The following is a 56,021-nucleotide window of genomic DNA, read 5'->3' on the forward strand; positions in this document are numbered from 1 at the left end:
ACGCGCGAGCTGGTCAAGGCCAGGCACCGGCCGGTGGTGTTCATCACCTCGAACAACGAGAAGGAGCTGCCCGACGCCTTCCTGCGCCGCTGCTTCTTCCACTACATCAAGTTCCCCGATGCCGAGACGATGCAGAAGATTGTCGACGTGCACTTCCCCGGCCTGCGCAAGGAACTGCTGGGCGTGGCAATGAAGACCTTCTACGACGTGCGCAACCTGCCCGGGCTGAAGAAGAAGCCCAGCACCAGCGAGCTGATCGACTGGCTCAAGCTGCTGGTCGCCGAGGACATTCCGCTCGAGGCACTGCAGAGCAAGGACGAGAAGGTCTCGGTGCCGCCGCTGGTCGGCGCGCTGCTGAAGAACGAACAGGACGTCACGCTGTTCGAGAAGCTGGTGTTCATGCAAAAGCACAACCGCTGACCGATGATCAACGTCCAACCGGTCACGCTCGAGCGCGGCCCCGTGCGGCTGGTACCGCTGGGCCTGGAACATGAGGAAGGCCTGGCCGCCGCGGCCGCCGATGGCGAGCTGTGGCGCCTGCGCGTGACCTCGGTGCCCGAGCCTGGCCAGACCCGCGCCTACATCGAGACCGCGCTGGCCATGCGCCAGGCCGGCAGCCGTCTGGCCTTCGCGGTGCTGGACGCGCTAACGGGCGATGTGATCGGCAGCAGCAGCTACCACGACATCGTGCCCGCGGTCGACCGTCTCGAGATCGGCTACACCTGGTACGCCAGGAGCCGCCAGCGCAGCGCGGTCAACACCACCGCGAAGTGGCTGCTGATGCAGCACGCCTTCGAGACCCTGGGCGCGCAGCTGGTGGGCTGGCGTACCGACAACTACAACTTCGCCAGCCAGGCCGCGATCGAGCGCCTGGGCGCCCGGAAGGATGGCGTGCTGCGCCACCATGCGCTGCGGCGCGACGGCACGGTGCGCGACACCGTGATGTACAGCCTGGCCGCCGGCGAGTGGCCCGAGGTGAAAGCCCACCTCGAATACCTGTTGAACAAGCCGCGTTGAGCCTCGCGCGGCCGACGGAGAACAACACGACATGGCCCGCAAGAAGAACATCACCGTCGACGACCTCTGGCGCCTGGAGCGCCTGGGCAGCCCCAGCCTCGCGCCGGACGGCGCGCATGCGGTGGTGGCCGTCACCCGGTACTCGATGGCCGACAACAAGTCCGCCAGCAGCCTGTGGCTGCTGTCGACCCTGGGCGGCGAGCCGCGCCAGCTCACCCAGTGCGGCGACAAGGACGGACAGCCCCGCTGGTCGCCGCACGGCGACCGCATCGGCTTCACCGCGCGGCGCGAGCAGCAGGGCCACAAGGACGAGGAAGCGCAGTTCTACGTGATCCCGCCCGACGGCGGCGAGGCACGGCGCGTGGGCGAAGTGTCCACCGGCGTCGAGGCCTTCAAGTGGTGCCCGGACGGCCAGCGCATCGTCTTCGTCTCCTGGGTCTGGCCCGGGCTCAAGGGCAGCAAGGCGCAGGCCAAGGCGCTGAAGGACTTCAAGGAACGCAAGGAAACCGGCTACGCCACCAGCGAGGCCTTCTACCGCTACTGGGACCACTTCGTGCCGATGGGCCGCGTGGCCCACCTGCACCTGATGGACATTGCCACCGGCAAGGTGCGCGACCTGTTCGAGGGCACGGCCTACGAGCTCTCGCGCGGCGAGCCCGATGCCAACACCTTCGACATCTCGCCCGACGGGCGGCGCCTGGTGTTCGCCTACGACCCCGCGCCCGAGAAGCGCACCGACGGCCGCCATGCGCTGGCCGAGGTCGACCTGCGCTCGGGCCGCATCACCCCGATCGCGCTCGATCCCGAGTGGGACTTCTCCGCCCCGCGCTACAGCCCGGATGGCGACCGCATCGCCTTCATCGCCAGCCACCAGGGCCGCAAGCACACGATGCCCGGCCACCTGGCGCTGTGGGAGCGCGGCGCCGGCCACGAGGTGCTCAGCGCCGCCTGGGACCACGACGTGCACGCCCCGCTGCTGTGGGAGGAAGACGGCCAGGCCGTGCTGCTGGCCACCGAGCAGAAGGGGCGCCGCCACCTGTGGCGCTTCGACCTGCCGGACCAGCGGGCCGAGATCGTCGTCGAAGGCGGCTGGGTCACCAGCTTCGACAAGGTGGCCGGCACGCTGGTGACGCTGGCCGATGCGGCCGACCATCCCAGCCGCATGCACGCGCACCTGCCGGGACAGCCGGCGCGCCGCATCGAGCGCTTCAACGACGCGCTGCTGGCCACGCTGGACCTCGGCCGCCACGAGGAGACCTGGGTCGACGGCGCGCTGGGCGACAAGGTACAGGTGTGGCTGTTCTACCCGCCCGGCTTCGACCCCAAGAAGAAGTACCCGCTGATGCAGGTCATCCACGGCGGGCCGCACACCTCGGTCGGCGACAACTGGCACTACCGCTGGAACAACAAGGCCTTCGCGGCCCAGGGCTACGTGGTGGCGGTGGTCAACTACCACGGCTCCTCGGGCTTCGGCCATGTCTTCCTCGACAGCATCACGCACCGCTGGGGCGAGCTCGAGCTGCAGGACATCGAGGCCGCGACCGATGCGCTGCTGAAGAAGCGCTTCATCGACAAGACCCGCGTCTATGCCACCGGCGGCAGCTACGGCGGCTACATGGTGGCGTGGATGAACGCGCATGTGAAGGCCGGGCGCTACGCGGCCTACGTCTGCCACGCCGGCTGCTTCGACTGGGTGGCGATGTTTGCCGACGATGCCTGGTCCTGGCATGCCAAGGAACTGGGCGCCTGGTACTGGGACGACATGGCCCGCGTCCATGCGCAGAGCCCGCATGCGCATGCCGGCCAGATGCGCACGCCCACGCTGGTGATCCACGGCGCGCTCGACTACCGCGTGCCCGATGCCCAGGGCCTGGCCTACTACAACACGCTGAAGGCGCTGAAGGTCGATGCGCGGCTGCTGTGGTTCCCGGACGAGAACCACTGGATCCTCAAGCCGCGCAACAGCCAGGTCTGGTACCGCGAGTTCTTCGATTGGCTCAAGCAGCACGGCGGCTGAGCTCGCCCGTCGCCGGGCGGGTTCAGCCGAACAGCGCGCCCAGGTCCATGTCGCCCGACTGCTGGGCCGCGATGCGGCGGTTCAGCTTGTCGAGCCGGCGGTTCATGAACAGCGTGAAGTAGGCGTGGCTGTCGGCGTTGAGCATCGCCTCCTGCGGGGTGATGCCGGGCTGCTCGTAGTTGCGGCCGTCCGAGCTGAAGTAGCCCTTGTCGCCGTGGTCGCGCAGGTTCGAGAACTTGTGGCCGGCCTCGTGCACCAGCGTGATGGTGGCCATCTCCGGATCGTCCAGGATCGAGGGGCTGAGGTGGATCTCGCCGCGCCGTGCAATGGCGTTGTCCTTGGCATCGTGGAACTGCGCCCCGTAGACCAGGTGCTTGCGGCCCGAGTAGTAGCGGCGCACGTAGCCCAGCGCCCCGTCGTCTTCCAGCAGCTTGATGCCCAGCACCTGGTCGCTCAGCCCGCGCAGGATGTTGCTGTTGACGGCCCGCAGCGTGTTCAGCGCGTTGGCGTCCGGTGCCGCGCGGAACACGTGCCGGAAGGCCGAGGCCATCTGCGCATCGCCGCCCACATGCAGGAACGGCGGCACGTTCATCAGCCACTGGCGCGCGCGCAGCAGGGCCTGCTGCACCAGCAGCGGATAGCGCGCGTTGCCGCGGCCCATCACCTGGCGCACCTCCAGGCGGGTGCCACCGACGAACAAGGTGGTGCTGAGGTACAGATGCTTGCTCATGCGGAAGTCTCCTGGGCGGGTGAAGGGAGGACGGCGGCCGCCGTGCGGCGCTCGGCCCTTCAGTGACCCCGGCAGCGGACCGGTTCCAAGAGCCTGGTGCCGGATCGGCCCGGGCGTGACGGAGGTCACGCCGGAGGCCTGCAGCGCGCCCGGCCCTGGATGCCCGGCAGGCGCTGGACGCCCTGAATGCGCGTTAGGTGGCCAGTGGCCGTCAGGTGGCCAGGCGCGCCACCACGGTGCGGTTGCGGCCGTTGTGCTTGGCCTGGTAGAGCGCCCGGTCGGCGCGCTCCAGCACGTGGCCGGGAGCCTCGTCGGCGTCCTGGCACATCGCCGCGCCGATCGAGACCGTCAGCCGGATCGGCTGGTCACGCCAGGTGGTCTCGGCATCGCCCAGCATCTGGCGCAGCCGCTCGGCGGCCCGGCGCAGCGTCATCGGCTCGGCGCGCGGCAGCAGCACGCCGAACTCCTCGCCGCCCAGGCGGCCGATCACGTCGACCTCGCGCGCCGACGCGGTGAGCACCTGCGCCACCGTCAGCAGCACCGCGTCGCCGGCGGCGTGGCCCATCGTGTCGTTGATCTTCTTGAAGTGGTCGATGTCGATCATCAGCACGCCGAAGGGTTCGCCGAAGCGGCCCAGCCAGCGGTGCTGCGCCTCGAGCTGGCGGTTCCACTCGGCGCGGTTGTACAGCCCGGTCAGTGCATCGCGCTGCGACAGGTGCCGCAGCTTGCGCACCATGCGCTGCACCGCCATCACCAGCAGGCTGCCGTGCTGCAGCAGCGTGAGCAGCAGGATCAGCAGCGCCGAGGCCACGTTCAGCGGCGAGTCCTCGGTCAGCGGCTTCAGCAGCGGCGGCCACTGCAGCATGCCGGTGCCCAGGCGCAGCAGGTACATCGCGATGCAGGCCACCTGCGGCGACACCAGCAGAAAGGCCGACAGCTCGCCGAACTCTCGCCGCAGCGCCGGATAGCTCATCAGGCTCGTCCGCAGCAGGCCCCACAGCATGCCCAGACTGGTGGCCAGCACCTGCAGCGTGGCCGCATGCGGCGGCGGCAGCAGCAGCGCCAGCAGGTTCGTGAGGCCCACCACCGCCAGCACGACGATCATCTCGCCGTCCGCCGCCTCCAGGCGCAGGAACAGCAGCACGCCGCGGCGCATGATCAGCAGCGCCGCCACGGCCAGCCCGTTGGCCACCGCCATCGCCAGCCAGTCCGGCGCCACGCCGCGCGTCAGCATCAGGGCCAGGCACAGCGCGCCCAGCAGGGCCGAGTAGCACCAATGCCGCGATGCGCGGCGCGACAGGTGCAGCGCCCTCGCCGCCATGGCCCAGCCCGCGCCGGCGGCCAGCAGCAGCAGCAGCAGCGTGAGCACGGTGAGGGCGACGTTTCCCAGCATCGTCGGGTCATCGGTCGGCGAATTGACAACTTGAGACAATTCGCCGGCCGGCGACGGTGGCACAGGACGTCACCCCGCGTCACCGTGAAGACTGCACGGCCCGCGCCATGCGGCTATGCTCGACCCTCAGTCCCCCCTGACCGGACCCCTGCCATGCTGATCAACTTCTTCTACACGCTGCGCGCGGCCAAGCTGCCGGTCTCGGTCAAGGAGTACCTGACCCTGCTGGAGGCCATCCGCGCCGAAGTGATCGGCCCCTCGGTCGACGAGTTCTACTACCTGGCCCGCACCGCGCTGGTGAAGGACGAGGCCCACTTCGACAAGTTCGACCGCGCCTTCGGCGCCTACTTCAAGGGCGTGGAGATGCTGGTCGACTTCACGAAGGAAGTGCCGCTGGACTGGCTGCGCAAGAACCTCGAGCTCGAGCTCACGCCCGAGCAGAAGGCGCTGATCGAGAAGATGGGCTGGGACGAGTTGATGGCCACCCTGAAGAAGCGCTTCGAGGAGCAGAAGGAGCGCCACGAAGGCGGCAACAAGTGGATCGGCACCGGCGGCACCAGCCCGTTCGGCGCCTATGGCCAGAACCCGCAGGGCATCCGCATCGGCCAGGACAAGGGCCGCAACAAGAGCGCAGTGAAGGTCTGGGACCAGCGCGCCTACAAGGACTACGACGACACGCTGGAACTCGGCACCCGCAACATCAAGGTGGCGTTGCGCCGGCTGCGGCGCTTCGCGCGCGAGGGTGCCGAGACCGAGCTCGACCTCGACGACACCATCCACAGCACCGCCGCCAATGCCGGCATGCTCGACATCAAGCTGGTGCCCGAGCGCCACAACAAGGTCAAGGTGCTGCTGCTGATGGACGTGGGCGGCACGATGGACGAGCACATCCACCGCGTCGAGGAACTGTTCTCGGCCACCAAGAGCGAGTTCAAGCACCTCGAGTTCTATTACTTCCACAACTGCGTCTACGACTTCATGTGGAAGAACAACCGCCGCCGCTTCAGCGAGAAGACGGCCACCTGGGACATCATCCGCAAGTACAACAAGGACTACAAGCTGATCTTCGTCGGCGACGCGACGATGAGCCCCTACGAGATCCTGCAGCCCGGCGGCAGCGTCGAATACAACAACGAGGAGCCCGGCGCCGAGTGGCTGCAGCGCCTGACCCATGCCTTCCCGAAGTTCGCCTGGATCAACCCCGAGCCGCAGGGCGTGTGGCAGTACCGCCAGAGCATCTCCATCATCCAGCAGCTGACGAACAACCGCATGTTCCCGCTGACGCTGGCCGGGCTCGAAGGGGCGATGCGGCTGCTGAGCAAGTGACGCGCCGGCTGGCCCGCGCGCTGTTGCTGGGGCTGGCGTCGCTGTGCGGCGCCTGCGGCCTGATCGCACCGAAGCCTGACACCACCGCGCCCGCTGCCGCGGCCGCTGCGGCCGGCCCGCCACCGCTGAAGCTGCAGGTCGACGCGCCCTCGACGCTGAAGGCCCTGCTCGAGCAGCACCTGGACCTGGCCCGTCTGGCCGCGATGCGCAGCGACGAGACGCTGGACGACAGCGAGTGGGCCCGCCTGATTGCCGCCACGCCGGCGCAGGCGCGCGAGCTGCTGCAGACCGAAGGCTTCTTCGAGGCCGAGGTGAAGGTGCAGCGCGACCCCGGCAACCCGCCCACCGTGCGGGTGATCGTCACGCCAGGTCCGCGGGTCGAGGTGCGATCGCTGCAATTGAAGATCGAGGGGCCGCTTGGCGATCGACTCGCTGCCGCCGACCCCGCCGCGCAGGCGCTGCAGGCCCAGATCCGCGCGGCGGGCCCGCTGCACGAAGGCAGCGCCTTCCGCAACCCCGACTGGTCGGACACCAAGCTGCAGATGCTCGCGAAGCTGCGCGCCGCCGGCCATGCCGCCGCCACGCTGCGCGACAGCCGGGCCGACATCGACGTGCCGAGCCATGGCGCCAGCCTGGCGGTGGCGGTCGACAGCGGGCCCTTGTTCGTCGCCGGCCCGGTGCAGGTGGAAGGGCTGAAGCTGCACGACGAACGCACCGTGCAGCGCCTGGCCGGCTTCAAGCCCGGCACGCCGCTGACCGAAGCGCTGCTGCTGGACTACCAGGACCGGCTGCTGAAGAGCAATCTGTTCGAGACCGCCACCGTCACCTTCGACGCCGACCCGGCACAGGCCGCCGCCGCGCCGGTGCGGGTGCGCGTCAGCGAGCTGCCGCTGCAGCAGGCCACGCTCGGCGCCGGCTACAGCGGCAACACCGGGCCGCGCGCCTCGGCCGAGCACACGCACCGCCGCCCCTTCGGCTGGCCGATCACCAGCTACAACAAGCTCGAATGGGGCCGCGATGCGCAGACCCTCACCACCGACCTGTACAGCCACCCGGGCGAGAACTTCGGCCGCAACCTGCTGGGCGTGCAGGTCGAGCGCGTGCGCGGCGACCAGGACGTGGTGCTCTCGCAGCGCCTGCGCCTGGGCCGCAGCACCGACACGCCGAAGGCCGAGCGCCTGTACTTCGGCGAGATGCTGCGCTCGCGCCAGAGCCTGAACGCCACCGGCGAGGTGGTCGATGCGCGCGCCCTCAGTGCCAACGCGCACATGGTGCTGCGCCGGCTGGACAGCGCGCTGCTGCCCACGCGCGGCTTCAGCCTGTCGCTGCAGCTGGGCGCTGGCCAGGCCAGCAGCAACACCGGCGAGCGCGGGCCCTTCGGCCGTGTCTACGGCCGCCTCACCACCTATTGGCCGTTAGGCGCGCAGTGGTACGGCACCGCGCGCGTCGAGGCCGGCCAGATCGTCAAGCGCGACGCGGTGATCGTGCCCGACGCGCTGGGCTTCCGCGCCGGCGGCGACGACTCGGTGCGCGGCTATGCCTACCGCACGCTGGCGCCTGAGCGCGACGGCCACATCGTCAGCGGCAACGTGCTGCTGACCGGCAGCGCCGAACTGGCCCGGCCCATCTCCGACCGCCTGCCCTCGGTGTGGGGCGCCGTGTTCGTCGATGCCGGCCGCGCCGCCGACAGCTGGAAGGACTACAAGCCGGCGCTGGGCTACGGCGTCGGCCTGCGCTGGCGCAGCCCGATCGGCCCGCTGCGCGCCGACCTGGCCTGGGGCGACGAGCTGCGCCGGCTGCGGCTGCACCTGTCCGTGGGCATCACCTTCTGAACGCGATGGCCGACGAGACCACGCCTGCATCGCCCGCCCCCGCGGCGGCCGCCCCGCCGCCGCGCCGGCGGCGCCGCTTCCTGCTGTGGACGCTGGCGCTGCTGGCCGTGCTGTGCCTCGTCACCGCGGCCGGCCTGTACGGCCTGTGGCAATCGACCGCCACGCTGGCCTGGGGCCTGGCCCGCGTGCCGGGCTTGCAGGTGCAGGGCGTGCGCGGCAGCCTGGCCGCAGGCCGGCTCGAGATCGACCAGCTCGACTGGGCCGGCGACAGCGGCCGGCTGCAGCTGCAGGGCCTGGTGGCCGACGGGATCGCCTGGCCCGGGTTCGGCGATCGCCTGCGCATCGGCCAGCTGCGCGCGCGCCTGCTGGTGTGGCACAGCGGCCCGCCGGCCAAGACGCCGCCGCAGCCGCCCACCGACCTGCGGCTGCCGCTGGCGCTGGACCTGCCGGCGTTGCGCATCGACCGGCTGCAGATCGACACGCTGCCGCCGCTGCTGGCGCTGCAGGCCGGGCTGAGCTTGGGCGCCGAGGGCGGTCGCGAGCACCGCGTCGACGCGCTGCAGTTGGACTGGGAACAGGCCCGGCTGCACGGCAGCGCGCGCCTCGGCAGCACCGGCACGCTGCCGTTGCAGGCGCAGCTGCAGGCCGAGTCGATCGGCGCCCGGCGCTGGCGGGCCGACGCCGAGGCGAGCGGCCCGCTCAGCGCGCTGGTGCTGCAGCTGAAGGCCGCGGGCGAGCCCGAGCCCGGCCATGCGGCGCCGACCCTGCAGGCCAGCGCCCGGCTCGCCCCCTTCGCCGCCTGGCCGCTGGCCGCGCTGCGCGTCAGCACGCAGCAGCTCGACCTGGCCGCGCTGTCGGCCCGCCTGCCGCAGACGGCGCTGGCCGGCCAGGCCGAGCTGCAGTCGAGCGGACTGGACCGGCCGGCGCGCCTCGACCTGCAGCTGGCCAATGCCCTGCCCGGCCGCTGGGACGCGCAGCGCCTGCCGCTGAAGCAGATCACGCTGGTGGCCGGCGGCGAGCTGCGCCGCACCGACCAGCTCGACCTGCAGCAGTTCGAGGTCGCCCTGGCCGATGAGCAGGCCAGCGCCGGCACGCTGCGCGGCAGCGGCCGCTGGCAAGGCGAGCGGCTGTCGCTGGCGCTGCAGCTCGATGGCCTGCAGCCGGCGCGGCTGGACGCGCGGGCGGCGCCGGTGCGGCTCAGCGGGCCGCTCACCTTGAGCGTCAGCAACCTGCCGTGGCCGGCCGCTGCAACACCGGCGGCCGCAGCATCAGCGCCGCCCTCCGCGGCATCGGCGCCGGCCGGCCCGGCGCCCGGCCCGCAGGTCGCGGTGCAGGCCCGGCTCGCCGGCCAGGGGCTCGACGGCAGCGGCGGTCCGGTGCAGCTCACCCTCGAGGCCGACGGGGACGCCCAGCGCTGGCGGCTGAAGCGCGCCGAGGCCAGCGCCGGCGCCGCGCGGGCCTCGGCCAGCGGCGAAGCACAGCGCGCCGGCAACGGCTGGCAGCTGGCGCTGAAGACCGCCTTCGCGCAATTCGACCCCCTGCCCTGGTGGCGCGGCGACGCTCAGTCGCCCTGGCGCCGCGGCCCGCACCGGCTGAACGGCACCGCCGAGGCCCGGCTGCTGTGGCCTGACGCCCCGGCCGGCGGACGGCCCCGGCCGCCGCTGTCACGCGGCACCGGCAGTGCGCAGCTGACGCTGGCCGACAGCCAGCTGGCCGGCGTGCCGGTGTCCGGCCAGCTGAGCCTGGACCTGCAGGATGCACGGCTGAGTGTCGACGCCCGCTGGCAGGCCGCCGGCAACCGGCTGGTCGCCACGGGCCAGTGGCAGGACAGCGCGATGCCGGAGGCCCGCCAGCGCGCCACGCTGCAGCTGCAGGCGCCGGCGCTGGCCGCCATGGCGCCGGTGATGCGCCTGGTGGCTGCCACCGCGCCTGAACTGGCCGGCTGGCTGCCCAGCGCCGGCACGCTGGAGGCCGAGGCCAGCCTCGACGCGCACTGGCCCGCCTGGCGCAGCAGCGGCCAGGCCCGCGCACGCGGCCTGCGCAGCCCGCGCGGCGCGCTCGACCAGGCCGACCTGAGCTGGACCGGCAGCGAGCAGCCCGAAGCCCCGCTGGCGCTGAAGTTCGAGGCCCGCGGCATGCGCCTGGACGACCTGCCGGTCGACCGCGTCGACGCGCAACTCAGCGGCAGCCTGCGCCAGCACCAGCTGAAGTTCATGGCCGACAGCCCCGCGCGCCCGCCGGCCTGGTCCGAGTCGCTGATCGGCCCGGTCGGCAGCGGCACCCGCATCGACGCCGAGCTCCGCGGCGCTTGGCAGCACCTGCCGGACAGTTCCAGCCGCTGGCAGCTGCAGGGCCTGCAACTGCGCGGCGGCTCGCGGGATACGCCGTCCGGCAGCGCCCCGTGGCTGACGCTGGCCGATGTGTCCGGCGAGCTGAGCCTGGATGCCGCGGGCCAGCCCCAGGCCCTGCAGCTGGCGCCCGGCCGCGTGCAACTGCTGGGGGCGGCGCTGCGCTGGCGCGAAGCGCGCTGGCAGGCCGCCGCAGCCCAGCAGCTCACGGTGGCCGCCGAGCTGGAGACCATCGACGTCGCGCGCTGGCTGCAGCGGCTGCAGCCCACCATGGGCTGGAGCGGCGACCTCAGCGTGGGCGGCCGCATCGACATCCGCGCCGCCGAGCAGGTCGACGCCGACATCGTGCTCCAGCGCCTGGGCGGCGACCTGGCGATCACCGACGAACTCGGCAATCGCCAGGCGCTGGGCCTGGAGGAATTGCGCCTGGGCCTGGGCGTGCACGACGGCTTGTGGCAGTTCGCCCAAGGCCTGGCCGGCCGCCAGGTGGGCCAGATCGCCGGTGCGCAGGTGATCCGCAGCAAGCCCGCCAGCCGCTGGCCGGAGCCGGACGCGCCGATGCAGGGCGTGCTGCAGGCGCATGTGGCCAACCTCGGCATCTGGGGCGCCTGGGTGCCGCCGGGCTGGCGCCTGGCCGGCGAGCTGCGCACCACGGCCACCCTGTCCGGCAAGTTCAAGGGACCCGAGCTGCGCGGCGAGCTGCGCGGCAGCGGGCTGGGCGTGCGCAACCTGCTGGCCGGCGTCAACGTCAGCGACGGCGAGCTGGCGATCACGCTGGCCGGCGACCAGGCCAAGGTCGAGCGCTTCGATTTCCGCGGCGGCGACGGCCGGCTGAGCCTCAGCGGCGGCGCCCAGCTGGGCGCCCAGCCCAGCGCGCAGCTGCAGCTGGTGGCCGAGCACTTCCGCGTGCTGGGCCGCATCGACCGCCGCGTGGTGGCCAGCGGCCAGGCCGCGCTGAAGCTCGATGCCACGCGCCTGCAGCTCGACGGCCAGGTCAGCATCGACGAAGGCCTGATCGACCTGAGCCAGGGCGACGCGCCACGCCTGGACAGCGACGTGCAGGTGCTGCGGGCGCCGCCGCCCGCCTCGGCACCGATGGCCGCCCTGCCGCCGGCCGCGGCCGCCTCGGCCAACGCCGCGGCGGCGGCCGCCCGCCCCGCCCCGGCGGGCCCGCTGCGCAATGCCCAGGTGGACCTGCGCGTCGACCTGGGGCAGAAGCTGCAGCTGCGCGGCCGTGGCATCGACACCGGCCTGCGCGGCGAGCTGCGCGTCAGCAGCCCGGGCGGCAAGCTGGCGCTCAACGGCAGCGTCACCACCCATGGTGGCACCTACGCCGCCTACGGCCAGAAGCTGGAAATCTCGCGCGGAGAAATCGTCTTCACCGGCTCGATGGACAACCCGCGGCTTGACGTGCTGGCCATACGCCCCAACCTCGACGTGATCGTCGGCGTCAGCGTGGCGGGCAACGCGCAGAACCCGCGCGTGCGGCTGACCAGCGAGCCGGAGATGGCCGAGTTCGACAAGCTCTCGTGGCTGGTGCTCGGCCGCGGCCCGGAAGGCCTGGGCCGCACCGACACCGCGCTGCTGCAGCGCGCCGCCGTCGCGCTGCTGGCCGGCAGCAACGAGAAGGGGCCGACCGACAAGCTGATCGAATCGCTGGGCCTGACCGATTTCTCGCTGCGCCAGACCGACGGCGAGGTGCGCGAAACCGTCGTCAGCCTGGGCCGGCAGCTGTCCCGCCGCTGGTACGTGGGCTACGAGCGCAGCGTCAATGCCACCACCGGCACCTGGCAGCTGATCTACCGCGTGGCCCGCCGCTTCACGCTGCGCGCGCAGTCCGGCAGCGAGAACTCGGTGGACATGATCTGGTCCTGGCGCTGGTGAACCGGGGCCGCCGCTGGTGCGAGAATGCCGCTCCGCCGCCGCCGTAGTTCAATGGATAGAACGAGCGCCTCCTAAGCGCTAGATACAGGTTCGATTCCTGTCGGAGGCGCCACTAGCCGCGGCGCTTTACACGACTTTGCAGAGTCCACCACTGCAGGTTGTGCAACTTTCAGTCAGTGCCCACACTCCGAATCGAGGCGCGGTCTTATACTCGATCGCGTCGTTCGTGGATGGCAGCACAGCGCTGCCAAAGGTGGGTGAAGATGGGTCGCAAACTCAAGGTCGCAGGCTTGATCACGCTGGGCGCGGTGGCTGGGGCGTTGACGACGATCCAGTTCCAGGCCTTCGCGCGCAGTGCCTCTCTGTCGCCGCTGCCGCTGGAAGAAATGCAGCAACTGGCCGCTGTCTTCGGCGCCATCAAGAGCGACTATGTCGAACCGGTCGACGAGAAGAAGCTGATCTCCGACGCGATCAGCGGCATGGTCTCCGGACTCGATCCGCATTCGCAGTATTTCGACAAGAAGTCGTTCAAGGAATTCCGCGAAGGCACCACCGGCAGGTTCGTCGGTGTCGGCATCGAGATCGGCATGGAAGAAGGCGTGGTCAAGGTCGTCTCGCCGATCGAAGGCTCGCCCGCCTTCCGCGCCGGCCTGAAGAGCGGCGACCTGATCACCAAGATCGACGACACCGCCGTCAAGGGCCTGACGATGGACCAGGCCGTCAAGAAGATGCGCGGCGAGCCCAACACCAAGGTGCAGCTGACCATCTTCCGCAAGGACGAGAACCGCAGCTTCCCGGTGACCATCGTGCGCGAGGAAATCCGCGTGCAGAGCGTGCGCGCCAAGGTCATCGAGCCGGGCTATGCCTGGATCCGCGTCAGCCAGTTCCAGGACCGCACGGTCGAGGACTTCGCCCGCAAGCTCGAAGAGATCTACAAGGCCGAGCCGCACCTGAAGGGCCTGGTGCTCGACCTGCGCAACGATCCCGGCGGCCTGCTCGAAGGCGCGGTGGCCGTCTCGGCGGCTTTCCTGCCGCAGGATGCGGTGGTCGTCAGCACCAAGGGGCAGATCGCCGAGGCCCGCAGCACGCTGAAGGCCGGTCCGGAAGACTACCTGCGCCGCGGCGGCAGCGACCCGCTGAAGCGCCTGCCGGCCGCACTGAAGACGGTGCCGCTGGTGGTGCTGGTGAACGAAGGTTCAGCCTCGGCCAGCGAGATCGTTGCCGGCGCGCTGCAGGACCACAAGCGCGGCATCGTGATGGGCGCGCAGACCTTCGGCAAGGGATCGGTGCAGACCGTGCGCCCGCTGTCGCCGGAAACCGCGCTGAAGATCACCACCGCGCGCTACTACACGCCCAGCGGCCGCTCGATCCAGGCCAAGGGCATCGTGCCCGACGTGTGGCTGGACGAGACCGCCGAAGGCAACGTGTTCGCGGCGCTGCGCCTGCGCGAAGCCGATCTGGAAAAGCACCTGATGAACGGTGACGAGCAGAAGGACGAAGCGCGCGAGAAGGCCCGCGAGGAAGCCCGCAAGAAGCTCGAGGAGCAGGCCGCAAAGAAGGAAGCCCCGAAGCCGCTGCCCGAGTTCGGCACGGCCGCCGACTTCCCGCTCGAGCAGGCGCTGAACCAGCTGAAGGGCAAGCCGGTGGCGGTCAGCAAGTCCGGCATGGAGCGCAAGGCCTCGCTGGAGGTCAGCGTCAACACCACCAAGTAGGCCGGAGCGCCTCAGGCGCCCCGGGGTTGGGCTAAAGCTTCACCGGGCCGTCGGTATTCGCCGACGGCAATGCGGCCGCTTCTCGCGCCTGCTGCTGGCGCGTGCGATCCACGTAGTTGTCGGCCCGCGCCAGCTGGTCGCGGATCATCGCGTTGTTCTGGCCCATCACGTCGATGGCCTTGGCGCGGAAGTTGTCCATCGCGTCCATCGCCTGGAAGGTCTGGTCGAACATCTCCTTCATCTTCTCGATGCCCAGCATCGGGTTCTGCGCGAACTGGGTGGTCTGGTCCACATGCTGGTTCAGCGCGCGGCCGGTCTCGCTGATCAGGTTGCCGATGGTGGCGTTGACGCCCTGCAGCATCTCCATCACGCGGATCTGGTTGCCGGTGGCCCGCGCCACGGTCTGCGCCACGGCCAGTGCGCTCATGCCGGTGGTGGCCACGCGGGTGCAGCCGTTCATCATCTCGCGGCCAGTCTTTTTCAGCACGTCCAGCGCCAGATAGCCGTTGACGCACACCGCCTGCTGGGTCTGGATGTCCTGCAGGTTCTGGCGTGCGTAGAACAACACCTCCTGGCGCAAGGCCTGGGCGCGCTGCGGGTCGGTGCCTTCCAGCGACTTCACCTTCTCCTCGAGCTTCGCGTCCAGCACGGTGGCGAAGCGCGCCGCGGCGGCCAGCTTCTGCATCGCCTCCCACAGCTTGCCGCGCGTGGCCTCGATGTCGACCACGTCCTTCTGCATGTCGTCGCGCGCCGCGTAGAGCTGGCCCATGCTGGTCTTCAGCTGCTCGGCCGCGCTCTGGTACTTGCGGAAGTAGGCCTCGAGCTTGTTGCCGAAGGGGATCAACCCGAGCAGCTTGCGCGGCTGCATCAGGTCGCCGTCGTTGCCGGGATTCAGCTCGTCAAGCTGGGCGCGGATGTCGGCGATCGCCTTGTACGCCGGCGTGTCCTCGATGCCGACGAAATTGCGCTGCATGAAGCGGCCCTGCATCAGGCTGGACGCATTGGACACCTCTTCCTTGCCGAGCGCGAAGGCGCTGTCCAGCCGCGCGCGAAAGGCGTCCGAATGCACGTCCTCGGTGGCCAGCGCGTCGATGAAGCGGATCACCTGGTCGTCGACCTGGCGCTGCAGCTCGGGCTTCAGCGGCACCGCCTCGCGCGCGGTCTCCACCGGCACCGGCTGCACCAGCTCGGGCGGCTCCAGCGTGAAGGCCGGCGCGGCCTTGGTGGCAACGGGATTGGCGGGCAGCGGTTCGTTCATCGCTTGGGCTCCTGGTCCGGCAGCGTGAGGGTGGGGGATTCGGTCGGGGTGTCGGCAGCACCGGGCAGCAGGCCGCGGCCGGCGCCGAACTTTTCCTTCAGGAAGCGCGAATGCACGAGGAAGGCATGCGCGTCCTGGGACGCCAGGTCGTCGCCCAGCTGGTGCACCTTGGCTTCCAGCTCGACGAGCGTGTCCTTGAAGGTGTCCTGTGCGGTCTTGCCGTTCTCCAGCAGCTTGCCGCTGGCATAGGCCGCGGGAATCGACAGGTAGGTGTTCAGCGCCTCGGGCAGGTAGCGGATCGCGATGTGGCGGGCATGGAAGCTATCCTGCAAGGAGAGCGTCCCGCGCGAGCGTTCCCACTGGTCCAGCAGACCCTCCAGCGCGCCGCAAAGCGCCAGCACCCGCGCCTGCAGCGAGGCCGGGATGCGGTTGCCCGGGTTGTGCTCGGTGAGCCGGCGCACGCCGTTCAGCGCGCGTTCCATCGCCTCGTGCGCGTCGCCTTCGTCGTCGAACTGCAGCGCCTCCCATGCAGGCTCCTTGCTCGACGGAAAGCCGAACCACAGGCCGCCGATCACGAAGCCGGCCGCATAGCCCAGCACCGCGAGGCCCAGGCCAAGCGTGCCCAGCAGCCCGGCCGCCTTGAGCCCGAGCACGACGATGGCCGCGGCCAGTCCGCACCAGTTGGCGGGCGAGGCGATCAGCCGGCCGAGCCGGGTACCCGGGCCTTCGCTACTGGTAGGCACGGATGTCCTTGAACACGCTGTACAGCGGCGTCCTGCGCGCGTCGAACACGCGGCCGCCGGTGATCTGCACCAGGCTCTGCAGGTCCTTCTCGCTGGCCTCGCCGAACAGCACCATGAACACCGGGATGCCGCGCACATCCTCCGGCAGCGCCGCGTAGTCGCGCTTGAACTGCTCGAGGTTGCGGCCCTTGTTGTTCTCGCCGTCGGTGAAGGCCACCACCGAATACTGGTACTTCGGGTTCTTCTTCTTCTCGTCGAGCATGTGCCTGAGCGCGTCGTACACCGCGTCGTACAGCGCGGTGCCGCCGGTAAAGTTCAGGTTGTCGGCGAACTCGCGCACCTTGGCCAGCGTCTGCTGCTTCGCGTCGCTGTCGGCCTGCAGTTGCACGCCCTTGGCCACGGCGCTGCCGGCCGGCACCTCGAAGGATGTCAGCCCATACGGCGATTCGGAGAAGGGCTGCAGCCACAGCTTCTCGCGATTGGTCAGCTTCGCGATGCGACCGGTCAGCGAGGCATCCGCCCCGGCGATGTAGTGGATGGCCTGAACCAGCTGCTGGCGCCGGCCGCCGCCCTGCATGCTGCCGCTGGTGTCCAGCACGAAGGTGCTGGCAATGGGCATGCGGAACTCGTTCAGGTAGGCCGCGATCAGGCCATCGGCCAGCGCGCGGTCGGGCGAGAACGGCAGTTCCACCTGCAGCCCGCCCTTGGGCAGCAGGTTCTCGACCTTGGCCGCGATCTCGGGCTTGATCGGCCGGCGCAGCGTTTCCTTCGCCAGCCACAGCTGCGCCGGCTCGCTCTTCAGGTAGTCGACCACCTTCTGGTAGTCCGCCCGGCGTGCATCGTTCAGCAGCATGAACGGGTAGTCGGCGGTGCTCACGCCCTCGTAGGGGTAGATCAGCTGCAGCTTCTCGCGCAGCTTGCCCGAGGCATTCAGGCTCAGCAGCCAGCTCTCGTAGTTGATGAAGCTGTTGACCCGCGTGCCCTGCTGCAGGATGAACTGCTCCGACAGGTAGGTCGAGTTGTCGCCCGGCAGCTTGTAGCCCTTGAGGAAGTCGGCAATCGCGCCGCGGTCGACGTCGGCCGCGGTCAGCGCCTCGGTCTTCTGGCTGGCCGCGGCGACCACGCCCATCAGCGCCATGAAGCCCTGGTTCGAGGTGGCGGGGTTGGACAGCGCGTAGGTCAGCTTGCCGGCTTTCGAGGCCGCGGCAATGTCCTTCCAGGTGAGCTTGGCCGCCACCGCCGGATCGGCCCAGCCGATGCGCCTGGCGTCCGATTCGCTAACGCCGACGACGATCGGCGACAGCGTGATCTTCTCCTGCAGCTTGACGCGCGACTGGCCCTGCGCGTCGCTCAGCAGGTACTTGGCATTGGCAAACCAGGCCGCGTCAGCCTTGGCATTGCCGGTGAGCACGGCCTCGGTGCTTTCCATGGTGCCGCCGAAGCGGAACTTCAGCTTCACGCCGGTGGCCTTGCCGACCATCTCCTCCAGCGGCTGCACGTCCTTCAGGTCGCTGGTGGCCAGCACCGTGAACTCGGCCTGGGCCTGGGCCTGCGGCTGGGCCGCCGGGGCCGGCGGCGGCGCTTCCTTCCTGCCGCAGCCGGCGAGCAGCAGCGCGGCCAGCGGGGCCAGCAGCAGCGCACGACGAAGCCTCATTGCGTCATCTCCTTGGCGACGGTGTCGATCATCTCGGCCATGATCTCGAACGAGGGCGGGTCCACCACCTGCGTCAGCCGCGGCTCCACGGCCAGCCCGGTGGGCTGGATCGCGGCCATGAAGCGCTGTGTGTCGGCAATGCGGAAGCCGTACTCGACCGCGATGCCCTGCAACTCGGCGTCATTGGCCAGCAGTTCGCCCAGTGCCTTGGCACGCTCGTTCATCGAGACGAACACCACCTTGTTGACGATGGTCGGCTGCGGGTACAGCAGCACCATGTCGGCGCCGATGCCCTTCTTGGCCAGCGCGTAGCTGACCAGCTGGTTCTCGTAGATGAAGGCCATCGGCGTCTTGCCGATGCCGATGGCCACGTAGTCGTCGAAATTGCCGTTGACGTAGTTCTCCTGGTAGCCCTGGCGCTTGAACAATTCCACCAGCTTCATCGCCGTCTGCTGCGCGGCGGCGCGTTCGGTGACGATGTCGCCGTTCAGCGCATGGCTGGTCAGGGCCAGGTACATCGCGGCGGAGTTGCTGCGGCGCACGTCGGTGGTCGAGACCAGCACGCTGCGGCTCACGTCATAGGCCGCGGCGTCCTTGAAGTCCTTCCAGCGCTTCTTGGCCAGCATCGTCTCGGTGAGCTTGGCCATGTCGACGCCATAGACCTTGGGGCTCATCGGCTTGGCCAGGCCGTTGGCCACCAGGATCCTGGCGATCGACTCCCACGAGGCGATGACCATCGGCGTGTAGAACGGCGCGGTCTGCGCGGCCGGGATGTTGGCCTTGCGTGCGGCATCGACCACCTGGTTGGCCGCCACCACACCGGAGGGGAACAGGAAGTCCGGCGCCGCGCCGGCCACCACCTTGCCCGCCATCTCGCGGCTGCCCACGCGCACCACGTCCACCGGCAGCTTGTGCGCTGCCAACACGCGGATGACGCGGGGGTCCTTGAAGTAAGGCTCGACATCCAGCGCGATCACGCCCTTGAGCACCGGCGCATTGGCGATCGCCTTGGTCTCCTGCAGCCGGGCCTGGTCTTCGCGCTGGCCGCGCATCGCAAAGAACACCGCCCCACCCAACCCCGCCAGCAGCACCAGCGTTATCAGCGCCCGCATCGTCTTCGACATATCCGGACCCACTCCTTCGAACCCGCCCTGCCCTTGGCGGCCAGGGGGCGGCGGCATTATGCGGCTTGGCCATGGCGCGCATGGCCCTCGCGACGAGATGACGGAACGGTGGCATGAATCGTCGCCGCGCGGCGCCGGACGTATGCTTGGCCGCATGGACGACGCCCAGCTGCTGCGCTACTCGCGGCACATCCTGCTCGACGAGATCGGCATCGAAGGCCAGCAACGCCTGCTGCAATCGCATGCGCTGGTGATCGGTGCCGGCGGCCTGGGCTCGCCGGTGGCGCTGTACCTGGGCACCGCCGGCGTCGGCCGCATCACGCTGGTCGACCACGACACCGTGGACCTGACGAACCTGCAGCGGCAGATCGCGCACAACCTGGCACGCGTCGGCCAGCCCAAGGCCGAATCGGCGCGCGAGGCGATTGCGGCGATCAACCCGGACGTACAGGTGCTGCCGGTGCTGCAACGCGCCGACGCGCAGTGGCTCGACACGGCGGTGGCCGGCGCCGACGTGGTGCTCGACTGCAGCGACAACTTCCGCACCCGCCAGGCGGTGAATGCCGCGTGCGTGGCGCATGGCAGGCCGCTGGTGTCGGGTGCGGCCATCGGCTTCGACGGCCAGCTCTCGGTGTATGACACGCGCCAGCCCGCAGCGCCCTGCTATGCCTGCCTGTTCCCGCCCGAGGCCACGGTGGCCGACGCGCAATGCGCGACCATGGGCGTGTTCGCGCCGCTGGTGGGCATCATCGGCACGATGCAGGCAGCCGAGGCGCTGAAGCTGCTGGCCGGCATCGGCCAGTCGCTGGCCGGCCGCCTGCAGATGCTGGATGCGCGGACGATGGAATGGAGCGAGATCCGCCTCGCGCGCCAGGCCGACTGCCCGGTGTGCGCGGCGCGGCGCGTACGCGTGGGCTGAACCGGCGGCCTGAATCAGGCGCCCAGCGCTTCGGCCAGCGCCAGCAGATCCGCGACGGTGTGATGCGGCGCGCGCTGCGGCTGCGCCGCGCTGTCGGCGCGCCGCACCCAGGCCGCACGCAGGCCGGCCTGCAGCGCGCCGTCGATGTCCAGCGCCACGTCGTCGCCGATGTGCAGCACCTGGTCCGGCGTCGCGCCCAGGCGCTCGCAGGCCGCATGGAAGATCGCCGGCTCCGGCTTGCCGATGCCGAACTCGCGCGCACTGAGCGAGCCCGCGAAGTAGCGCCCCAGGCCCACCCGCTGCACATCGGCATTGCCGTTGCTCAGCGCCAGGATCGGCCAGCGTGCGGCCAGCCGGTCCAGCGCCGGCAGCACGTCGGCATACAGCTCGACCTGCTGGCGCGCGGCGAAGAAGACCTCGAAGGCGGCATCGGCCAGCGCCGGGTCTTCGCCCTGCTGTTGCAGCGCCAGGCGGATCGATTCGCGCCGGATGCGCGACAGGTCGTGCTGCCATTCGGGATGCGCGCGCTCGACCTCGTTGCGCAGCGTGCGCAAGGTGCGCGTGTCGTGCACCGCAGCGGTGGCCGGTGCATGCTGGTGCAACCATTGCCACAGCAGGCTTTCCGCGCGCTCGATCGCCGGCCACACCGGCCACAGCGTGTCGTCCAGGTCCAGGGTCAGGGCCATCAGGGTCATGGGTGCGCATGCTAGCGGGGCCGCGACCGGCGGCCGGACCCGCCCGCATTTGGCCTTAAGCTGCGCGGGATGGACACGCCACAAGTCAACCTGACCGCCCGCAACTTTCCCAGTGCCGAGCAGGAAGCCCATGCCCTGCGCGAGCCCGGCCGCTATGCCGGGCCGGGCTCCAGCTACCGGCTGGCCTTCACCGACACCGACTTCCTGCTGCGCGAGGAACTGCGCCCGGTGCGCATGCAGCTCGAGTTGCTGAAGCCCGAGCTGGTGCAGGCCGAGCAGGGCATCGAATCGACGATCGTGATCTTCGGCAGCGCCCGCGTGCTGCCGCCGGAAGTGGCCGGCCAGCGGCTCGAGCAGGCGCGCGCGCACGGCGACGCGGCCGCGATCGCGCGCGCCGAGACCGCGCTGGCGATGAGCCAGTTCTACGACGAAGCGCGCCGCTTCGCCGCGCTGGTGACCGAGCGCTCGCGCACGCTGGACACGCCGATCTACGTGGTCACCGGCGGCGGCCCTGGCATCATGGAAGCCGGCAACCGCGGTGCCTTCGACGTCGGCGGCAAGAGCATCGGCCTGAACATCGTGCTGCCGCACGAACAGGAGCCCAACGCCTACATCACGCCGGAGCTGTGCTTCCAGTTCCACTACTTCGCGCTGCGCAAGATGCATTTCGTGATGCGCAGCATCGCGCTGGTGTGCTTCCCCGGCGGCTTCGGCACGCTGGACGAGCTGTTCGAGACCATGACGCTGATCCAGACCGGCAAGAGCCGGCGCCGGCCGATCCTGCTGTTCGGCCGCGCGTTCTGGGAGAAGCTGATCAACTTCCAGCACCTGGTCGACACCGGCATGATCAGCCCCGGCGACGTGAACCTGTTCCACTTCGTCGAGAGCGCCGAGGACGCCTGGGCCCGCCTGGCCGCCTACTACGGATTCGACGCCGCGCCCACCGAGACCGGCGAGTTCGCCGACGACATCTGAACCCTGCCTGACGCCATGACCCACCCGCACGTCAGCCTGATCGGGGCGCCCACCGACATCGGCGCCGGCAGCCGCGGCGCGAGCATGGGACCCGAAGCCCTGCGCGTGGCCAACATCCAGACCATCCTCGAAGGCCACGGCCTCGAGGTGGTGGACCGCGGCAACCTCAACGGCCCGGCCAACCCCTGGCTGCCGCCGGTGCAGGGCTACCGCCACCTCGATGAAGTGGTGGCCTGGAACCGCCTGGTGCACGACGCGGTGTACGCCGAGCTGCAGGCCGGCCGCCTGCCCATCCTGCTGGGCGGCGACCATTGCCTGGGCCTGGGCTCGATCAGCGCGGTGGCACGCCATTGCCGTGCGGTGGGCAGGAAGCTGCGCGTGCTGTGGCTCGACGCGCATGCCGACTTCAACACCAACGAGCTCACGCCCAGCGGCAACATCCACGGCATGCCGGTGGCCTGCCTGTGCGGGCTGGGCCCGCAGGCGCTGATCGAGATCGGCGGCCAGGTGCCGGCCATCAACCCGAAGTGGATCCGCCAGATCGGCATCCGCTCGGTCGATGCCGGCGAGAAACGCCTGGTGCACCAGATGGGCCTGGAGGTGTTCGACATGCGCTACATCGACGAGATGGGCATGCGCCACGCGATGGAGCTGGCGCTGGCCACGCTGGACGCCAACACCCACCTGCACGTCAGCTTCGACGTCGACTTCCTCGACCCCGACGTGGCGCCCGGCGTCGGCACCACGGTGCGCGGCGGCCCGACCTACCGCGAAGCGCAGCTGTGCATGGAGATGATCGCCGACAGCGGCGCGATGGGCTCGCTTGACGTGATGGAGCTGAACCCGGCGCTGGACGTGCGCAACGCCACCGCGCAGGTGGCGGTGGACCTGATCGAGAGCCTGTTCGGCAAGAGCACGCTGATGCGCGCTCAGGCGGCGCGTTAGCCCGCCCGCGCCGCGCGGCCCGCCCCCCTGCCGCCCATGCCTGCCGAGCCCCTGCCCGACCTGACCGCCGCCCTGGCCGAGGCCGCCGCGCTGGGCGCCGAGCGGGCGTGGACCGCGCCGTCGGCCCAGACCATTGCCGAGGCGCGGCGCCTGTTGGCGCTGCTGGTCGGCCAGCCGCGCGCGCCGCAGCTGCAGGTGGAGCCCGATGGCACCATCCTGCTCGAATGGGACGTGCCCGAACGCGGCTGGCTGCAACTGGCCGTGCACGGCCGCGGCGAGATCACCCACGGCGCGGTGATCGATGGCGACGAGTACACCCAGGCCGAGGCCTTCGACCGCACGCTGCCGCCCTGGGCGGCCGAGCTCCTGCGCAGGCTCATGCCCCCAGGTCACTGAAGGTCCGCACGATGAACCGATTCGCATCCCTGCTGTTCGCGCTGCTCGCGTTGCTGGCCGGCGCCAGCCCCGCCGCCGAGCTCCCGCTGGCGCAGATCCAGCTGCCACCCGGCTTCACCATCGAGTTGCTGGCCCGCGTGCCGAACGCGCGGCAGATGGCCTGGGGCGATGCGCGGCCCGACGGCGGCCAGGTGCTGTACGTCGGTTCGATGCAGGAAGGCAAGGTGCACGCGCTGGAGCTCGATGCCCAGGGCCAGGCCGGCGCGCTGCATGTGGTCGCCAGTGGCCTGACCCGCCCGGTGGGGGTGGCCTACCGCGACGGCAGCCTGTATGTCTCGGCCGTGAGCCGCATCCTGCGCTACGACAACATCGGCGCGCGGCTGGCCCGGCCGCCGGCGCCGGTGGTGCTGCGCGACGACCTGCCCAAGGAAGCCCACCATGGCTGGAAGTTCATCGCCTTCGGCCCGGATGGCTGGCTGTACGTGCCGGTGGGTGCGCCGTGCAACATCTGCGAGCCCGACCCCGATCGCTACGCGACCATCCTGCGCATGGCCGCCGACGGCTCGAAGCTCGAAACCTTCGCGCGCGGCGTACGCAACACGGTCGGCTTCGACTGGCATCCGCAGAGCAAGACGCTCTGGTTCACCGACAACGGCCGCGACATGCTGGGCGACGACCTGCCGCCCGACGAGCTGAACCATGCACCGCGCGCGGGCCTGCACTTCGGCTACCCGTACTGCCATGGCGGCACGCTGGCCGACCCCGAATTCGGCGCGAAGCGCCCCTGCAGCGAGTTCACGCCGCCGGTGCAGGCGCTGGGGCCGCACGTGGCATCGCTCGGCCTGCGCTTCTACACCGGCACGCAGTTCCCGCCCGCCTACCGCGGCCAGGTGTTCATTGCCGAGCATGGTTCGTGGAACCGCTCGCGCCGCATCGGCTACCGCATCAGCGTGGTCACGCTGCAGGGCGACAAGGCGGTGTCCTACGCGCCGTTTGCCAGCGGCTGGCTGCAGGGCGAGAACGTCTGGGGCCGGCCGGCCGACGTGCTGGTGGCGCCCGACGGTTCGCTGCTGGTCTCCGACGACCACGCCGGTGCGATCTACCGCATCCGCTACGCGGCGCCGGCTGGCCGCTGATCTTTGGCATTAGGCGGCATGCGCCTGTGCCGCCCCGCCCTGCAGCCGCGCCAGCACATGCCGGCCCATGGCCTGCGCCAGCTCGCGTTCGCCGACGAACACGGTGCCCAGGCCATCGCGCTCGATCAGCTCGGCCTCCTGCGCGTTGTGGCTGCGCACGATCACCTCGATCTGCGGGTTCAGCCCCCGCGCGGTGTCGACCATCTGCCGCACCAGCAGGGTCTGCGGCGTCGCGATCACCAGCATGCGGGCGTCGGCGATATGGGCCTGCACCAGCGTCTCGGGCACCGCGGCATCGCCGAACACCGCGGCCTGGCCCTCGGCGCGCAACTGTTCCACCAGCTCGCGGTTCTCGTCGGCCACCACGAAGGGCAGGCCCTGCTCGCGCAGCAGCTGCGCGATGCGCCGGCCCACGCGGCCGTAGCCGACCAGCACCACCTGGTGGGCCAGGTAGCGGCGGTCGGTGTCCTGCGGCAGCTCGGCCAGCGGGTCGTCGCGCTGTTCCAGCTTGCGCGCCAGCGGCGAACGCGCGCGCAGCCAGCGCTGCAGCGGCTCGATGGCCGAGAACACCAGCGGGTTGATCGCGATCGAGATCAGCGCGCCGGCCAGGATCAGGCTCTGCCCCTGCGGCGACAGCAGTCCCAGCGACACGCCCAGCCCGGCCAGGATGAACGAGAACTCGCCGATCTGCGCCAGGCTGGCCGACACCGCCAGCGCGGTGTTCAGCGGGTAGCCCAGCCCCAGCACCAGCAGCGCCGCGGCGATCGACTTGCCGAGCACGATGATCAGCACCACGCCCAGCACCTGCAGCGGCTGCTGCAGCAGGATGGCCGGATCGAACAGCATGCCCACCGAGACGAAGAACAGCACCGCGAAGGCATCGCGCAGCGGCAGCGTTTCCTCGGCCGCGCGGTGGCTGAACTCGGACTCGCGCAGCACCATGCCGGCGAAGAAGGCCCCCAGCGCGAACGACACGCCGAACAGCTTGGCCGAGCCGTAGGCGATGGTGATGGCCGCCATCACCACGCACAAGGTGAACAGCTCGCGCGAGCCGGTGCGGGTGACCTGCCACAGCAGCCACGGAAAGAAGCGGCGGCCCAGCAGCAGCATCAGCGCCACGAAGGCGGCCACCGCCAGCAGGGTCTTGCCGAGCGAGAGCCACAGCGCACCGCCCGCGACCGGCCCTTGCCCCGCTGGCGCCCCCGTCGGCGCCGCGCCCAGCATCTGGCCAATCGGCGGCAGCAGCACCAGCACCAGCACCATCGCCAGGTCTTCCACCACGAGCCAGCCCACGGCGATGCGGCCGTTGGGCGTCTCCAGCAGGTGCTGCGCTTCCAGCGCCTTCAGCAGCACCACGGTGCTGGCCACCGACAGCGCCAGCCCGAACACCAGCGCGCCGGGCAGGGCCCAGCCCCAGTACAAGGCCGCGCCGGCGCCCAGCGCGGTGGCGAACACCATCTGCACCACCGCGCCGGGCAGCGCGATGCGCCGCACCGCCAGCAGGTCCTGCAGCGAGAAGTGCAGGCCGACGCCGAACATCAGCAGCATGATGCCGATCTCGGCAATCTCGCTGGCCAGCTTGACATCGGCCACGAAGCCCGGCGTGGCCGGACCGATCAGGATGCCCGCGACCAGGTAGCCCACCAAGGCCGGCAGCTTCAGTTTCACCGCGACCAGGCCGAGCACGAAAGCCAGGCCGAAGCCGGCGGCCAGCGTGGTGATCAGGGGTACGGCGTGGTCCATCGGCGCAGTGTAAAGGTCGATGACAGGTTTCCGACAGCGGTTGTCACGTATTGCTTGCAGCCGCTCGTTTTGAGCATTACTTTCCCCCTGTCCAACGGGAGTCCCGCATGAGCACCGACACCACCGCCCCCCCGAGCTTCGGCTGGCCCTGGCCCCTGAACTGGCCGATGCCGCAGATCAGTTTCGGCCCCGACCGGCTGACGCAGCCGATCAACCCGGGCTGGACCTTCGGCAACCTGATCGTCAACCAGCAGAACTCCAGCGCGCCCGAGGTCGAGCAGAGCGTCGTCAGCCGCCACAGCTATGGTCGCCAGATCGGCCGCCTGATGGAGGCCGTGGCCGCGCTGGGCGAAGCGCTGCCGAAAACGGCGAACGATCCGCGCATCCAGGACTTCCGCGCGCTGGCCGCCGAGGTGGCGCAGATCAAGCAGGCTTCGGCCACGCAGCGCCTGGACCGCCTGCGCGCCGAACTGCAGGCGCTGAAGGCGCAGGACCCACAGGCCTGGAAGGACCTGACGACCGCGCTGCGCTGAGACGCCGGGCGCAGCCTCAGGTCGTGCGGAACACCGGCGCCGGCGTCGTCGGCGCCTCGCCCATGCGGGTGCGGAACAGCAGCTCGTCGGTCATGCGCAGGCGCCGGCTCATCTCGCGCGCCAGGTTCATCTGGATCAGCGCGAACTGTTCGAGGTCCTTCTCGAACAGCCGCAGCAGGTGCGCCGAGGTCAGCTCGATCGCGGTGCAGTCGTCCACCGCCTGCACCGAGGCGCTGCGCGGGAACAGGTCCACCAGCCCCATCTCGCCAAAGCAATCGCCACTCTCGAAGTGGCGCAGCAGCATCTCGCGCCCTTCCCAGCGCTTGGTCACCGCCACGCGGCCGGCCTCCAGCACGTACATCGATTGCGCGGTGTCGCCTTCGCGGAAGAAGTACTGGCCCGCCTGCATGAACACCGAGGTGGCCGGCTCCAGCAAGTATTCGAGCGCGTCCTCGCGGATGGCGCCGAAGATCGGCATCTGCTGCAGCAATTCGATGCGGACGGTGTGCATCGCGGGCTCCTGCGCACCACGCCGTGGCGCGCAAAACCAGTGTACGGCGCGGCGCCCCGCGGTGAAGCCCCCGGGCGGGTGCCGGAAGTCACTCGGCCACGCCCCGACTCGCGCTAGAGGGGTACGCCGCCGAAGCTGCCCGACAGCATCTCCACCAGCTGGATCGCACCGGGGCGGACGGCAATCCACTTCGCGGCGACGCCCTTGCCCGGCAGCATCCAGACCAGCGTGTAGGTCGAAGGCGAGGTGGCGTCGACGATGCGCAGGCGGCAGGTGTCGAAGCTGCGCCCTTGGACTGCGATGGTTTCGCGCGCCTCGAACGTCGTCATCGTCTGCACCGGCGCGTCGCTCGGCGGCTGTCCTGCGGGCACCAGCGGCGTCACCGTCTTGATGGCTGACACTGTGACGCTCTGCCCGATGCCCAGGCTTCGCTCAGGGTGCGGCATCAAGGGCTGGTAGACCTGCCGCGCAGTCGATTGCCCCGCAGGACCGCTGGATTCGACGATGCTGCCCGCCGACAGATAGTGCCCGCCGTCGAGCCTCACCTCATAGCGCGTCGAGCGGTTCGTCGCCGTCTGCGTCTGGCCATTGACCTGCCGCGTGTAGGTCATCAGCTCGGTGATCTGGCGCACGTTCTGTCCCTCGAAGACCGTCATGCCTTCCGTGACCGTGTCGTCGACAAGCTCGTCGTCGGCATAACCGCTGCGCCGGTAGCGAATCGTGATGTGGAAGCCGTCCGGGTGATCGTTCCACTGCGCGTCGGCGCACGCATACAAGGGACCGCTGGCCAGCGGATTCGACCCCACGCACCGCCCCGGCGCCACCTGGCAGGCGAAGGCCGATAGCGGCCCAAGGCCCTGGATACGGTTCGCCGTGAAGTCCCCCAGCGCATAGACCCCGCCATCGTCGGCGACGCCGAGGTAGTTGCCGGTGCCCGGGTAGTGGCGCAGCGTGTAGTGCACGCCAGCGTCGACCCACGGGAAACTCACCGAACCGGCCGGAAACAGGGTGGGATAGTGGCCTTGTGCCCAATCGAACAACTGGTCGGGCGTGATCGTCACAGCCGGCATCGCCAACGCGCAGTAGCCCAGCAGCGGCAGCGCCGGCAGGCGGTGGATTCGATGCGAAGAAGGCATCGACCTATTCTGCCTGCGGCGATCCGCCTACCCGGCGTGTGCAGCGCGAGTTAGAGTCGGCCAGCGGCAACCGGAGACAACCACATGCCGACGACAACAACAGCAGCAAGCGCCCCGGCCGGCGGCACCCCGCAGCCGCTGGACCCCGTGATCCAGCTGATCACCAGCCGGCTCCCGCCCGAGCAGCACGAGACGCTCGCGGCCTTCACCCGCCAGTACTACGGGCAGGTCGACCCCGAGGACATGGCCGAGCATGAGGCCGGCGATCTCTACGGCGCGGCCTTGTCGCACTGGCACTTCGCGCGCAAGCGCGAGCCCGGCCAGGTGAAGGTGCGGGTGTTCAACCCGACCCTGGCCGAGCATGGCTGGCAGTCGACGCACACGGTCGTCGAGATCGTCAACGACGACATGCCCTTCCTCGTCGACTCGGTGACGATGGAAGTCAACCGCCACGGGCTGACGCTGCACCTGATCGTCCACCCGATCCTCGGCGTGCAGCGCGATGCCGACGGCACGCTGCAGCAGCCCGAGGGCCCGCTGCGCGAATCCTTCATCCATGTGGAGGTCGACCGCGTGCCGGAGGCCGCGAGGCTCGAGGCGCTGGCCGCCGACCTGACCCGCGTGCTGGGCGACGTGCGCCTGGCGGTGACCGACTGGCCGGCGATGCGTCAGCAGGCACTGGCAATCGTCGAGCGGCTGGACAAGCACCCGCCGCCGCTGCCGCCGCAGGAGCTGGCCGAGGGCCAGGCCTTCCTGCGCTGGCTGGTCGACAATCACTTCACCTTCCTCGGCCACCGCAGCCACGCGCTGGCCAGCGTCGATGGCGAAGACCGGCTCAGCGTGATTCCGGGCACCAGCCTGGGCATCCTGCGCGAGGTGAAGTCGCTGGATGCGATTCCGGCCTTCTCGGCCCTACCGCCCGAAGTACGCGCGTATGCGCGCCGGCCCGAGCTGCTGGTGGTGACCAAGTCCACCGCGCGCTGCACCGTGCACCGGCCGGGCTACCTGGACTACATCGCCGTCAAGCGCTTCGACGAGAACGGCCAGGTCAGCGGGGAAGACCGCTTCCTCGGCCTCTTCACCTCCACCGCCTACAGCGCCAACCCGGCCGAGATTCCGCTGCTGCGGCGCAAGGTGGCCGACGTGGTGGCGCGCGCCGGCCTGGCGCCGGGCAGCCATGCCGGCAAGGCGCTGATCAACATCCTCGACACCTACCCGCGCGACGAGCTGTTCCAGACCAGCACCGACGAGCTGCTGCACACCGCCACCGGCATCCTGCACCTGGGCGAGCGGCAACGCTTCCGGCTGTTCCTGCGGCGCGACCCCTTCGAGCGCTTCATCGCCTGCCTGATCTTCGCGCCGCGCGAGAACTACACCACCGAGCTGCGGCAGAAGTGGCAGGCCATCCTGCTGCGCGCCTTCAACGGCATCAGCTCGGAGTTCAACGTCAGCCTGTCCGAATCGGCACTGGCGCGCATCCACATCACCGTGCGCACCGAGCCCGGCAAGATCGCCAGCTACGACGTGCGCGAGATCGAGGCCAGCCTGATCGCCGCGGCACGGCGCTGGGACGACGACCTCAAGGCCGCGCTGGTCGACAACGCCGGCGAGGCGCGCGGCGTCGCGCTGCTGCGCCAGTACGGCGGTGCCTTCCCGGCCGGCTATCGAGAGGAATTCGCGGCCCGCGCCGCGGTGCCCGACATCCTGCTGATGGCCGGCCTGAGCCCGGCGCAGCCGGTGGCGATGCGCCTGTACCGCCCGCTCGAAGCCGCCCCCGGCACGCTGCGCTTCAAGCTGCTGCACCTGGGTCGGCCGCTCACTTTGTCGGTCAGCCTGCCGATGCTCGAACACCTGGGCATGAAGGTGCTGGACGAGCATCCGTACCGCGTCACGCCCCAGGGCGATGCCGCGCCGGTGTGGATCCACGACTTCGGGCTGCAGCTGGCCGATGGCCTGGCCGGTGCGGCGGGCGAAGTCGAGGTCGACGCGCTGCACGCGGTGTTCGAGGAAGCCTTCGGCGCGGTGCTGCGCGGCGATGTCGAGAACGACGACTTCAACCGCCTGGTCGTGGCCGCACGACTGCCGGCTGCGCAGGTGGTGGTGCTGCGCGCCTACGCCAAGTACATGCGGCAGATCGGCTTCGCGCTGTCGCAGGCCTTCATCGAGACCACGCTGGTGGCGCATGCGGCCATCGCGCGCCAGCTGGTCGAGCTGTTCGTCGCCCGCTTCGACCCCGCCGGCGGGGCCGAGGCCGACACCCGCGCGGCCGCGCTGCAGCAGGCCATCGAGGCCGCGCTGGAGCAGGTGGACAACCTGTCCGAAGACCGCGTGCTGCGCCAGTACCTCGGCCTGATCCTGGCCACCACGCGCACCAACTTCTGGCGCCGCCGCAGCTACCTCTCGTTCAAGTTCGACTCGGCCCAGGTGCCCGGCCTGCCGGCGCCCAAGCCGATGTTCGAGATCTTCGTCTACGCCACCCGCTTCGAAGGCGTGCACCTGCGCGGCGGCCGGGTCGCACGCGGCGGCCTGCGCTGGTCCGACCGGCCGGAGGATTTCCGCACCGAGGTGCTGGGCCTGGTGAAGGCGCAGATGGTGAAGAACACCGTCATCGTGCCGGTGGGCAGCAAGGGTGGCTTCGTGCTCAAGCGCGCGCCCGCGGCAGGCGACCGCGAGGCCTTCATGAAGGAAGGCGTGGCCTGCTACCAGGACTACCTGCGCGGCCTGCTCGACATCACCGACAACCTGCGCAATGGCGCGGTGGTGCCGCCGCCTGACGTGCGCCGCCACGACGGCGACGACCCCTACCTGGTGGTGGCGGCCGACAAGGGCACCGCCACCTTCAGCGACTACGCCAACGCCATCAGCCACGAGTACGGCCACTGGCTGGGCGACGCCTTCGCCTCCGGCGGCTCGATCGGCTACGACCACAAGGCGATGGGCATCACCGCCCGCGGCGCCTGGGAATCGGTGAAGCGCCATTTCCGCGAGATGGGCGTCGACACGCAGAGCCAGGACTTCACGGTCGCCGGCATCGGCGACATGTCCGGCGACGTGTTCGGCAACGGCATGCTGCTGTCGCGCCACATCCGCCTGGTGGCCGCCTTCGACCACCGCCACATCTTCCTCGACCCCGCGCCCGATGCGGCGCGCAGCTTCACCGAACGCGAGCGGCTGTTCAAGCTGCCGCGCTCCTCGTGGGCCGACTACGACGCGAGCCTCATCTCCGCCGGCGGCGGCATCCATGCGCGCAGCGCCAAGTCCATCGCGCTGACGCCGCAGGTGCAGGCGCTGCTGCAGGTGCAGGTCGAGGCGATGACGCCGACCGAGCTGGTCAACGCCATCCTGAAGGCGCCGGTCGACCTGATCTACAACGGCGGCATCGGCACCTACGTGAAGGCCAGCGACGAGACGCATGCGCAGGTGGGCGACCGCGCCAACGACGGCCTGCGCGTCAACGGCAGCGAGCTGCGCTGCAAGGTCTTCGCCGAAGGCGGCAACCTCGGCTGCACGCAGCGCGGGCGCATCGAGTACGCGCTGGCCGGCGGCCGCATCAACACCGATGCGATCGACAACTCCGCGGGCGTCGACACCTCCGACCACGAGGTCAACATCAAGATCCTGCTGGGCCTGGCGGTGGCCGAGGGCGAGCTCACCGAGAAGCAGCGCAACAGCCTGCTGCCGACGATGACCGACGACGTGGCCGCGCTGGTGCTGCGCGACAACGTCTTCCAGACCCAGGTGCTCTCGCTGATGGGCCGCGTGGCGCCGCAGCTGCTGGACGCGCAGACCCGCTTCATGCAGATGCTGGAGAAGGCCGGCCGGCTGAACCGCGCCATCGAATACCTGCCCGACGACGACACGCTGGCCGAACGCCGCCAGCGCGGCGCCGGCCTGACCCGGCCCGAACTGGCGGTGCTGCTGGCCTACGCCAAGATGTGGCTGTACGACGAGCTGCTGCACTCGGCCCTGCCGGACGATCCCTGGGTGGCCACGGCCTTGGAGCGTTACTTCCCGCCACTGCTGAAGGAAAAGTTCGGCGCCTGGATGCCGCGCCACCCGCTCAAGCGCGAGATCATCGCCACCCACGTCACCAACAGCGCGCTGAACCGCGTGGGCGCCACCTTCGTGCACCGGCTGTGCGAAACCACCGGCGCGCGGCCGCACGAGATCGTGCGCGCCTACCTGATCAGCCGCGAGGTCTTCGGCATCGTGCCGCTGTGGCTGGCCATCGAGGCGCTGGACAACCAGGTCGACGATGCGGTGCAGGCGCAGATGCTGATCGACATCACGCTGCACCTGGAGCGCGGCACCAAGTGGTTCCTGCGCTCGCGCCGGCTGGCCGAGGACATGGGCACGACCATCGCGCACTTCCAGCCCGGCGTGCAGGCCTTGTCGAACAGCCTCTCGGCGCTGCTGGAGCCCGAGGAACGCAGCCGCGAACAGGCCGCGCTGGCCGCCTACCAGTCGCGCGGCGTGCCGCTCGAGACCGCGCAGCGCGTCGTGCAATTGCATCCGTTGTACGCGGCCCTGGACATCGTCGAGGTCGCCGCGCAGGCCCAGCGCAGCGCCGAGACGGTGGCCGCGGTGCACTTCGAACTCTCCAGCCGCCTGGGCCTGCCCTGGCTGCGCGACCGCATCGGCGAACTGCCGGCCGACCAGCACTGGCGCCTGCTGGCCCGCGGCGCGATGGCCGACGACCTGAGCAGCCTGCAGCGCAGCATCACCAGCGCCGTGTTCGCCGGCGCGCCGGCCAGTGCCGACGCCGCGACGCTGGTGGCCGGTTGGGCCGCGCAGAACCAGCGCGCGCTGGACCGCGCGGCGCAACTGGTGGGCGAACTGCGGGCGGTGCCGAAGCCGGATGTGGCGATGCTGTCGGTGGCGTTGCGGGAGTTGCGGGCGTTGGGGTGACGGGCACTGTCGTCGCGGCGCCGTCCACGGCCGGCCCGCTGTGGCGTCAGCTTAGACCTTAGGCGCCCGACAGCAATCTCGTGCGTCGCGGAAACGCCTTCGCGAGCTTGCCATCGGCCGTCACCAGCGGCAGATCCAGGAACTCGGCAAGCGCGACGTACTCGCAGTCGTAGGCCGAGCACTTGCTTGCCTTGCTCAGGCGAAGGACGTCGGTCGTTTCCACTTCGTACTCCTCGGCCCCCAGCAACTCCGCGGCGCGCTGAAAGATGAGCGCCGCGTCAGCCACCTCCATCTGATCGACCCGCAGATAGTTTGCGAGGATGTTCCGAAGTTCGCTGCGCCAAAGCCGCGGCGCAACCCAATTCGGATCTTCTTCCAGCAACTGCTCGGCAGCGTCGGTGAATTTGCCCGGGATCAAGAGGTAAGCCAGAACGTTGACGTCAACGACGATCACGCCCGCCCCTCGCGTTTTGCTCGATCGATCACATCGTGGTCAAAGGCGATCTTGGACAGGCGGCTTCTTGTCGCCCGAATGGCCGCCAGTTGCTCGGCGGCAGACCGCCTGGGGAGCACCTGCGCCTCCAGGCGAGCAATGATCTCGCTGTTGAGGCTGCGGTGGTTCACGCTGGCCGAGATCTTCAGGCGTTCGTACACCTCATCCGGTACGCCCTTGAGGGTCAGGTTGGTGGGCACTGGATCGCTCCGGCTACTGCAATGACACCATTATGGTTCCTTTTCGCATCCGCCGCGATTGGCGAGTGTCACGCGCGCACGGACCGGTTGAACACCCGCACGTAGTTGCCTCCCGCGATCTTGCGGATCTCCGCGGCGGTGAAGCCGCGCCTGCGCATGGCCTGCACCACCTTCGGAAAGTCCGCATAGTCCTCCCACACGCCGGGCAGTGCACCAAAGCCCGAGTTGTCCGTGCCCATGCCCACATGGTCTGCGCCCACGATGTCGGCCGCGTGGGCCAGGCCGTCGGCCCATTGGTCGATCGTCTTGTAGGCCAGCGGTGCGCCCCAGATGCCCACCACGCCACCGGTCTGCGCCACCAGCTTGGCGTGTGCGGACGAGACCAGCCGCGTGAAGCGCTGCATGCGGTCATCCCGCTTCGCGATGGCGGTATGGGACAGCAGCAGCGGTGTCTTGCACACCTGCGCCGCCGCCTCCACGAACGCCATCGACGCGTGGGCCACGTCCACCACCAGCCCGAGTCGATTGCATTCGGCGATCGCCTCCTTGCCCAAGGCCGTGAGACCGCCCTGCGTGGCAGGTTCGGTCTGGTTGTCGCCCATCTCGCTGACGAAGAAGTGCACGACCTGCAGCTGCCGCACGCCGCGTGCGAACACCTCCCCGATCCGTTCCAGCCGGCCTTCCAGAAACTGGCTGCCTTCGATGGCCTGCACGATGGCGGGTGCCCTGTCGGCATGCAGGGCCTCGAGGTCGCCCCGCTTCAGCGCCCTGCGCAGGCCCTGGGCCTGCACCAGCGCATCGACCCAGGCCAGCCGCTTCTTCGTGTGGTTCCACAGTTCTCCCGGATGGGGGCTGCGGACCGTCACGACCTTGCCGTCGGGCTCCCGCCGGATCACGGGCACATCGGCGGAGTGGCACAGGCACACGGCCGTCATGCCACCGCTGCGCAGGCGCGCCGCCAGGTCGTAGGTCGGCGCGGGCCGGCCATTGACCCCGGCGGCATGCGAGTGCATGTCGACCGCGATCAGGCTCTCGACCAGTGCGGCGGTCTCCGCGTCGGTTTGCAGCGCGTCATTGTTCCGAGCCGCGCCCTCGGCCTCGCCAGCCAGCCACCCGAGGGTGGCCCCGGTAGCCAGCGCACCACTTCTGGCGAGCCCGCGCAGCACGCTTCGGCGGGTTGGGTCGCAATGCTCGGCGCAGGAAGACATCATGGGCAGGCAGCCAGTGCTTGGTGCCATGAGACTGCTGGCTGAGCCCGTCGTCAAGGTCACCGTGCACGCGTGACCGAAGGCAGGATTGAATCGATGCACACGCGGCTGGACCGTTCGCCCGGCGGGCGCCTGGGCGCTACGTGATCAGCCGCGGGTACATCCGCCCGCCGATCAGCACCAGCACGGCCAGCGCGCCTGCCAGCACCGCGAAGTCCAGCGCCAGCGCGAACGTGCCGGCGTGCAGGCCCAACATCATCGCGCGCAGGCCGTCCACCAGGTAGGTCAGCGGATTGGCGCGGGCGATGGCCTTGAGCCAGTCCGGCATGATCGACGTCGGGTAGATCGCGTTGCTCGCGAAGAACAGCGGCATCGTCAGCACCTGGCCTATGCCCATGAAGCGCTCGCGCGTCTTCACGATGCAGGCGATGATGAGCGAGAAGGTCGAGAACAGCCCCGCACCCAGCAGGATCAGCGCCACCGAGCCCAACAGCGCGGGCAGGCTCCAGGCCAGGTGGACACCCAAGGCCACCGCAATCGCATAGACGATCAGCGCCTGCACCAGCGCCCGCAGGCCCGAAGCCAGGGCCTTGCCCAGCACCAGCGCCGTGCGCGGTGCCGGGCTGGCGAGGAACTTGTGCACGATGCCGAGGTCGCGCTCCCAGATCACCGAGATGCCGTTGAAGATGGCGACGAAGAGCACGCTCTGCGCCAGGATGCCGGGCGCCAGGAACGCCAGGTAGTCGATCCCGCCGGTGGGGATGCCGCGGCCCTGCGCGAAGACCTGCCCGAACACCATCAGCCACAGCAGCGGCTGGATCGCACGCGTCAGCAGCTCGCTCGGATCGTGGCGCAGCTTGCGCATGTCCATGTCGGCGATCGCGCCGACCTTCGACAGGTACTGCCCGGCCCGGCGCAGCATGGTGTCGGTCATCAGGCCAGCCGCCGGCTGGTGCGCCGCTCGGCCGAGGTCTCGGCGTAGGCGTCCACCGCTTCCTGCGCTGCGCCGGTGTAGTGGGCGAACAGCTGGTCCAGCGTCGCCGCGGGCAGGCCGCTGGCGGCGCGCAACTCGTCCAGCCGGCCGCAGGCCACCAGCGCGCCGGCGCGCAGGATGCCGAAGCGGCCGCACAGCGCCTCGGCCTCGTCCATGTAGTGGGTGGTCATGAAGATGGTGGTGTCGAAGCGCTCGCGCAGGCGGCGGATGTGCTGCCACACCGTCTCGCGCGCCACGGGATCGAGGCCCACCGTGGGTTCGTCGAGGAACAGCAGGCGCGGGCGATGCAGCATCGACTGCGCGATCTCCAGCCGGCGGATCATGCCGCCCGAGTAGGTGGCCACCAGCCGGTGCGCCGCGTCGTCCAGGCCCATGAAGGCCAGCGCCTCCTCGATGCGCTGGGTTCGCACCGCGCGCGGCAGCTCGTACAGGCGTGCGAACACCAGCAGGTTCTCGTAGCCGGTGAGCTCGCCGTCGGCCGACAGCGCCTGCGGCACATAGCCCACCAGCGCGCGCACGCGCGTGGCCTGGCTGCGGATGTCGAAGCCCTCGATGCGCGCGCTGCCCGAGCTGGGGGGCAGCAGCGTGGTCAGCATCTTGATCAGCGTGCTCTTGCCGGCACCGTTGCGCCCGAGCAGCCCGAACACCTCGCCACGCGCGACCGACAGGCTCACCCGGTCGACGACCGTGTGCGGGCCGAAGCGGCGGGTCAGCGCGTCCGCGCTCAGCACGATCGGCGGGTCGTCGTCCGGCATGACCGGATGCTCGCCGCTCGCGGCGCGCCGGGCTTGATCGAGCGCAAGCCGGCGCCTGCTCAAGGCCTTGTCACGTGGCCGCCCTTCTTCGAGCGTGCGGCCTGAGAAAGCGCAAGGCGGAGTGCCGGTGCGGCGCATCCAATGGCCGCCATGGCAACCCTCGTGCAAGGCGATCGATGAAGCGCATCGCCCTTTTCCTGGTGACCAACCTGGCGGTGATGGTGATGCTGGGCAGCGTCATCCGCCTGCTGGGCGCCGACCGGTACCTGACGCAGCAGGGGCTGGACCTGCCGACGCTGCTGGTGTTCTCGCTCATCGTCGGCTTCAGCGGGTCCATCGTCTCGCTGCTGATCTCCAAGCCGATGGCGCGCTGGACCACTGGCGCACGGGTGATCACGGCGCCGGCGAACCCGACCGAGCGCTGGCTGCTGGACACCGTGGCCGCGCTCGCGCAGCGCGCTGGCGTGCGCAGCCCCGAGGTGGCTGTCTACGAAGGCGAGCCCAACGCCTTTGCCACCGGGGCCTTCCGCAACAGCGCGCTGGTGGCCGTGTCCACCGGCCTGCTGCAGGCGATGCCGCGCGACGAGATCGAGGCCGTGCTGGGCCATGAGCTGGGGCATGTCGCCAACGGCGACATGGTGACGCTGACCCTGGTGCAGGGCGTCGTGAACACCTTCGTCGTGTTCCTGGCGCGCGTGGTGGGCCTGGCGGTCGACCGCACGCTGTTCCGCTCGAACGACGAGCGCCGGCTGGGACCCGGCTACTACCTCACCGTGTTCGTCTGCGAGATCGTGTTCGGCCTGCTGGCGTCGATGATCGTGATGGCTTTCTCGCGCCACCGCGAGTTCCGGGCCGACCGGCAATCGGCGCGCCTGCTGGGCTCGCCGCAGCCGATGATCGGCGCGCTGAACCGGCTGGCGGGCGTGGCGGCCGGCGCGCTGCCCACATCGCTGCGCGCGATGGGCATCACCGGAACACCGGCGTGGATGGCGCTCTTTGCCAGCCACCCGTCGATCGAGCGCCGCATCGCCGCGCTGCGCGCGGCGGGCTGAGCGCAGGCGGCGCACCGAGGCCCGGCCGATGGCACGCGTTCCCGCTCCGGCCCCTCCGCGCCACCGTCGCGAGGCGCTGCCCTGGCATGCGCCCAAGGCCACGCTGGACGAACCCGACGCGCCGGCGCGGGTGCGGGCCGTCATCGAAGACCCGAGCTACCGCGAGGCCGACCGCGACCTGGACTTCCTGCAGTCTGCCGACAACCGCGGTGCGCGCCTGCAGCTCGACTACCTGAAGGCCGAGTCGGCGCTGCAGCGCCATGGCGTGCGCGACACGATCGTCGTGTTCGGCAGCACCCGCATCCCCGAGCCGGCCGCGGCAGCGCGCCAGCTCGCCGCGCTGCAGCGGCAGGCCGCCCACAGCCCCGACGATGCCGGCCTGCAGCGCCGGCTGGCCACGGCGCACCGGCTGGTGGACAAGAGCCGGCATTACGAGGTCGCGCGCGACTTCGGCAGGCTCGCCGCGAGCACCCCGGACCCCGTCAGCGGCCAGCGGCTGGTCGTGATGACCGGCGGTGGCCCCGGCATCATGGAAGCGGCCAATCGCGGCGCCCATGACGCCGGCCAGCCCTCGATCGGGCTGAACATCGCGCTGCCGCACGAGCAGTACCCGAACCCCTACGTGACGCCGGGGCTGTGCTTCCAGTTCCACTACTTCGCGATGCGCAAGCTGCACTTCCTGCTGCGGGCCCGCGCGCTGGTGGCCTTTCCCGGCGGATTCGGCACCTTCGACGAACTCTTCGAGACCCTGACCCTGGTGCAGACGCGCAAGATCGAGCCGGTGCCGATCGTGCTGGTGGGCCAGGCCTACTGGCGGCGTGCCTTCGACATCGACTTCCTCATCGATGAGGGCACCATCGATCCCGAGGACCGCGAGCTCTTCTGGTACGCCGAGACGGCGCAGGAAATCTGGGACGACATCGCGCAGTGGTACCGCCAGTCCGGGCGATCACCCACCGGCGGTGCCGGCGCATCGCCCGACTAGTGCTTCTGCAGCTTGGCCTCGTCCTCGTGCATGTGGTGCAGGAAGTAGCGGATGAAATACGCGGCCATGCCGATGATGATGCCCAGGGTGGCCAGGCTCATCAGGCCGACGTCACTGCTGAAGAGTTCCTTCAGGGCTTGCATGTTCACTCCACGCGACGGTACAGGCCTTCATTGAACGGCGCGAAAGGGGCCTGCGTCACTGACCTGGCGCAATGCCCAGCGCTTTGAGCCGCCGGTACAGCGTGCGCACGCTGATGCCCAGTTCGCGCGCCAGCGCCTCGCGCGAGCCCTGGTGCCGGCGCAGCGCGGCGGCCAGCACCGCCGCGTCGGCGGCGGCCCGCGCCGGCGGCGCCAGGGTCCTGGCCGGCCGGCGGCCGATGCCCAGCGCCTGCTCGATGGCGGCGGCGCCGATGCGCGTGCCGTCGGTCAGCAAGGCCGCGCGTTCGAGCACGTTGCGCAGTTCGCGCACGTTGCCCGGAAAGCCGTGCCGGGCCAGCCGCGCCAATGCCGCCGGCTCCAGCGCCAGCCGGCGCTGCGGCGCCACGCGGCTGAGCAGCGCGGCCGCCAGCAGCGGCAGGTCCTGCGGCCGCTCGCGCAGCGGCGGCAGCTCGATCGGGAAAGTGCTCAGCCGGTAGTACAGGTCTTCGCGGAAGCGGCCTTCGTCGATCAGCGCCAGCAGGTCGCGGTGCGTGGCCGATACCAGCCGCACGTCGGCCCGGCGCAGGTCGGTGCCGCCCACGCGGCGGAAGGTACCGCTTTCCAGCAGGCGCAGCAGCTTCACCTGCATCGGCAGCGGGATGTCGCCCACCTCGTCCAGGAACAGCGTGCCGCCGCTGGCGGCTTCCACCAGGCCGGGCTTGGCGCTCTGCGCGCCGGTGAAGGCGCCCTTCTCGTGGCCGAACAGCTCGCTCTCGAACAAGGTCTCGGGCAGGCTCGCGCAATCCACCACCACCAGCGGCCGCGCCGCGCGTGGGCTGGCGTCGTGCACCGCGCGCGCCACCAGTTCCTTGCCGGTGCCCGATTCGCCCAGCAGCAGCACGCTGGCTTCAGAAGGCCCGACGCGCGCCACCAGCCCCAGCATGGCCTGGAACGCCGGCGAGCGGCCGATCAGGCCCTGCGCCGCCGGCTCCCCCTGGGCCACGCGCAGGGCCTCCATCTTCTCGATGAAGTAGGCCTGCGCACCGTCCGCGTCGTGCAGTGGCACGAGCTCGATGTTGACGTAGGCCTCGCCCTGCGGCGTGTGGTGCAGGTGCAGCACGCGCTCGCGCTGGCCGCTCTGGCGCGCACGGGCCAGCGGGCAGCTTTCGCCGGCCTGGTCGCAGGGCACGGTGAAGTGGTGCGAGACCTCGTAGCAGGTGCGGCCCACCACCGAGCCCTGCGGACCGAACTCCCCGCGGTAGGCCGCGTTGGCGGCCAGGATGCGGTACCGGCTGTCGAACAGGATGTGCGGCTCCGGCAGCCCTTCCAGGTAGGACACCAGTTCGGGCAGCAGGCGGCTCGGGGCGGCGGGAAGGCGTTTTGGCGGCGGCGAGGCCATGGCGGGACGGTGGGGTGTGCGCAGGCGGGACACCGCGATTCTGCCGCCGGCTGCCAAGGACTGCCAGTCACGGCCAGATTGGCAGCACCACTGGCAGTACCGGCGCCGGCCCGCTCCCGGCCTGCGCAGGCAAGGCATTGATCCGTCACGGGTTTTTCAATTGGCCAGGCTGGCACGACACTTGTATAAGCAGGCCCATGACCGACCGCCTGCTGATGCGCCACCTGGCCGTGGCCGTGCTGCTGAAAGTGCTGGTGCTGGCCCTGCTGTGGTGGCTGTTCGTGCGCGACGGCCGCGTCACGGTGGACGGCCCTGCCGCCGCGCAGCACCTGGCCGCGCCGGCGCCGGCCGCCCCGACAACTTCCGGAGCCCGCTGATGATTCCTGAATCGCTGGTCGACCTGTCGCGCCTGCAGTTCGCCGCGACGGCGATGTACCACTTCCTGTTCGTGCCGCTGACGCTGGGCATGGTCTGGCTGCTGGTGATCATGGAGTCGGTCTACGTGATGACCGGCAAAGTGGTGTGGAAGGACATGACCCGCTTCTGGGGCAAGCTCTTCGGCATCAACTTCGCGCTGGGCGTCACCACCGGCATCACGCTGGAGTTCCAGTTCGGCACCAACTGGGCCTACTACTCGCACTACGTCGGCGACATCTTCGGCGCGCCGCTGGCCATCGAGGGCCTGATGGCCTTCTTCCTCGAAAGCACCTTCATCGGCCTGTTCTTCTTCGGCTGGGACCGGCTGTCCAAGACCCAGCACCTGATGGTGACGGCGCTGATGGCCATCGGCACCAACCTCTCGGCGCTGTGGATCCTGATCGCCAACGGCTGGATGCAGAACCCGGTGGGGGCCGCGTTCAACTGGCAGACGATGCGCATGGAGATGGTCGACTTCTGGGCCGTGGTGTTCAACCCCGATGCGCAGGCCAAGTTCGTGCACACGGTCTCGGCCGGCTACGTCACCGGCGCGATGTTCGTGCTGTCGGTCTCCAGCTGGTACCTGTTGAAGGGCCGCGACGTCGAGTTCGCCAAGCGCAGCTTCCGCGTCGCCGCCGCCTTCGGCCTGGCCAGCGCCTGCTCGGTGATCGTGCTGGGCGACGAGAGCGGCTACACCGTCGGCGAGGCGCAGCAGACCAAGATGGCGGCGCTGGAGGCGATGTGGCACACCGAACCCGCGCCGGCCGGCCTGAAGCTGATCGCCGGCATCGACGAGGCCGGGCAGCGCAACCGCTGGGAACTCGAGGTGCCGTGGGTGATGGGCCTGATCGGCACGCGCTCGGTGAGCAGGACGATTCCCGGCATCCACGACATCAAGGTCCGCAACCGCGAGCGCATCGTCAACGGCATCACCGCGGTCACCGCGCTCGAAACGCTGCGCCGCCACCGCGACGACGGCGCGGCGCTGCAGACCCTGCAGCGCACGCAGGGCGACCTCGGCTTCGGGCTGCTGCTGAAGAAGTACACCACCGACGTGCGCCAGGCCACGCCCGAGATGATCGAGCGCGCGGTGAACGACACCGTGCCGCGGGTGACACCGATGTTCTGGAGCTTCCGCGCGATGGTGGGCCTGGGTTTCGCGATGCTGGCGCTGTTCGCGCTGGCGTTCTGGAGCACGCTGAAGGCGCAATGCACGGCGCGGCCCTGGCTGCTGCGCTGGGCGCTGCTGATGCTGCCGGCGCCGTGGATCGCCAGCGAGCTGGGCTGGTTCGTCGCCGAATACGGCCGCCAGCCCTGGACCATCTACGGCGTGCTGCCCACGCACCTGAGCGTGTCCACGCTCAGCGTCGAGAGCCTGTACGGCTCGCTGGCCGGTTTCGTCGGCTTCTACACCGTGCTGCTGGTGGTCGAGGTCTACCTGATGCAGAAGTTCGCGCGCCAGGGCCCGGGATCGCTGGGCACCGGCCGCTATGCGCTGGAAGCGGCACACGCCTGAGGACACCGCCATGCTCGACTACCCGACCCTCAAGATCCTCTGGTGGCTGCTCGTCGGCGTGCTGCTCATCGGCTTCGCCGTCATGGACGGCCATGACATGGGCGTGGGCACGCTGCTGCCCTTCGTCGGCCGCGGCGACGACGAACGCCGCGTCGTCATCAACACCGTCGGCCCGCACTGGGACGGCAACCAGGTGTGGTTCATCACCGGCGGCGGCGCCCTCTTCGCGGCCTGGCCGCTGGTGTATGCCACCGCCTTCAGCGGCTTCTACTGGGCCATGCTGGCGGTGCTGTGGGCGCTGTTCTTCCGGCCGGTGGGCTTCGACTACCGCAGCAAGATCCACAACGCCACCTGGCGCGCCACCTGGGACTGGGGCCTGTTCGTCGGCGGGGCGGTCCCGCCGCTGATCTTCGGCGTGGCCTTCGGCAACCTGCTGCAGGGCGTGCCGTTCCAGTTCGACGAGTTCCTGGTGTCGCGCTACACCGGCAGCTTCTGGCAGCTGCTGAACCCCTTCGCGCTGCTGGCCGGCGTGGTCTCGAGCGCGATGATCACGATGCACGGCGGCACCTACCTGGCCCACCGCACCGAAGGCGCGATCCAGGCGCGCGCGGCGAAGGCGGCGGTCGGGGCCACGCTGGTCACCGTGCTGGCCTTCGTGGCCGCCGGCCTGTGGCTGCGGCTGGGCGGCATCGAAGGCTATGCGATCACGTCGGCCGTGGACCCGGGGGCCGCACCCGACCCGATGGCCAAGACCGTGGTGCGCAGCGCCGAGGCCTGGTGGACCAACTACCAGCACCAGCCACTGCTGTGGGCGCTGCCGGTGCTGGGCGTGGCCGGCGCGCTGCTGGCCGCGGCGCTCGTGGCCGCGCGGCGCACGCTGGCCGCGTTCGTGGCCTCGGCGCTGGCCATGGCCGGCATCATCGGCACCGCCGGCGCGGCGATGTTCCCGTTCGTGATGCCCTCGTCCACGCTGCCGGCGGCCAGCCTCACGGTGTGGGACAGCGTCTCCAGCCACCTGACGCTGGGCCTGATGTTCTGGGCCACGCTGATCTTCATGCCGCTGATCGTCTTCTACACCGGCTGGGCCTACCGCGTGATGCGCGGCAAGGTCACCGTGGAGCACATCCGCGCCAACCGCCACACCGCTTACTAGCGCTGAGCCCTGGGAGCCCGCCATGTCCTCCGCCGCCCTGCCCCTTGAACCCACCGGCCTGCCGGCCGGCGATGCCGAGCGCCGCCAATGGCTCATTGCCACCGGCGTCGCCGGCGGCGCCGCGGCAGTGGCCACGGCCGTGCCCTTGGTCGCTTCACTGGCACCGAGCGAACGCGCCAAAGCGCAGGGCGCCGCGGTGACGGTGGACATCGGCGACCTTGCGCCCGGCGCGCTGAAGACGGTGGAATGGCGTGGCAAGCCGGTGTGGATCCAGCGCCGCACGCCCGAGATGGTGGCCGCGCTGCAGGGCCAGGCCGCGCGGCTGGCCGACCCCGATTCGGCGCGCGACCACCTGCCGCCGGCGCTGGCCAATGCCGGGCGCTCGCTGCGGCCGGAGGTCTTCGTCGCGGTGGGCATCTGCACCCACCTCGGCTGCTCGCCCACCGCGGTGGCCGCCGGCAGCGGCCATCCCAGCGTCGGCGGCGACTGGCACGGCGGCTTCTTCTGCCCCTGCCACGGCTCCACCTTCGACCTGGCCGGCCGCGTGTTCAAGGACAAGCCGGCGCCCAGCAACCTGGAGATCCCGCCGCACCGCTACCTGAGCGAGACGCGGCTCGTCATCGGCGAAGACGGCAGCGCCTGAGCGCGGCTGGCCGAAGGAGAACAAGGCATGTGGTACTTCACCTGGATCCTGGGCGTCGGCTTCGCGGTGCTGCTGGCCGTGATGAACGCGATGTGGGGCGAGAACGAACAGGCCCGCGCCGACGCCGAGCGCGACGGCGGCGGCTCATGAGCGGCGAAACACAGGCGCCGCAGCGGCTGCACGGGCCCTGCCTGGCCGCGGCGCTGGCGATCATGCTGGCCGTCACCGCCTACCCGCCGCTGCTGGCCCACGCCGGCCGCGCCGACCATGGCCTGGCGCTGCTGCTGGCCTGGGCCATGAGTGCCGGCTTCGTGCGTGGCGTAGGCTTCGTGCCGCGCCACGGGGCCTGGCGCTGGCTGTTCTCCGGCCGGGCGATGCTGCTGGCGCTGGGCCTGGCCGCCGCCACCGCGCTGGCCCGGATGGCCTGACCCATGAAGTGAGCGTCCATGTATTTCCGCATGCTGCACGACGAAGCCAGCGGCGCGATGAGCTACCTGCTGGCCGACCTGGCCGCCGGCGAGGCGGTGCTGGTGGACCCGCGCGGCACCGACCTGCCGGTGCTGCGCGCGATGCTGGCCGAGCACCGGCTCGCCACGCGCTGGGTGCTGCGCACCCACGAGCACGACCGTTGCCTGGCGCCGGACGAGCGGCGCGCGCTGGCCGCACTGCAGCAACTGGACGCGCCGCTGGTGGTGCATGCGGTGCCGGCCGACCCGCTGCTGCCGTTCGGTGACGAGTTCATCCGCGTCCTCGCCACCCCCGGCCACACCCCGCACTGCCTGAGCTTCCGCTGGCGCGACCGGCTGTTCTGCGGCGGCCTGCTGGCCGGAGACGCCTGTCCGCACCAGCCGCGGCCGGCGCTGCCGCAGGCGCTCTGGGACAGCGTGACCGAACAGATCTTCCCGCTGCCGGGCGAGACGCTGCTGTTCAGCGGCCACGCGCGGCATGGCCGCGCCGCCAGTACCGTGTTCGAGCAACGCCGCTGGCACCCCTGGTTCGGCGGTGCCGCGCGCGACGAGTTCCTGGCCCGCGTCGCCACCGGGCCCATCGCCAACGGAGTGCACTGATGACCTCCCACCGCATCACCGTCCTCGGGGCCGGCTTCGCCGCCCTCTCGGCCGTGCGCGCGCTGCGCCGCCAGGCCCCGGCCGCCGAGATCTCGCTGATCGCCCCGCGCGCCGAGCTGCACTACCTGCCCGGCATCATCTGGATCCCGAGCGGCTTGCGCCGGCGCGAGGACCTGATCGTGCCGCTGGACCGGTTCTTCGCCCGCCAGCGCGTGCGCTTCGTGCAGGCCGAGGTCACCGGCCTGTCGGACGATGGCCGCAGCGTGCACACCAGCGCCGGCACCGAAGCCAACGACGGCCTGGTCATCGCCACCGGTGGCCGCTTCATCAAGAAGCTGCCGGGCATCGAGCACGCGATCACGCCCTGCGAGGGCATTGCCGCCGCCGAGCGCATCCGCGACCGGCTGCAGGCACTGCGCAGCGGCAGCATCGCGATCGGCTTCGCCGGCAACCCGAACGAGCCCACCGCGGTGCGCGGCGGACCGATGTTCGAGTTCCTGTTCGGCATCGACGAGCAGCTGCGCCGCGAAGGCCGGCGCGCCCAGTTCGACCTGGTGTTCTTCAACCCGTCCAGCGAGCCGGGCAACCGCCTTGGCCCGAAGGCCGTGCGCTACCTGCTCGACGAGATGGCGCGCCGCGGCATCCGCACGCACCTGGGACACAAGCTGGTGCGCTTCGAGCCCGACCGGGTGGTGACCGAAGGCGGCGAGTTTCCGGCCGACCTGCTGCTGTTCATGCCCGGCATGACCGGCAACGCCTGGTTCGACCAGACGACGCTGCCGCGCTCGCCGGGCGGCCTGCTGCGCGCCGATGCGCAGTGCCGCGTGCCGGGCTTCGCGCGGGTGGTGGTGGCCGGCGACGCCGGCAGCTTCCCGGGCCCGGACTGGATGCCCAAGCAGGCGCACATGGCCGACCTGCAGGCCGAGGCCGCCGCGCGCAACCTGGTGGCCGACCTCGAAGGCCGCGACTCGCAGGCCGGCTTCGAGGCCGAGCTGGTGTGCATCGTCGACGCGCTGGACAGTGGCACGCTGATCTGGCGCACGCCGCGGCGCAACGGGCTGCTGCCGGCCGGCCGGCTGATGCACTGGGCCAAGCGCGGCTTCGAATGGCAGTACCTGCGGCGCTACCGCTGACCTACGTTTACCCGCGGCGCCCGGCCACCTGGCCGCAGACCCGCTCGCACAGCGCGAACACCGAGCTGTCGGCAATGCGGTAGTACGCCGCGGTGCCGCGCCCTTCGCGCCGCACCAGGCCGTGCTGCGCCAGCAGCGCCAGGTGGCGCGAGACGTTGGCCGAGGTGCAGGCGCAGGCCCGCGCCAGCTGGCCGACATTGCATTCGCCCTCGCGCAGCAGGTTCAGGATCTGCAGCCGCGTCGGCTCGGCCAGCACGTGGAAGTAGGCGGCCACCCGCGCCAGTTCGCCCGGGGGCAGCCCGTCCATCGAAGGGCAGGCCGGGCCGGCCGCCACCCCGGGCGGCCGCGAGCCAGTCTTCGACGGCATCCGCGTCATGTTATTGCTTGACTATTTGCGTACATAGTTAAATACTACAGTATCCGAACCAGAAACGGAACCGCAGGAGAGATTCATGGTGTGTAGATCGCAGCGCCTTTGCCGTCCGGTGCCGCCGGCGCGTGGCTTGGCCGCCGTGGTGCTGGCCATTGCCGCGCTCGCGGGCCCGGCCCGCCCCGCCGCCGCCCAGGCGCCGCAACTGGCCACGCTGGTGGTGGCGCCCCAGGCCGGCGCCCGCGCCTCGGCGCAGGACGGCGCGGTGGAGGCCGTGCGCCAGACCGTGGTGGCCGCGCAGGTGGCCGGCGCGGTGGTGAGCCTGCCGGTGAAGGTGGGCGACAAGGTCAAGGCCGGCCAGGTGCTGCTGCGCCTGGATGCGCGTGCCGCCGAGCAGCAGGCCGGCGCCGCCGCCGCCCAGGTGCAGGCCGCGCGCGCCGCGCTGGATGCCGCCACCACCGAATACGAGCGCCAGCGCCAGCTGTTCCAGAAGCAGTACATCAGCCAGGCCGCGCTGGAGCGCGCCGAGGCCCAGTACAAGTCCGCCAGCGCGCAGGCCGCGGCCCAGCTCGCCGCCGCCAATGCCGCGCGCACCGAGACCGGCTACTTCGTCGTCAAGGCGCCGTACGACGGCATCGTCTCCGACCTGCCGGTGGTGCTGGGCGACATGGCGATGCCGGGCCGCCCGCTGCTGACGCTGTACGACCCCAGCGCACTGCGCGTGTCGGTGGCGGTGCCCGAGACGGCGGTGCCGGCGCTGCGCGCGGCCACGGCCGGCCAGTTCTCGATCGAGCTGCCGGGCGCCAGCGCCAGCCGCGTGGTGCCGCAGCAATGGCAGCTGCTACCGTCGGCCGACCCCAGCACCCACACCGCGGTGCTGCGGCTCGAGCTGCCGCCCAACACCGCGGCCAGCCCCGGCATGTTCGCCCGCGCCTGGCTGCCTGCCGGCGGCACGGTGTCGCAGCGGGTGACGATTCCCGCCAGCGCCGTGGTGCAGCGCGCCGAGCTGAAGGCGGTCTACGTGCTGGACGCCAACGGCAAGCCCCTGCTGCGCCAGCTGCGCCTGGGCCCGGTGCAGGGCGACCAGGTCGAGGTGCTGTCGGGCCTGAAGGCCGGCGAGCGCGTCGCGCTCGATCCCCAGGCCGCCGCGCGGGTGCAGTGATGAACGAATCCCCGCACAGCGCAGGCCTGGGCGTCTCCGGCCGCATCGCCCGCTTCTTCCAGAGTGCGCAGATCACCCCGCTGCTGGCGCTGGTGGCGCTGCTGCTGGGCGTGTTCGCGGTGCTCGTCACCCCGCGCGAGGAAGAGCCGCAGATCAACGTGACGATGGCCAACGTGCTGATCCCCTTCCCCGGGGCGGCGGTGGCCGATGTCGAGCAGATGGTGGCCACGCCGGCCGAGCAGGTGCTGTCGCAGATGGCCGGCATCGAGCACGTGATGAGCGTCTCGCGCCCGGGCCTGGCCGTCATCACCGTGCAGTTCAAGGTCGGCGTGCCGCGCACCGAGGCCCTGGTCCGGCTGTACGACACGGTGAACGCGAACGCCGACTGGCTGCCGCGCAACCTGGGCGTGGGCGCGCCGCTGATCAAGCCCAAGGGCATCGACGACGTGCCGATCGTGACGCTCACCTTGCACGCCAGCGACCCGCAGGCCGGCGCCTTCGACCTCGAGCGCGTGGCGCACACGCTGGAAGCCGACCTGAAGCGCGTGCCCGGCACCCGCGAGGTGGTGACCATCGGCGGCCCCGGCCGCGCGGTGCGGGTGGAACTCGATCCCGCGCGCATGGCCGGCAGCGGCGTGGCGGTGCAGGACATCCGCCAGGCGCTGCAATCGGCCAACCAGGGCGCGCCGCTGGGCCAGGTGCTGGGCGCCGACCGCGCGGTCGACCTCGAGGCCGGCCCCTGGCTGCGCGACGCGCGCGAGATGGCCGAGCTGGTGGTCGGCGTGCGCAACGGCCGACCGGTCTACCTGCAGGACGTGGCCCGCGTCGTCGACGGCCCGCTGCCGCCGCAGCGCTACGTGTGGCACGGCACCGCCGGCAAGACCCCGGCGGAGAGCCCCGCGGTGACCATCGCCATCACCAAGAAGCCGGGCGAGAACGCCATCGGCGTGGCCGATGCGGTGATGCAGCGCGTGGGCGCCTTGCGCAACACGCTGATCCCGCAGGGCGTGGAAGTGGCCGAGACGCGCAACTACGGCGCCACCGCCAACGACAAGGCGATGAAGCTGATCCAGAAGCTGCTGTTCGCCACCGCCTCGGTCGTCGCGCTGGTGTTCCTGGCACTGGGCCGGCGCGAGGCGGCCATCGTCGGCAGCGCGGTGATCCTCACGCTCACCGTCACGCTGTTCGCCTCCTGGGCATGGGGCTTCACGCTGAACCGGGTGTCGCTGTTCGCGCTGATCTTCTCGATCGGCATCCTGGTCGACGACGCGATCGTGGTGGTGGAGAACATCCACCGCCACATGGCGCTGCACCCGGAGAAGACGCTGGTGCAGCTGATCCCCGGCGCGGTGGACGAGGTCGGCGGCCCGACCATCCTGGCCACGCTGACGGTCATTGCCGCGCTGCTGCCGATGGCCTTCGTCTCCGGCCTGATGGGGCCGTACATGGGCCCGATCCCCATCAACGCCAGCATGGGCATGCTGCTGTCGCTGGCCATCGCCTTCATCGTCACGCCCTGGCTCGCCCGCCTGTGGCTGAAGCACGACGCGCATGCCGCGCCCGCGGCCGGCCATGCGGCCGAACCCAAGGGCCTGGCCGCGCGCATCGGCCCGCTGTTCGAACGCATCTTCCGCCCGCTGCTGGACGAGCAGCGCGGCGCGCGCCATCGCGCGTTGCTGGGTCTGGCCGTGGCCGGGCTGATCGCCGTCTCGCTGGCGCTGCCGGTGCTGGGGCTGGTGGTGCTGAAGATGCTGCCCTTCGACAACAAGTCGGAATTCCAGGTGGTGGTCGACATGCCGGCCGGCACGCCGGTGGAGCGCACGGCCGCGGTGCTGCGCGAGATGGCCGCTTACATCGCGCGCCAGCCTGAAGTGGTGGACTACCAGGCCTACGCCGGCACCGCCGCGCCGATCAACTTCAACGGCCTGGTGCGGCAGTACTACCTGCGCGCCGGCGGCGAGGTGGGCGACCTGCAGGTGAACCTGGTCGACAAGCACCACCGCAGCGAGCAGAGCCACGCCATCGCCACCCGCCTGCGGCCCGAGCTGCAGAAGATCGGCCTGCGCCATGGCGCCAACGTCAAGGTGGTGGAAGTGCCGCCCGGCCCGCCGGTGCTGGCCCCCATCGTCGCCGAGGTCTACGGCCCCGACGCGAACGGCCGCCGCACGGTGGCGCAGGCGGTGCGCCAGGTGTTCAGCGCCACCCCCGGCGTGGTGGATGTCGATGACTCGGGCATCGCCGACGCGCCGAAGCAGCTGCTGCTGGTGGACCGGCGCAAGGCCGCGCAGCTGGGCATTCCGCAAGCGGCCATCGTCGGCACGCTGCAGGCCGGCCTCGGCGGCGAGCCGGTGACCTACCTGCACGACGGCAGCAAGTACCCCGCCGCCGCCACGCTGATGCTGCCGGCCGAGCGCCAGGGCGAGCTGGACACGCTGCTGCAGCTGGGCGTGCGCTCGGCCGCCGGCGCGCTGGTGCCGGTGCGCGAGCTGGTGCGCGTGAGCGACACGCAGCGCGAGCAGCCGCAGTACCACAAGGACGGCCTGCCGGTGCACTACGTCGTCGGCGACATGGCCGGCGCGGTCGACAGCCCGCTGTACGGCATGTTCAAGATGCGCGCGGCGCTGGCGGCCATCCGCACGCCCGGCGGCGGCACCCTGGGCGAGACCTTCATCCGCCAGCCGGCCGATGCCTGGCGCGACTACGCGCTGAAGTGGGACGGCGAGTGGCAGATCACCTACGAGACCTTCCGCGACATGGGCGCCGCCTACGCGGTGGGCCTGATCCTGATCTACCTGCTGGTGGTCGCGCAGTTCGGCAGTTATCTCACGCCGCTGATCATCATGGCGCCGATCCCGCTCACCATCGTCGGCGTGATGCCGGGCCATGCGCTGCTGGGCGCGCAGTTCACCGCCACCAGCATGATCGGCATGATCGCGCTGGCCGGCATCATCGTGCGCAACTCGATCCTGCTGGTCGACTTCATCCGCCTGCAGGTGGCGCAGGGCATGCCGCTGAAGGAAGCGGTGGTGCGCTCGGCCGCCACGCGGGCCCAGCCCATCGTGCTGACCGGCCTGGCCGCGATGCTGGGCGCCTTCTTCATCCTCGACGACCCGATCTTCAACGGCCTGGCGATCTCGCTGATCTTCGGCATCTTCGTCAGCACGCTGCTGACGCTGGTGGTGATCCCGCTGCTGTACTTCGTGGCCTACCGCCACCGGCCCGAGGCCGTGGCCCACCCCCAAGGAGCCGCCGCATGAAGCCGCTGCGTCACCGCATCGTCGCGCTGGCCGCGCTGGCCGGCGCCTTGACCCTGGCGACCGGGCCCGCCCGCGCGCTGGACCTGGTGCAGGCCTGGCAGGCCGCGCAGGGCCACGCGCCCGAGGCCGCGGTGGCCGAGGCGCAGCGCCAGGCCGGCCAGGCCCAGGGCCGGCAGGCCGAGGCCTTGTGGAAGCCCACCGTCGCGCTCGAAGCCGGCCTGGCCTATGCGCGCAGCGAGAGCGCGGTGCGCGGCGCGCAGTTCGCGGCGCCGGGCTTCGGCAGCGCCACCGGCGTGGCCTTCGACACCTCGGTGACCGGTGGCCCGTCGGCGCGCTACGCGCTGGCGCTGCGCCAGCCTGTCTACAGCCGCGAGCGCAGCGCGCGCGGCGAGGCCCTGAGCGTGGCCGCCCGCGCCGCCGAGCTGCAGTGGGCGCAGGCCCGCCAGGCGCTGATGCTGCGCACCGCGCAGGCCTACTTCGACGCGGCGCTGGCCGCCGAGCGGCTGCGCCTGCTGCAGCAACAGCAGCAGGCCGTGGCGCGTGCGGCCACCGAGGCGCAGGACCGCTTCCGCCTTGGCGACAAGCCGATCACCGAAGTGCACGAGGCAGCGGCCCGGCTGGCCGCGCTGAAGGCCGAGGTGCTGGCGGCGCAGACGCAGCTGAGCCTGGCGCGCCAGGCGCTGGACGACCTGACCGGCCTGGGCAACGCCGCGCAGGCGCTGGCCCTGCCGCAGGCCGCGCCGCGCATCGACGACCTGGGCACGCTGCCCGAATGGCTGGCCCGTGCCGAACGCCAGAGCCCGCAGCGCCAGCTGGCCGAGGCGCAGCTGCAGGTGGCGCAGGCCCAGGCCCACGCCAGCAGCGCGGCCTATGCGCCCACGGTGGACGTGGTGGCGATGATGGGCCGCGACCGCCTGTCCGGCGACGGCGACTTCGGCCGCGCCAGCAACACCGCCGCGCAGGCTGCGGTGGGCCTGCAGCTGCAGGTGCCGCTGTACACCGGCGGGCTGCAGAGTGCCCAGCATGCCGAGCACCGCGCGCGGGTCGACCAGGCCCGCGCCGAGCTGGCGCAGGTGCGGCTGCAGGTCACGCAGCAGGCCCGCGCGGCCTGGCTCGACCTCTCGGTGGGCCAGGGTCGGCTCGAGGCGCTGGCCGCCGCGCAGGCCGCCAGCCAGCTGCGGCTGGACGCCACCCGCGTCGGCCAGCAGGCCGGTGACCGCACCACGCTGGACCTGCTCAATGCCGAGAACGATGCGATGGGCGCCCGGCTGGCGCTGGTCTCGGCCCGCGTGCGGCAACTGGTCGACCGCCTGCGGCTGGCCGCCATCGCCGGCGAACTGGACGAATCCACGCTGCAGCAGGCCAACGCCCAGCTGCCCGCGCCGGCCGCGCGCTGACCCGCGCCCGCCAGCCCCCCACCTGATCCGATCCCCCCACCCCGACCCACAGGAGACAACCCCATGGCACACATCGTCGTCCTCGGCGCCGGCCTCGGCGGCATGCCGGCGGCCTACGAGCTGAAGGCCGAGCTCGGCTCGGCCCACCGCATCACCGTGATCAACGCGCTGGACTACTTCCAGTTCGTGCCGTCGAACCCCTGGCTCGCGGTGGGCTGGCGCGAGCGCGAGGCGATCACGATGCCGATCGCGCCGGCGCTGCAGAAGAAGGGCATCGAGTTCATCGGCCAGCCGGTGACCCGCATCGACGCCGAGGGCAACGCGGTGGAGCTGAAGGACGGCTCGCGCGTGGCCTACGACTACCTGGTCATCACCACCGGCCCGCGCCTGGCCTTCGAGGAGGTGCCGGGCTCGGGCCCGGTGGGCGGCTTCACGCAGTCGATCTGCACCACCGACCATGCCGAGCATGCGCTGGGCGCCTACCAGCGCTTCCTCGAGGCGCCGGGCCCGGCGATCATCGGCGCGATGCCGGGTGCCTCGTGCTTCGGCCCGGCCTACGAGTTCGCCTTCATCTTCAGCCGCGACCTGCAGAAGCGCAAGACGCGCCACAAGGTGCCCATCACCTTCGTCACGGCCGAGCCCTACATCGGCCACCTGGGCCTGGGCGGCGTGGGCGACTCGAAGAGCATGCTCGAGAGCGAGCTGCGCAACCACGACATCAAGTGGATCTGCAATGCCAAGGTCACCAAGGTCGAGGACGGCAAGATGTTCGTCACCGAGCTCGACGACATGGGCCAGGTCAAGCGCGAGCACGAGCTGCCGTTCAAGTACAGCATGATGCTGCCGGCCTTCAAGGGCGTGGACGCGGTGGCGCAGGTGGAAGGCCTGTGCAACCCGCGCGGCTTCGTGCTGATCGACGAATACCAGCGCAGCAAGAAATATCGCAACATCTACTCGGCCGGCGTGTGCGTGGCGATCCCGCCGGTGGAGGTCACGCCGGTGCCCACCGGCGCGCCCAAGACTGGCTACATGATCGAATCGATGGTCTCGGCCATCGTGCACAACATCGCCGCCGAGCTGAAGGGCGAGTCGGTCACGGCCAAGGGCACCTGGAACGCGATCTGCCTGGCCGACATGGGCGACACCGGCGCCGCCTTCGTCGCGCTGCCGCAGATCCCGCCGCGCAACGTCAACTGGTTCAAGAAGGGCAAGTGGGTGCACCTGGCCAAGATCGCGTTCGAGAAGTACTTCCTCTACAAGATGAAGAACGGCAGCTCCGAGCCGGTGTACGAGAAGTACGTGCTGAAGGCGCTGGGCATCACGCGGCTGATGGACCACAAGTAGGCGGGCGGCGCGACGGCGTCAGAACCGGGTCGTCAACCGCGTCAGCCAGTCGGGCGAGGCCTGCACCAGCCAGGCCTCGAGCGGCTTGTCCAGGCCGCTCAGGATCAGCAGGCCGATCGCCAGCATCAGCGCGCCCAGCACCGTCTTGCCGGCGCGGCCGGCCTGCAGCAGGCGGCCGCGCAGCCGCAGCATCGCGGCGCGCGACACCGCCCCCAGCAGCAGCACCGGCAGCGCCGCGCCCAGGCCGAACAGCGCCATCACCAGCGCGGCCTGCGCCAGCTGCGTGCCCTGGCTGGCCAGCACGATGGCCGCGCCCAGCGTCGGCCCGACGCAGGGGCTCCACACCACGCCCAGCATCAGCCCGACGATGAACTGCCCGCGCAGGCCCTGCGGATCGAGCCGGGCCAGCCAGCGCTGGCCGGCGTCGCCCAGGCCCGCGGTGGCCACCGCGAAACGCTGCTGCAGCGCGCCGGACAGCAGCACCAGCCCCAGCAGCACCAGCAGCACCGCGCCCACGCTGCGCAGGCTGGCGGTGTCGAAGCCGAAGGCCGCGCCGGCCCACGCGATGGCCGTGCCGATCACCGCATAGGACAAGGCCAGCCCGGCGGCCAGTGCCAGCGGCGCGCGCGCATGCGCGGCCAGCGCCGAGCCCAGCAGGATCGGCAGGATCGGCAGCACGCAGGGCGACAACGTGGACAGCAGGCCGGCCAGCAGCGCCAGGCCCAGGCTGCCCGGGCCCAGCGCCATCAGCGCAGGGCCTGCTTGAACAGCCCCTCGATGCCCTCGGGCGTGGTGTCACCCACCGAGCGGGCCACTTCCTTGCCGCCCTTGAAGGCCACCAGCGTGCTCTGTGCGCTGACCTTGAACTGGCGCAGCACCGGCTTGTCGGCATCGAAGTCCACCGCCAGCAGCGTCAGGCCCTGGTAGGCGGGCTGGCGCAGCAGGCCGTCGATGATGGGCTTCTGCGCCTTGCAGGTGGGGCACCAGGTGGCGCTGACATCCACCACCACCGGCTTGCCCTCGCGGGCCAGCTGGTCGAAGGCCGCCTGGCTGAACTTGCGCGGCTCGGCGGCCGCGGACAGCTGGGCCATCGCAGCAAGGGCGCACACGGCCAGCAGGGCCAGGGTCTGACGACGACGCATGGGGAGACTCTCCTGAAGACGAAACCGGTAATCCGCTTGGTCGGCGCCGGCCGGCGAAACCTTACAAGGCTCCGCCCACGGCCGGCCGCGGCGCGGCGGCCCGCTCGCCCGGCAGCGCCAGCAGCGCCGTCGCGGTGAGCAGCGCGATGCCAGCCATCGCCAGCAGCAGCACCTCGAAGCCCGCGGCCTTGACCACCGGGCCCAGCGCCCACACCGCCAGCGAGCTGATGCCCAGCGAGATGGTCAGCCGCATGCCGGCCACGCGCGAGCGCATGCGGTCGTCGACGTAGCGCACGATCACCGCATCGGTGAACGGAATGGCGCCGAAGATCAGCACCATCACGCCCAGCAGCGCGGCATACAGCCACCAGCCCTGCGCCTGCGAGGCCAGCAGCAACAGCGGCGCCTGGCAGCTGACGACGAACAGCTGCAGGCGCTTGAGCGGCACGCGGTCGAGCAGCCGGCCCACCACCACCTGCGCCAGCGAGGCCACCGCGTAGACGGCCGCCAGCATCGCCCCCAGCGTGGAGGGGTCGGTCACCAGGCCGGCCAGGCGCTGCTGCAGCAGCTGGGCATTGCCGTTGGTCGTCAGGTTGAACAGCAGGCCGCCCGAGGCCGAGGCCACCGTCATCACCACCAGCACGCGGGCGAGCTGGCCGCTGTCCAGCGCCACCGCGTTCTGGCGTGCGCGCCGGGCCGGCGGCTCGGCTTCGCGCGGCGCGACCCGCGCAAACACCAGGCCCAGGGCCAGGCACACCAGGCCCGGCACCGCGAACGCCGCGCGCCAGCCGAAGGCCTGCACCAGCAGGCCGGTGACCAGCGCCGCCGCGGCAATGCCCATGTTGCCCGCCAGGCCGTTGACGCCGATGGTGGCGCCCGGCCGCCTGGCGCCCTGCACCAGCATCGGAATGCCCACCGGGTGGTAGATGGCCGAGAACAGCCCCAGCAGCGTCAGCGCACCGGCCAGTTGCCACGGGCCCTGCGCCAGCGCACACAGCAGCGCCGAGGCGCCCATGCCGAAGAAGAACACCAGCATCATCTGGCGCCGCCCCCACAGGTCGCCGAGCCGCCCCGCGGGCAGCGAGCCCAGGCCGAACATCAGGAACGCGCCGGTGCCGTAGGGCATCACGTCCTCCCAGCGCTGGAAGCCGAAGTCGTGCGCGATGGTGCCCACCGCGGCGGCAAAGATCAGCAGGAACAGGTGGTCCAGCGTGTGGGCGATGTTGAGCAGCAGCGCGGTGGAGCGGGACGGGGTCATG

General features: G+C 70.7%; 49 protein-coding genes and 1 tRNA gene. 29 read left to right on the plus strand and 21 right to left on the minus strand.

The window, feature by feature from the left end; genetic code table 11:
• The 3 genes from ACILR4_RS15470 to ACILR4_RS15480 form a co-directional block, all read left to right on the plus strand.
• A partial coding sequence (locus ACILR4_RS15470) for an AAA family ATPase (protein ID WP_395701746.1) occupies positions 1–420 on the plus strand: 420 nt, incomplete at its 5' end.
• 3 nt (positions 421–423) lie between these two features.
• The gene (locus ACILR4_RS15475; RefSeq protein WP_395701747.1) at positions 424–1,017 is read left to right on the plus strand and encodes a GNAT family N-acetyltransferase; all 594 of its coding nucleotides are present in this window, start codon (positions 424–426) and stop codon (positions 1,015–1,017) included.
• 31 nt (positions 1,018–1,048) lie between these two features.
• Positions 1,049–3,034 (plus strand): prolyl oligopeptidase family serine peptidase, encoded by a 1,986-nt coding sequence (locus ACILR4_RS15480; RefSeq protein ID WP_395701748.1) that lies wholly within the window; start codon positions 1,049–1,051, stop codon positions 3,032–3,034.
• A 22-nt stretch (positions 3,035–3,056) separates the two neighbouring features.
• On the opposite strand, the gene ACILR4_RS15485 is transcribed toward ACILR4_RS15480, so the two are convergent.
• Together ACILR4_RS15485 and ACILR4_RS15490 are read right to left on the minus strand one after the other, a co-directional pair.
• Positions 3,057–3,764 (minus strand): hypothetical protein, encoded by a 708-nt coding sequence (locus tag ACILR4_RS15485; RefSeq protein ID WP_395701749.1) that lies wholly within the window; start codon positions 3,762–3,764, stop codon positions 3,057–3,059.
• A 211-nt stretch (positions 3,765–3,975) separates the two neighbouring features.
• A complete protein-coding gene (locus tag ACILR4_RS15490; RefSeq protein ID WP_395701750.1) occupies positions 3,976–5,157 on the minus strand; it encodes a GGDEF domain-containing protein in 1,182 nt (393 codons plus the stop codon).
• Between the two features lie 153 nt (positions 5,158–5,310).
• Here ACILR4_RS15490 and ACILR4_RS15495 point away from each other — a divergent pair, with 153 nt between their 5' ends.
• From ACILR4_RS15495 to ACILR4_RS15515, 5 genes are all read left to right on the plus strand, one after another.
• Positions 5,311–6,483, plus strand: a complete 1,173-nt coding sequence (locus ACILR4_RS15495; protein WP_395701751.1) for a VWA domain-containing protein — start codon at positions 5,311–5,313, stop codon at positions 6,481–6,483.
• On the plus strand, positions 6,480–8,315 hold the full coding sequence (locus ACILR4_RS15500) for an autotransporter assembly complex family protein (RefSeq protein WP_395701752.1): 1,836 nt from the start codon (positions 6,480–6,482) through the stop codon (positions 8,313–8,315). The genes ACILR4_RS15495 and ACILR4_RS15500 overlap by 4 nt, the downstream gene beginning before the upstream one ends.
• A gap of 5 nt (positions 8,316–8,320) precedes the next feature.
• Positions 8,321–12,547, plus strand: coding sequence for a translocation/assembly module TamB domain-containing protein (locus ACILR4_RS15505; protein ID WP_395701753.1), 4,227 nt, complete (start codon positions 8,321–8,323; stop codon positions 12,545–12,547).
• A gap of 37 nt (positions 12,548–12,584) precedes the next feature.
• Positions 12,585–12,659 (plus strand) — tRNA-Arg (locus ACILR4_RS15510).
• Between the two features lie 151 nt (positions 12,660–12,810).
• Positions 12,811–14,259 (plus strand): S41 family peptidase, encoded by a 1,449-nt coding sequence (locus tag ACILR4_RS15515; RefSeq protein ID WP_395701754.1) that lies wholly within the window; start codon positions 12,811–12,813, stop codon positions 14,257–14,259.
• Between the two features lie 31 nt (positions 14,260–14,290).
• Here ACILR4_RS15515 and ACILR4_RS15520 read toward each other — a convergent pair whose 3' ends face one another.
• The 4 genes from ACILR4_RS15520 to ACILR4_RS15535 are packed head-to-tail and all read right to left on the minus strand — an operon-like array spanning position 14,291 to position 19,038.
• Positions 14,291–15,517, minus strand: coding sequence for a toxic anion resistance protein (locus ACILR4_RS15520; RefSeq protein ID WP_395701755.1), 1,227 nt, complete (start codon positions 15,515–15,517; stop codon positions 14,291–14,293).
• Positions 15,514–16,260: a hypothetical protein gene (locus tag ACILR4_RS15525; protein WP_395701756.1), complete on the minus strand. Its 747-nt coding sequence runs from the start codon at positions 16,258–16,260 to the stop codon at positions 15,514–15,516. The genes ACILR4_RS15520 and ACILR4_RS15525 overlap by 4 nt, the downstream gene beginning before the upstream one ends.
• On the minus strand, positions 16,247–17,914 hold the full coding sequence (locus tag ACILR4_RS15530) for a VWA domain-containing protein (protein ID WP_395701757.1): 1,668 nt from the start codon (positions 17,912–17,914) through the stop codon (positions 16,247–16,249). Before ACILR4_RS15530 ends, ACILR4_RS15525 begins: the two co-directional genes overlap by 14 nt.
• On the minus strand, positions 17,911–19,038 hold the full coding sequence (locus tag ACILR4_RS15535) for a hypothetical protein (RefSeq protein WP_395701758.1): 1,128 nt from the start codon (positions 19,036–19,038) through the stop codon (positions 17,911–17,913). Before ACILR4_RS15535 ends, ACILR4_RS15530 begins: the two co-directional genes overlap by 4 nt.
• 154 nt (positions 19,039–19,192) lie before the next feature.
• Here ACILR4_RS15535 and ACILR4_RS15540 point away from each other — a divergent pair, with 154 nt between their 5' ends.
• Positions 19,193–19,957: a HesA/MoeB/ThiF family protein gene (locus ACILR4_RS15540; protein WP_395701759.1), complete on the plus strand. Its 765-nt coding sequence runs from the start codon at positions 19,193–19,195 to the stop codon at positions 19,955–19,957.
• Between the two features lie 14 nt (positions 19,958–19,971).
• Here ACILR4_RS15540 and ACILR4_RS15545 read toward each other — a convergent pair whose 3' ends face one another.
• Entirely contained in the window at positions 19,972–20,652 is a 681-nt protein-coding gene (locus ACILR4_RS15545; RefSeq protein WP_395701760.1) for an HAD family hydrolase, read from the minus strand.
• A 69-nt stretch (positions 20,653–20,721) separates the two neighbouring features.
• Between ACILR4_RS15545 and ACILR4_RS15550 the strand changes: the two genes are divergently transcribed.
• Genes ACILR4_RS15550 through ACILR4_RS15565 form a run of 4 tightly spaced genes read left to right on the plus strand, consistent with a single transcriptional unit; the run spans position 20,722 to position 24,104 of the window.
• Entirely contained in the window at positions 20,722–21,627 is a 906-nt protein-coding gene (locus tag ACILR4_RS15550) for a TIGR00730 family Rossman fold protein (RefSeq protein ID WP_395701761.1), read from the plus strand.
• 15 nt (positions 21,628–21,642) lie between these two features.
• Entirely contained in the window at positions 21,643–22,572 is a 930-nt protein-coding gene (rocF, locus tag ACILR4_RS15555) for an arginase (RefSeq protein WP_395701762.1), read from the plus strand.
• A gap of 36 nt (positions 22,573–22,608) precedes the next feature.
• Positions 22,609–22,968, plus strand: coding sequence for a hypothetical protein (locus tag ACILR4_RS15560; protein WP_395701763.1), 360 nt, complete (start codon positions 22,609–22,611; stop codon positions 22,966–22,968).
• Positions 22,969–22,979: 11 nt separating this feature from the next.
• On the plus strand, positions 22,980–24,104 hold the full coding sequence (locus ACILR4_RS15565) for a PQQ-dependent sugar dehydrogenase (protein ID WP_395701764.1): 1,125 nt from the start codon (positions 22,980–22,982) through the stop codon (positions 24,102–24,104).
• A 9-nt stretch (positions 24,105–24,113) separates the two neighbouring features.
• Here ACILR4_RS15565 and ybaL read toward each other — a convergent pair whose 3' ends face one another.
• Complete coding sequence (gene ybaL / locus ACILR4_RS15570; protein WP_395701765.1) at positions 24,114–25,847, minus strand: YbaL family putative K(+) efflux transporter; 1,734 nt, start codon at positions 25,845–25,847, stop codon at positions 24,114–24,116.
• A gap of 107 nt (positions 25,848–25,954) precedes the next feature.
• Here ybaL and ACILR4_RS15575 point away from each other — a divergent pair, with 107 nt between their 5' ends.
• Entirely contained in the window at positions 25,955–26,380 is a 426-nt protein-coding gene (locus tag ACILR4_RS15575) for a hypothetical protein (protein WP_395701766.1), read from the plus strand.
• 16 nt (positions 26,381–26,396) lie between these two features.
• Here the strand turns inward: ACILR4_RS15575 and ACILR4_RS15580 are convergent, their stop codons facing one another.
• Positions 26,397–26,891, minus strand: coding sequence for a Crp/Fnr family transcriptional regulator (locus ACILR4_RS15580; RefSeq protein WP_395701767.1), 495 nt, complete (start codon positions 26,889–26,891; stop codon positions 26,397–26,399).
• A 113-nt stretch (positions 26,892–27,004) separates the two neighbouring features.
• The gene (locus ACILR4_RS15585; RefSeq protein ID WP_395701768.1) at positions 27,005–28,027 is read right to left on the minus strand and encodes a hypothetical protein; all 1,023 of its coding nucleotides are present in this window, start codon (positions 28,025–28,027) and stop codon (positions 27,005–27,007) included.
• An 84-nt stretch (positions 28,028–28,111) separates the two neighbouring features.
• Between ACILR4_RS15585 and ACILR4_RS15590 the strand changes: the two genes are divergently transcribed.
• On the plus strand, positions 28,112–32,935 hold the full coding sequence (locus ACILR4_RS15590) for an NAD-glutamate dehydrogenase (protein ID WP_395701769.1): 4,824 nt from the start codon (positions 28,112–28,114) through the stop codon (positions 32,933–32,935).
• 58 nt (positions 32,936–32,993) lie between these two features.
• Here ACILR4_RS15590 and ACILR4_RS15595 read toward each other — a convergent pair whose 3' ends face one another.
• The 5 genes from ACILR4_RS15595 to ACILR4_RS15615 all read right to left on the minus strand — a co-directional run bounded on the left by ACILR4_RS15595 (position 32,994) and on the right by ACILR4_RS15615 (position 36,585).
• Entirely contained in the window at positions 32,994–33,389 is a 396-nt protein-coding gene (locus tag ACILR4_RS15595; RefSeq protein WP_395701770.1) for a type II toxin-antitoxin system VapC family toxin, read from the minus strand.
• On the minus strand, positions 33,386–33,628 hold the full coding sequence (locus ACILR4_RS15600) for a FitA-like ribbon-helix-helix domain-containing protein (RefSeq protein WP_395701771.1): 243 nt from the start codon (positions 33,626–33,628) through the stop codon (positions 33,386–33,388). Before ACILR4_RS15600 ends, ACILR4_RS15595 begins: the two co-directional genes overlap by 4 nt.
• A gap of 68 nt (positions 33,629–33,696) precedes the next feature.
• Positions 33,697–34,836, minus strand: a complete 1,140-nt coding sequence (locus tag ACILR4_RS15605) for a dipeptidase (RefSeq protein ID WP_395701772.1) — start codon at positions 34,834–34,836, stop codon at positions 33,697–33,699.
• A 139-nt stretch (positions 34,837–34,975) separates the two neighbouring features.
• Entirely contained in the window at positions 34,976–35,770 is a 795-nt protein-coding gene (locus tag ACILR4_RS15610) for an ABC transporter permease (protein ID WP_395701773.1), read from the minus strand.
• On the minus strand, positions 35,770–36,585 hold the full coding sequence (locus ACILR4_RS15615; protein ID WP_395701774.1) for an ABC transporter ATP-binding protein: 816 nt from the start codon (positions 36,583–36,585) through the stop codon (positions 35,770–35,772). The genes ACILR4_RS15610 and ACILR4_RS15615 overlap by 1 nt, the downstream gene beginning before the upstream one ends.
• Positions 36,586–36,761: 176 nt before the next feature.
• On the opposite strand from ACILR4_RS15615, the gene htpX reads away from it, so the two are divergent.
• Positions 36,762–37,637, plus strand: a complete 876-nt coding sequence (htpX, locus tag ACILR4_RS15620) for a protease HtpX (protein WP_395701775.1) — start codon at positions 36,762–36,764, stop codon at positions 37,635–37,637.
• Positions 37,638–37,665: 28 nt separating this feature from the next.
• Positions 37,666–38,622: a TIGR00730 family Rossman fold protein gene (locus tag ACILR4_RS15625; protein WP_395701776.1), complete on the plus strand. Its 957-nt coding sequence runs from the start codon at positions 37,666–37,668 to the stop codon at positions 38,620–38,622.
• Here ACILR4_RS15625 and ACILR4_RS15630 read toward each other — a convergent pair.
• Both ACILR4_RS15630 and ACILR4_RS15635 read right to left on the minus strand, forming a co-directional pair.
• Positions 38,619–38,765 (minus strand): DUF3149 domain-containing protein, encoded by a 147-nt coding sequence (locus ACILR4_RS15630; RefSeq protein WP_395701777.1) that lies wholly within the window; start codon positions 38,763–38,765, stop codon positions 38,619–38,621. The two genes, ACILR4_RS15625 and ACILR4_RS15630, sit on opposite strands and share 4 nt — an antisense overlap.
• 55 nt (positions 38,766–38,820) lie before the next feature.
• Entirely contained in the window at positions 38,821–40,161 is a 1,341-nt protein-coding gene (locus ACILR4_RS15635) for a sigma-54 interaction domain-containing protein (protein WP_395701778.1), read from the minus strand.
• 197 nt (positions 40,162–40,358) lie between these two features.
• On the opposite strand from ACILR4_RS15635, the gene cydP reads away from it, so the two are divergent.
• Genes cydP through ACILR4_RS15675 form a run of 8 tightly spaced genes read left to right on the plus strand, consistent with a single transcriptional unit; the run spans position 40,359 to position 46,090 of the window.
• Positions 40,359–40,538, plus strand: coding sequence for a cytochrome oxidase putative small subunit CydP (gene cydP / locus ACILR4_RS15640; protein ID WP_395701779.1), 180 nt, complete (start codon positions 40,359–40,361; stop codon positions 40,536–40,538).
• Positions 40,538–42,094 (plus strand): cytochrome ubiquinol oxidase subunit I, encoded by a 1,557-nt coding sequence (locus ACILR4_RS15645; protein ID WP_395701780.1) that lies wholly within the window; start codon positions 40,538–40,540, stop codon positions 42,092–42,094. The genes cydP and ACILR4_RS15645 overlap by 1 nt, the downstream gene beginning before the upstream one ends.
• Before the next feature lie 10 nt (positions 42,095–42,104).
• A complete protein-coding gene (gene cydB, locus ACILR4_RS15650) occupies positions 42,105–43,247 on the plus strand; it encodes a cytochrome d ubiquinol oxidase subunit II (protein WP_395701781.1) in 1,143 nt (380 codons plus the stop codon).
• 22 nt (positions 43,248–43,269) lie between these two features.
• Entirely contained in the window at positions 43,270–43,890 is a 621-nt protein-coding gene (gene petA, locus ACILR4_RS15655) for a ubiquinol-cytochrome c reductase iron-sulfur subunit (RefSeq protein ID WP_395701782.1), read from the plus strand.
• A gap of 27 nt (positions 43,891–43,917) precedes the next feature.
• The gene (gene cydX, locus ACILR4_RS15660) at positions 43,918–44,040 is read left to right on the plus strand and encodes a cytochrome bd-I oxidase subunit CydX (protein WP_395701783.1); all 123 of its coding nucleotides are present in this window, start codon (positions 43,918–43,920) and stop codon (positions 44,038–44,040) included.
• Positions 44,037–44,318, plus strand: coding sequence for a cyd operon YbgE family protein (locus tag ACILR4_RS15665; RefSeq protein WP_395701784.1), 282 nt, complete (start codon positions 44,037–44,039; stop codon positions 44,316–44,318). Before cydX ends, ACILR4_RS15665 begins: the two co-directional genes overlap by 4 nt.
• 18 nt (positions 44,319–44,336) lie before the next feature.
• Positions 44,337–44,957 (plus strand): hypothetical protein, encoded by a 621-nt coding sequence (locus ACILR4_RS15670; protein ID WP_395701785.1) that lies wholly within the window; start codon positions 44,337–44,339, stop codon positions 44,955–44,957.
• On the plus strand, positions 44,957–46,090 hold the full coding sequence (locus ACILR4_RS15675) for an NAD(P)/FAD-dependent oxidoreductase (RefSeq protein ID WP_395701786.1): 1,134 nt from the start codon (positions 44,957–44,959) through the stop codon (positions 46,088–46,090). Before ACILR4_RS15670 ends, ACILR4_RS15675 begins: the two co-directional genes overlap by 1 nt.
• Before the next feature lie 7 nt (positions 46,091–46,097).
• Here ACILR4_RS15675 and ACILR4_RS15680 read toward each other — a convergent pair whose 3' ends face one another.
• Positions 46,098–46,397, minus strand: coding sequence for an ArsR/SmtB family transcription factor (locus ACILR4_RS15680; RefSeq protein ID WP_395701787.1), 300 nt, complete (start codon positions 46,395–46,397; stop codon positions 46,098–46,100).
• A gap of 145 nt (positions 46,398–46,542) precedes the next feature.
• Here ACILR4_RS15680 and ACILR4_RS15685 point away from each other — a divergent pair, with 145 nt between their 5' ends.
• The 4 genes from ACILR4_RS15685 to ACILR4_RS15700 all read left to right on the plus strand — a co-directional run bounded on the left by ACILR4_RS15685 (position 46,543) and on the right by ACILR4_RS15700 (position 53,620).
• Positions 46,543–47,622 (plus strand): efflux RND transporter periplasmic adaptor subunit, encoded by a 1,080-nt coding sequence (locus tag ACILR4_RS15685; RefSeq protein WP_395701788.1) that lies wholly within the window; start codon positions 46,543–46,545, stop codon positions 47,620–47,622.
• Complete coding sequence (locus tag ACILR4_RS15690) at positions 47,622–50,879, plus strand: efflux RND transporter permease subunit (RefSeq protein WP_395701789.1); 3,258 nt, start codon at positions 47,622–47,624, stop codon at positions 50,877–50,879. The genes ACILR4_RS15685 and ACILR4_RS15690 overlap by 1 nt, the downstream gene beginning before the upstream one ends.
• Positions 50,876–52,276: a TolC family protein gene (locus ACILR4_RS15695; RefSeq protein ID WP_395701790.1), complete on the plus strand. Its 1,401-nt coding sequence runs from the start codon at positions 50,876–50,878 to the stop codon at positions 52,274–52,276. The genes ACILR4_RS15690 and ACILR4_RS15695 overlap by 4 nt, the downstream gene beginning before the upstream one ends.
• Before the next feature lie 63 nt (positions 52,277–52,339).
• Positions 52,340–53,620, plus strand: coding sequence for an NAD(P)/FAD-dependent oxidoreductase (locus ACILR4_RS15700; RefSeq protein ID WP_395701791.1), 1,281 nt, complete (start codon positions 52,340–52,342; stop codon positions 53,618–53,620).
• A gap of 18 nt (positions 53,621–53,638) precedes the next feature.
• Here ACILR4_RS15700 and ACILR4_RS15705 read toward each other — a convergent pair whose 3' ends face one another.
• The 3 genes from ACILR4_RS15705 to ACILR4_RS15715 all read right to left on the minus strand — a co-directional run bounded on the left by ACILR4_RS15705 (position 53,639) and on the right by ACILR4_RS15715 (position 56,020).
• Positions 53,639–54,367 carry a cytochrome c biogenesis CcdA family protein gene (locus tag ACILR4_RS15705; RefSeq protein WP_395701792.1) on the minus strand — a complete coding sequence of 243 codons (729 nt, stop codon included), beginning with the start codon at positions 54,365–54,367 and terminating at the stop codon, positions 53,639–53,641.
• Positions 54,367–54,762: a thioredoxin family protein gene (locus ACILR4_RS15710; protein ID WP_395701793.1), complete on the minus strand. Its 396-nt coding sequence runs from the start codon at positions 54,760–54,762 to the stop codon at positions 54,367–54,369. The genes ACILR4_RS15705 and ACILR4_RS15710 overlap by 1 nt, the downstream gene beginning before the upstream one ends.
• A 61-nt stretch (positions 54,763–54,823) precedes the next feature.
• Positions 54,824–56,020 carry an MFS transporter gene (locus ACILR4_RS15715; RefSeq protein WP_395701794.1) on the minus strand — a complete coding sequence of 399 codons (1,197 nt, stop codon included), beginning with the start codon at positions 56,018–56,020 and terminating at the stop codon, positions 54,824–54,826.
• Position 56,021: the final 1 nt, after the last annotated feature.

It is taken from the genome of Aquabacterium sp., from assembly GCF_044226965.1.
Lineage (GTDB): Bacteria > Pseudomonadota > Gammaproteobacteria > Burkholderiales > Burkholderiaceae_C > Pseudaquabacterium.

Coding starts and splice junctions, on each gene's coding strand:
- ACILR4_RS15580 (WP_395701767.1), bottom strand. CDS start 26,891: ATGCACACCGTCCGCATCGAATTGCTGCAGCAGATGCCGATCTTCGGC.
- ACILR4_RS15515 (WP_395701754.1), top strand. CDS start 12,811: ATGGGTCGCAAACTCAAGGTCGCAGGCTTGATCACGCTGGGCGCGGTG.
- ACILR4_RS15530 (WP_395701757.1), bottom strand. CDS start 17,914: ATGAGGCTTCGTCGTGCGCTGCTGCTGGCCCCGCTGGCCGCGCTGCTG.
- ACILR4_RS15695 (WP_395701790.1), top strand. CDS start 50,876: ATGAAGCCGCTGCGTCACCGCATCGTCGCGCTGGCCGCGCTGGCCGGC.
- ACILR4_RS15590 (WP_395701769.1), top strand. CDS start 28,112: ATGCCGACGACAACAACAGCAGCAAGCGCCCCGGCCGGCGGCACCCCG.
- ACILR4_RS15495 (WP_395701751.1), top strand. CDS start 5,311: ATGCTGATCAACTTCTTCTACACGCTGCGCGCGGCCAAGCTGCCGGTC.
- ACILR4_RS15700 (WP_395701791.1), top strand. CDS start 52,340: ATGGCACACATCGTCGTCCTCGGCGCCGGCCTCGGCGGCATGCCGGCG.
- ACILR4_RS15535 (WP_395701758.1), bottom strand. CDS start 19,038: ATGTCGAAGACGATGCGGGCGCTGATAACGCTGGTGCTGCTGGCGGGG.
- ACILR4_RS15715 (WP_395701794.1), bottom strand. CDS start 56,020: ATGACCCCGTCCCGCTCCACCGCGCTGCTGCTCAACATCGCCCACACG.
- ACILR4_RS15670 (WP_395701785.1), top strand. CDS start 44,337: ATGTATTTCCGCATGCTGCACGACGAAGCCAGCGGCGCGATGAGCTAC.
- ACILR4_RS15475 (WP_395701747.1), top strand. CDS start 424: ATGATCAACGTCCAACCGGTCACGCTCGAGCGCGGCCCCGTGCGGCTG.
- ACILR4_RS15635 (WP_395701778.1), bottom strand. CDS start 40,161: ATGGCCTCGCCGCCGCCAAAACGCCTTCCCGCCGCCCCGAGCCGCCTG.
- petA (WP_395701782.1), top strand. CDS start 43,270: ATGTCCTCCGCCGCCCTGCCCCTTGAACCCACCGGCCTGCCGGCCGGC.
- ACILR4_RS15710 (WP_395701793.1), bottom strand. CDS start 54,762: ATGCGTCGTCGTCAGACCCTGGCCCTGCTGGCCGTGTGCGCCCTTGCT.
- ACILR4_RS15610 (WP_395701773.1), bottom strand. CDS start 35,770: ATGACCGACACCATGCTGCGCCGGGCCGGGCAGTACCTGTCGAAGGTC.
- ACILR4_RS15690 (WP_395701789.1), top strand. CDS start 47,622: ATGAACGAATCCCCGCACAGCGCAGGCCTGGGCGTCTCCGGCCGCATC.
- ACILR4_RS15585 (WP_395701768.1), bottom strand. CDS start 28,027: ATGCCTTCTTCGCATCGAATCCACCGCCTGCCGGCGCTGCCGCTGCTG.
- ACILR4_RS15575 (WP_395701766.1), top strand. CDS start 25,955: ATGAGCACCGACACCACCGCCCCCCCGAGCTTCGGCTGGCCCTGGCCC.
- htpX (WP_395701775.1), top strand. CDS start 36,762: ATGAAGCGCATCGCCCTTTTCCTGGTGACCAACCTGGCGGTGATGGTG.
- ACILR4_RS15665 (WP_395701784.1), top strand. CDS start 44,037: ATGAGCGGCGAAACACAGGCGCCGCAGCGGCTGCACGGGCCCTGCCTG.
- ACILR4_RS15490 (WP_395701750.1), bottom strand. CDS start 5,157: ATGCTGGGAAACGTCGCCCTCACCGTGCTCACGCTGCTGCTGCTGCTG.
- ACILR4_RS15605 (WP_395701772.1), bottom strand. CDS start 34,836: ATGTCTTCCTGCGCCGAGCATTGCGACCCAACCCGCCGAAGCGTGCTG.
- ACILR4_RS15680 (WP_395701787.1), bottom strand. CDS start 46,397: ATGGACGGGCTGCCCCCGGGCGAACTGGCGCGGGTGGCCGCCTACTTC.
- ACILR4_RS15520 (WP_395701755.1), bottom strand. CDS start 15,517: ATGAACGAACCGCTGCCCGCCAATCCCGTTGCCACCAAGGCCGCGCCG.
- ACILR4_RS15705 (WP_395701792.1), bottom strand. CDS start 54,367: ATGGCGCTGGGCCCGGGCAGCCTGGGCCTGGCGCTGCTGGCCGGCCTG.
- ACILR4_RS15625 (WP_395701776.1), top strand. CDS start 37,666: ATGGCACGCGTTCCCGCTCCGGCCCCTCCGCGCCACCGTCGCGAGGCG.
- ACILR4_RS15565 (WP_395701764.1), top strand. CDS start 22,980: ATGAACCGATTCGCATCCCTGCTGTTCGCGCTGCTCGCGTTGCTGGCC.
- ACILR4_RS15505 (WP_395701753.1), top strand. CDS start 8,321: ATGGCCGACGAGACCACGCCTGCATCGCCCGCCCCCGCGGCGGCCGCC.
- cydB (WP_395701781.1), top strand. CDS start 42,105: ATGCTCGACTACCCGACCCTCAAGATCCTCTGGTGGCTGCTCGTCGGC.
- cydP (WP_395701779.1), top strand. CDS start 40,359: ATGACCGACCGCCTGCTGATGCGCCACCTGGCCGTGGCCGTGCTGCTG.
- cydX (WP_395701783.1), top strand. CDS start 43,918: ATGTGGTACTTCACCTGGATCCTGGGCGTCGGCTTCGCGGTGCTGCTG.
- ACILR4_RS15560 (WP_395701763.1), top strand. CDS start 22,609: ATGCCTGCCGAGCCCCTGCCCGACCTGACCGCCGCCCTGGCCGAGGCC.
- ACILR4_RS15550 (WP_395701761.1), top strand. CDS start 20,722: ATGGACACGCCACAAGTCAACCTGACCGCCCGCAACTTTCCCAGTGCC.
- ACILR4_RS15630 (WP_395701777.1), bottom strand. CDS start 38,765: ATGCAAGCCCTGAAGGAACTCTTCAGCAGTGACGTCGGCCTGATGAGC.
- ACILR4_RS15540 (WP_395701759.1), top strand. CDS start 19,193: ATGGACGACGCCCAGCTGCTGCGCTACTCGCGGCACATCCTGCTCGAC.
- ACILR4_RS15545 (WP_395701760.1), bottom strand. CDS start 20,652: ATGACCCTGATGGCCCTGACCCTGGACCTGGACGACACGCTGTGGCCG.
- ACILR4_RS15480 (WP_395701748.1), top strand. CDS start 1,049: ATGGCCCGCAAGAAGAACATCACCGTCGACGACCTCTGGCGCCTGGAG.
- rocF (WP_395701762.1), top strand. CDS start 21,643: ATGACCCACCCGCACGTCAGCCTGATCGGGGCGCCCACCGACATCGGC.
- ACILR4_RS15675 (WP_395701786.1), top strand. CDS start 44,957: ATGACCTCCCACCGCATCACCGTCCTCGGGGCCGGCTTCGCCGCCCTC.
- ACILR4_RS15485 (WP_395701749.1), bottom strand. CDS start 3,764: ATGAGCAAGCATCTGTACCTCAGCACCACCTTGTTCGTCGGTGGCACC.
- ybaL (WP_395701765.1), bottom strand. CDS start 25,847: ATGGACCACGCCGTACCCCTGATCACCACGCTGGCCGCCGGCTTCGGC.
- ACILR4_RS15685 (WP_395701788.1), top strand. CDS start 46,543: ATGGTGTGTAGATCGCAGCGCCTTTGCCGTCCGGTGCCGCCGGCGCGT.
- ACILR4_RS15645 (WP_395701780.1), top strand. CDS start 40,538: ATGATTCCTGAATCGCTGGTCGACCTGTCGCGCCTGCAGTTCGCCGCG.
- ACILR4_RS15615 (WP_395701774.1), bottom strand. CDS start 36,585: ATGCCGGACGACGACCCGCCGATCGTGCTGAGCGCGGACGCGCTGACC.